The sequence below is a fragment of the Candidatus Planktophila sp. genome (genome assembly GCF_044232745.1).
In the GTDB taxonomy this organism is placed as follows: Bacteria; Actinomycetota; Actinomycetes; order Nanopelagicales; family Nanopelagicaceae; genus Planktophila.
The window spans coordinates 171,519-228,464 of record NZ_JBIILI010000001.1 but is presented as its reverse complement, the minus strand read 5'-3'; the positions used below and the strand labels follow the sequence as shown (position 1 = coordinate 228,464).

The following is a 56,946-nucleotide window of genomic DNA, read 5'->3' as shown; positions in this document are numbered from 1 at the left end:
CCTTAGCGCCACGTGCCTTCGCCCAGTCCTGCCACGCATCTAACTCACGACGAGCAGATGATGCTCCCCCAGGCATAACAACAGCACCTACATATGCTGCTTGGAAAACCCTAAAAGGTGTTTCCGCGAAAAATGAGGTGAGATCCACTAGTTGATTTGCAAAGCGCAAATCTGGTTTATCAGATCCATAGTGTGTCATTGCATCTGCATATGTCATGCGTTTTAGTGGAAGAGGAATATCGTAATCAACGGTCTCTTTCCATACACGAGCAACAATCTTTTCAGCTACCGACAAAATATCTTCCTGATCGATGAAAGACATTTCGATATCTAACTGGGTGAACTCTGGCTGACGATCAGCGCGGAAATCTTCGTCACGGAAACAGCGAGCAATTTGATAGTACTTTTCCATGCCTGCAACCATCAACAATTGCTTAAACAATTGAGGCGATTGAGGTAACGCATACCAACTTCCGGGCTGCAGACGTACTGGAACCAAGAAGTCTCGCGCACCTTCTGGTGTTGACCTGGTCAAATAAGGTGTTTCTATCTCAAGGAAAGTTTCTTCCTCCATCACGCGACGAATCGTCGATGTTACCTTTGAACGTAAGCGAAGGTTGTGCGCCGGCTTTTCGCGACGCAGGTCCAGATACCGGTAGCGCAGCCGAACCTCTTCGTTGATTTCAGCATCATCACCGCTATCAATTGGAAATGGGAGAGGCGCTGATTCTGATAAGACAACAACCGTGTCACCCATAACTTCAATGTCACCTGTAGCAATATTTGTATTCTGGTTTCCATCGGGTCGGGCAACTACTTCGCCCGTAATAAGTAAGCACCACTCTGCTCGTAAAGATCCTGCAACTTTTTCATCGCGAATAACTACTTGGACAGATCCCGATGCGTCACGAAGATCGATAAACGCAACACCACCGTGATCTCGACGACGTGATACCCATCCGGCAAGGGTTACTGTCTGACCCGCATAGGATTTTCGAAGTGATCCAGCTTCATGTGTACGCAACATTAATTAGTCCAATTTTTCCGATTTAGAGTGCTTCGAGCAATGAGTCAATCTTAACTGAAGATGTGTGCCCAGAATTCATCTCTTTTAATTCAACATTTCCGCTGGAAATCTCTGAATCTCCAAGAACAATAACGTGCGTGGCACCACTCTTATCCGCACCCTTCATGGCTCCCTTTAGCGCACGATCCCCAAAAGCTATTTCGACAGTTTTGCCATTAGCTCGTAAATCAGCAGCAATAGTGAGCGCTTTGACTTTAGCCGCATCCCCCAAGGGAATAATAAAAAGATCCGAAACAAATGCATCGCTTCCAATTAATCCCTCGGCTTCTGCCGCCAACAGGGCACGATCAACTCCTAGCCCAAATCCAATACCCGAAAGAGATTGCCCGCCAAGCTGTTCCATCAATCCGTCATATCTCCCACCCCCACCGATGCCCGATTGGGCACCAAGTAGTTCGTGAACAAACTCAAAAGTAGTGCCGGTGTAGTAATCCAACCCACGAACCATCCGAGGGTTAACGACATAGGAAATTCCCAACGCATCAAGATATCTTTGCAATTGATCAAATTGTTGACGCGATTGATCATTGAGATAGTTGATCAACAATGGTGCATCAGACATGGTCTTACGCATCTCTTCTCGCTTATCGTCAAAAAGGCGAAGTGGATTAATTAACGCCCGAGCCGCTGTTGCTTCATCCAATGTGAGTTTTGAAATGAATTCAACCAAATCGATTCGATGTGCAGCTCGAGATTCAGCATCGCCGAGCGAGGTAATCTCTAGGCGATATTTGCTTAATCCAATGGCCTTGAATCCTGCATCAGCAATTGCGATTACCTCTGCATCAATTGCAGGATCATCTAAGCCAATCGCTTCAATTCCAACTTGATAGAACTGGCGGTAGCGACCAGCCTGAGGTCGCTCTGCTCGAAAGAATTGTCCCGAGTACCAAACTTTGACTGGCAATTGTCCACGATCTAAACCATGTTCGATCACTGCACGCATGACACCGGCAGTTCCTTCGGGGCGTAAAGTTATAGAACGCCCACCACGATCTTCAAATGTATACATTTCCTTTGATACGACATCTGTAGATTCGCCAACACCGCGCGTAAAGAGTTCCGTATCTTCAAAAACTGGTAGCTCAATTAAGTGATACCCAGCCAACTTTGCAGGAGCAATCAAACTCTCTCGCACAAATTCAAAGGCACTGGATCTGCTTGGAACGTATTCGCTAACACCTTTTGGTGCAGATATTTTTTGTCCCGACATTAGTATCGACCCGCCAAACTCTTCAAGTAAGGATTATTCTTCTTCTCACTCAACATCGTTGTATCTGGTCCATGTCCAGGTAGCACACGTAAATGATCTGATAAAGGCACTACTTTTTTACGCAATGTTTCTTCCATATCTTTAGCCGAGCCTGTTGGTAAATCTGTACGTCCAATAGAACCAGCAAATAGGACATCCCCGCTGACTAATACCTCATTGGAAACTTCAAACATCAGAGAACCACGGGTATGACCCGGTGCATGTATTGCCTTGAACGAAAGACCGACAAGATCAATTACATCACCATTTCGAAGTTCTCGAACTTCTTCTGGCTCAGTAAAGTTTAATCCGGACAAGATTCCGGCATATTCAGGACCATGCAGCTTTTCCGGATTAGCTAGGAATGCGCGATCTTCACTGTGAATGTAAGAAGGGATTCCATAACCATCGGCAATCGACTGAATGGAAAAGGTATGGTCGAGGTGGCCATGGGTGGCAATGACAGCGATTGGTTTCAAATTATGTTTTTCTAAAAGCTCCGTCAATTGGTGCGAGACATCGGGCATACCTGGATCTATTACAACGCATTCGGAACCAGGCTCGGTTGCGATCACCCAGCAGTTGGTGGCAAACATTGGGGCGGCAAATGAGTCGACCAGCATCACGCATCCCTCCCCATTCCACGCTCAAATTAGGGTGCGATTGACGCTCACACCATGAGACAGGGTACCTTTTGCACACGAATACACCCTCTACCCACGCTCAGAAGTGATGAAACTTCTAAGCATCGCACCCACCACATAGCGAACTTCATACAGAAGAAACGCGCTGAAAGGATCACTCTCATGACAGATATGAATTTCCCACAACAGGCCAGCGCAGCAAGTGCGTTGATCGGAGATCCTTCAGCTTTTGGTCGAGTCGCAGAAGATGGAACAGTGTTTGTTCGCACATCACACGGTGAAACTGCTGTTGGTTCGTATCCAGGTAAATCTGCCGAAGAGGCGCTCGCATATTTTGTTCGTAAATTTGAAGTTCTCGCAGCAGAGGTAGCACTGCTTGCAGCACGAATTAAGAGTGGCGCAATGGTCCCATCGGATGCATATGCAGCGGTCAAAAAATTACGTGATCAAGTTAAGGAACTTAATGGTGTGGGCGATCTAGAAGCTCTAGCTGCATCTGTCGAACAGATCGAACCCTTGATCGAAGGACATCGCGAAGCATTCGAAGCAAAAAAAGCGGCCGAAGCAGCCGCTAAAGCAGCACGCCGCGAACAGATAATTGTTGAAAAAGAAAAGATTGTCGTCGAGGCTGAAGGACTAGCTCTCTCAGAGAGTTGGAAGAGTACTGGCGACCGTTTGAAAGTACTTCTTGATGAATGGAAGGCTGCCCCTCGTCTTGATAAGAAGGCTGATGCTGATCTGTGGAAACGTTTTTCTTCTTCTCGCAATAAATTCGACAAGCGTCGCCGTACACATTTTGCAGCATTAGAAGCAACACAATCAGTAGTTGCAGATGCTAAAAAAGCTATCGTAGAAGAAGCCGAAAAACTTGCTACCTCGACTGAATGGGTTCCGACCGCAAAGCGCTTCAAAGCCTTGATGGATTTTTGGAAAGCATCTGGACGCGGTAAGCGAAATGATGATGCAAAGTTATGGTTACGCTTCAAAGGTGCTCAAGATCAATTCTTTGCCGCAAAAAATGCTGATCTTGAAAAACGCGATGTCACTATGGCTGCAAATTTGGCTAAGCGTGAAGAGTTGTTAGTTTTGATCGAAGCTGTGCTTCCTATAACCGATGTGAAGGAATCACGTAAGGTGTTGAACGAGCATCTACGCGCGTGGGAAAAGATTGGGATGACTCATCGCGATAAGCGCGCAGCTCTTGATGCACGAGTTGCCCAGGTTGAATCCGTTGTTAAGCAAGCTGAAGCCGATGTTTGGCGCAAAACTGATCCTGCTGCAAAGAAGCGAGCCGAAGAGGTTGTTGCACAGTTAACTGAATCTATCGCCAATTATGAAAAGGCTGCAGCAAAGTTTGCCGCTAGCGGTAACACAAAGAAATCTGAAGAAGCAGCAGAATCTGCAACGGCTCGAAAGGTCTGGTTAGCGGAGGCTGAAAAGGGTTTAGCCGAATTCAATTAGTTATTGGTTGTTCGGTAAACATCGTAGACGCCTTCGATGCTACGGACAGCGGCCAAAACTGCATCTAGATGAGTTGCATCTGCCATTTCAAATGTAAATCGTGAAAAGGCAGTTCGATCCTTTGACGTGCTCACAGCTGCACTGAGAATATTTACGTGCTGATCAGACAATGTACGTGTTACATCTGCAAGCAAGGATGCACGATCTAAAGCCTCAACTTGGATGTTAACTAGAAATACTGACGACGCGCCTAAGCGCCATTTAACATTTACAACCCGATCTAATTGATGGATCTGTAAATCATGAGCGTTAGTACAATCCGTTCGATGAATTGATACTCCGCTGCCCTTAGTTATGAAGCCCATAATTTGATCACCAGGAACTGGAGTACAACAGCGTGCAAGTTTTACCAGTACATCGTCTGCACCTTCGACATCAATCGCATTGCTAGAACGTCGCGTGGTGGGTGCCCGATTTGGAAAAACTTCCATCGTTGGCTCAGGGTGTGAGTCTTCTGCGCCTAATGCTGTGACCAACTTATCGATAATAGATGCAGCAGAGACATAGCCATCCCCCACCGCTGAATACAACCCATCAATATCTGGGTATCGAAGTTCGTGTGCTAATTCCAGTAAAGAATGACCTGCAAATATTTTTTGCAGAGGTAATCCCGCTTTACGCATTTGTCGAGCGATAGATTCCCGACCTGCATCTATGGCTTCTTCGCGACGCTCCTTGCTAAACCACGCCTTTATCTTTGAACGAGCTCGGGGGCTCTTAACAAAATTAAGCCAATCGCGACTCGGGCCCGCGGATTCACTTTTGTTAGTGACGATTTCAACCACATCACCATTGTTTAAACGGGAATCCAGCGGAACTAAGCGACCATTTACCTTAGCGCCAGCACATCGAAGTCCCACATCTGTGTGAACAGAAAATGCAAAGTCCACCGGGGTCGAACCACCAGGTAAAGCGACAACACTCCCCTTAGGCGTAAATACGAAAACCTCCGGCGACCCCAAATCAAAACGTAACGCTTCCAGAAATTCAGACGGATCTTCTGTCTCTTTTTGCCATTCATGCAACTGGCGGAGCCACAGCATTTCAGGAGAGCTTTCAGTGTTCTCCGGTCCCTGCTTGTATTTCCAATGTGCTGCGATACCAAATTCTGCTCGTGCATGCATGTCATAGGTTCGAATTTGTATCTCAATGGCTTTTCCAGTCGGACCAATTACAGTTGTATGCAGGGACTGGTACAAATTGAACTTCGGCATCGCGATGTAATCCTTGAAACGTCCCGGAACAGGACTCCAGCGCGCGTGAATAGAACCGAGCACCGCATAACAATCGCGAACATCATTTACTAATACTCGTATACCGACTAGGTCATAGATTTCGTTGAATTCTCGTCCTCGAACAACCATCTTTTGATACACAGAGAAAAAGTGTTTATTGCGGCCAGTTACGGTTGCATCGATACTGTCTCGCTGAAGATCCTCTTTGACCGAAACAATTACCTCTTCGGTTAAGGCGTCACGCGATGGAGAACGTTCGGCGACCAAGCGGGATATTTCCTCAAATTTCTTAGGCTCTAACACCTCAAAGGAAAGATCTTCGAGTTCCCATTTAATCGCGTTCATACCTAGGCGATGAGCTAATGGTGCGTAAATATCCAAAGTTTCACGTGCTTTTCGAAGTGCACTCTCTTCTGATACATATTTCCAGGTTCGCGCATTATGTAAACGATCTGCCAGCTTGATTACAAGTACTCGGATGTCACGAGACATTGCAATCACCATCTTGCGAACTGTTTCTGCTTCGGCAGTTGGTCCATAGGCCAACTTGTCTAACTTGGTAACACCGTCAACCAAGTTTGCGACTTCATCACCAAAATCGATTCGTAATTGAGTGAGTGAATATTGCGTATCTTCAACGGTGTCATGCAGAAGAGCAGCGATTACAGTAGGTTGATTAAGGCCGAGGTGTGCAAGGATTTCAGCAACAGCGACTGGGTGGGTTATGTATTCCTCACCTGATTTACGAAGTTGCCCCTGATGAGCATCCCGCGCAACAACAAAGGCACGTGACACCTCATCAGAATCTACTGAGGCATGATTTTCTTTGAGAGCACTGATTACTGGTGCTATCAAAGTATCCACAAAAGACCCTACTTACGACCCTTACGCTTTGGTTGATTACGAGGTCCTCGTCCATTGACAGCTTCAACTGTGACAGAGGATGCAACCGCAGTGGCACCTCCTGCTCGTGCATTAGCGCGCTTTGCAAGTGCCTGCATCGCCGGCTCCTTCTCGCGCAATTGCGCAAGGATTGGAGGTGCGATGAAAATTGAAGAGTAGGTTCCAACTAACAAGCCAATAAACAACGCGAGTGAGAGATCCTTAAGCGTTCCAGCTCCCAGTAATCCTGCTCCGACAAAGAGAATCGAAGCCACAGGCAACAAAGCGACAATCGAAGTATTCGTTGAACGAACTATTGTCTGATTTACAGCAAGGTTAACCGCTTGAGAATATGTCTTAGTTGACGACGATGTAATCGACTTTGTATTTTCTCTAACCTTGTCGAAAACGACCACCGTGTCATACAAGGAGTACCCAAGAATCGTTAGGAAACCAATAACGGTTGCAGGCGTTACATCAAAACCTACTAGTGCATAAATTCCAACTGTAATGAACACGTCGTGAATCACCGCGATGATCGCTGCAAGTGCCATTTTTGGCTCAAGTGCCATAGCTAGATAAATCATTACAACAAGCAAGAAACCGAATAGACCGTACAGCGCCTTACGTGTGATCTCCTTGCCCCATGACGGGCCAATTATTTGTGTATCAATTGTGGCTGCACTGACCGAGAACTTTGCTGCTAACGCATCCTGAACGGCGTCGTTCTGAGCCGACTCAAGTGAGCCCGTTTGTACACGAACTTTATTGTCTCCAATTAATTGAACGATTGCTTCGCCTGTCACGCCCGCCTCTTCTACAGCCCCGCGAGCTTCTGCAACAGATGGATTTTGAGTCGTCACAGTGAAAGAAGATCCACCTTTGAACTCAATACCCAATTGAAGACCCTGAACTGCAAGTGAACCAATTGAAACAACAATGAATAGTAAAGAGACCATGTACCACTGACGGCGACGACCAATGAAGTTAACCGAGGTTTCTCCACGATACAAACGACCACCTAGACCAGATAGCTTTGACATGTTATGCCTCCTTCGCAACGGACATACCTAAGCTCTTTGGTGAGAAACCAGAGAGAGGATGACCTGAGTTAAAGAACTTGCTTCGAGAAACCAAAACCAGCGCAGGTTTTGTGAACCAGAAGATGACTATTAAGTCGATTATGGTTGTTAAACCTAATGTGAATGCAAATCCACGAACACCGCCCACTGAGAAGACGTACAACAAGACTGCGGCAATCAAGGATACAAAGTCTGCAACCAAGATTGTTCGTCGTGCTCTAACCCAGCCAGTTTCAGCCGCCGTGCGCAAGGTTCTGCCTTCGCGCATCTCATCTCGAACACGCTCAAAATAAACAATAAACGAGTCGGCGGTTACGCCAATCGCAACAATTGCACCAGCAATTCCAGCAAGAGTTAATGTGAATCCAATCCACTCACCCATCAGTAGGAAGAGCAGATAAAGCATTAATCCTGCGATTGCAAGTGAACCTACTGTTACAAAACCCAATGCGCGGTAATACAAGAGGGTAAAAATTACTACCAATAACAAACCTAAAGCACCTGCTAGTAATCCAGCGTTTAGCTGATCGGCACCAAGTGTCGGTGAAACCTGCTGAACTTCACCGCGATCAAATGCCAACGGCAAAGCACCGTATTTAAGAACGTTCGCCAGATCTTGCGCTTCTAACTGTGTGAAACTTCCTGTGATCTGCGCGCTCCCTGAGGGAATAGCCTCCGTGATACGAGGGGAAGAAACAACCAGTCCATCTAGAACAATCGCAACCTGGTTTGTTGGTTCCGGTAGTGTGGTGACACGCGAAGTCAGAGCAGCAAATGCCGAAGTTCCTTCATTATTAAATGTCAGACTTACGAACCAAGCACTACCTGCTTGTGTATCTAAACCAGCAGAAGCTTTCGATATTTGACGTCCCAATACTTCAGCCGGAGCTAAAACATACTTTGTCCCACCAGTACGATCACAAGTAACTAATGTGTCAGTTGGTGCATCCACGCCAGTGCCCTGCAAATTTTCCGGCTTTGTGCAATCCAGCGTTGCAAACTTTGCATTAATTTCTGCGCTCACTCCAGCAACTGGAGTTGCTGCTGCATCGGCTGTAGTTGGAACACCTGAAGCTGATGCAAGCACTTGGCGAAAACGAAGTTCCGCGGTCTGACCAACTAAATCAACAACACGGCGACCGGTATCCCCCGGAACAGCAATAACAATCTGACGATTTGTACCGCTTCCTTGCGCAGATACCTCAGACTCAGCAACACCAAGAGAGTTAACACGTTGACGAATAATCGATACCGCCTGATCAATCGCTTCACTTGTTACTTTGCCTTCATCACCTGGTGCAATTCGTGGCTGCAAAGTGACCGAAGTTCCTCCACGAAGGTCTAGCCCCAGGCGAACTGAAGTGGATCCTTGGATGAACACGAGACTTGCCATGGCCACGAGAATCAGGCCAAGAATTGCCAAAGTGCGAACAGGGCGTGAGCTCGTCTTAATTGGTTTAGTAGTTGTAGACATAGTGCGAGAGTCTAGGCGTCAGGTGCTGGTAAGTCGAAAAGCGTCGAAATCTCCGCAGGTGGTGTTCGTCCTATATGACGCCAACCCTGAGCCGTGGCTACCCGCCCGCGTGGAGTTCGGGCCATAAACCCGTTTCGCACTAAGAAAGGCTCGGCCACAGATTCCACAGTTTCCACCTCTTCGCCAACAGCTATTGCCAAGGTGGAAAGCCCAACAGGTCCTCCATTAAATCTTTCGATGAGGGCAACCAAAACTCCGCGATCTAGTCGATCTAAACCAAGTTCATCTACCTCGTACATCTCTAAGGCGGATTTCGCATCGGTGAGTGAAATCCGTGGACTGCCTTGGACTTGTGCGTAATCTCGAACTCGGCGCAGTAATCGGTTGGCGATACGTGGAGTTCCACGTGAACGCCCGGCTACTTCGACTATTGCATCGGTGTCGATATCAATCTTGAGCAATTCAGCACTACGGGTAATTACATGGGCAATGTCTGCTTCATTATAGAAATCGAGGTGAGCTGTAAATCCAAATCTGTCACGCAATGGACTTGGCAACAAACCAGCACGAGTTGTTGCACCCACCAATGTGAAATGTGGAAGCTGTAATGGAATTGCCGTAGCGCCGGGGCCCTTACCAACAATTACATCGACACGAAAATCCTCCATAGCTAAATAAAGGAGTTCTTCTGCTGGCCGCGGAAGGCGATGTATTTCGTCTAAGAATAAAATTTCACCTTCTACCAATGAAGAGAGAATCGCCGCTAGGTCGCCTGCATGCGTTATGGCAGGACCACTAGTTATACGAATCGGTGCTTGCATTTCGCTTGCCAAAATCAAAGCCAGGGTTGTCTTGCCCAATCCTGGAGGACCAGACAACAAAATATGATCAGCCGGAGAATTACGATGGCGCGCTGCAGTTAATAGAACATCAATTTGTTCACGTACGCGTTGCTGTCCAACAAAATCTTGCAACGTTTTTGGCCGTAACGCATGCTCGACAGCAGATTCTTCACCTTTTACCTGTGGTGTAACTAAACGATCGTCAGCCACGAGCACTCTTTCCACTTGCAAGGGTTAACTTCAACAACTCACTCAACTCCAATTTCGATGCATCTATTCCATCGGCCTGCAATGTTGAAACCACTTGTGAAATGGCGTTATCTGACTCCTTTGGCGAGAATCCAAGTGAGACAAGTGCGCTAGTTAATTGTTCACGCCAAGCAGGTTGGTGTCCTTTGTATTGATGTACAGATGAAAGATCACTTAATTTGCCTTTGAGTTCGAGAATTAAACGTTGCGCACCTTTTCGGCCGATTCCTGGAACTTTCTCTATAGCGCCAATGTCTTCTTGCGAAATCGCACGTCCCAAATCTTCAGGTGTTAGCGCCCCCAAAATGGAAAGTGCAACCTTTGGACCTATACCCGAAACCGTTTGCACCAGCTCAAAAAGTGAACGTGATTCATCGTTGATGAAACCAAACAAGGTGAATGAATCTTCCCGAACAACTAAGGATGTAAACAACTGCACTTGAGACCCTAAGGTAACCTGCGCGGCTGTCTGCGGATTTACTAAAACAGAGACACCAAAGCCACCAACTTCAACAATAAGACGATCAGAGGAAACTGAACGCACAGACCCCGTTAGTAAAGAAATCATCGAGCGTGCAATTTCTTCAAACGTGATTGTTCTGCTGCCAACGCTGCCGCAAGTTTAGTGTTTCCTCCACCACGCCAAATGTGACAGATCGCTAACGCCAATGCATCTGTTGCATCAACTGGTTTTGGAATTGTCTCGAGATTTAGAATTTTTTGAACCATTAATGCGACTTGGGCTTTGTTTGCTCGCCCACTACCCGTAACAGAAGCTTTAACTTCAGAAGGCGTGTGCATCATTACTGGGACCCCGGCCTTTGCTGCAAGCAGTAATGCAACCCCGGCTGCCTGACCTGTTCCCATAACTGTTCTGACATTGTGTTGTGAAAAAACACGCTCAACTGCAATTACATCTGGCTTCCAGAGATTAATCCATTCAGATAGTTGTTGATCTAAATCCAACAACCGCTGATCAAGCGGTGCCTCTGACGAAGTGAGAATTACACCAACTCCTACCAATGAAATAGGAGAACCAATCGCACCTTCGACGATACCAATGCCGCAGCGAGTTAGGCCTGGGTCCACGCCCAATACTCTCATCGCTTAGCCTCGTGCTTTCCTCGTTGGATCGATGTTCAAGCCTAGAGATAACGAACGATTACTTAATCTAGGCTCGCCATAACCTCATCGGAAACATCAAAGTTGCTGTACACATTTTGCACATCATCTAGCTCTTCGATGGCATCGATAAGTTCGAAAACCTTTTTTGCGCCATCGGCATCCAGTGGAATCGACATAGATGGCAAGAACGAGGAATCTGCTGATTCATAATCAATACCTGCATCTTGAAGCGCGGTGCGCACCGGAACTAAATCGACAGGTTCGCTAACAATTTCAAATGCTTCACCTAAGTCATTTACCTCTTCAGCACCCGCATCTAGCACCGCTTCCAAGATTGAATCTTCAGTAAGTGCACCATCCTTCTTAACAATTACAACACCTTTACGATTGAAAAGGTAAGAAACTGATCCTAGATCTGCCATTGATCCACCATTACGCGTAACAGCAACTTTTACTTCTGATGCCGAACGGTTGCGATTATCAGATAAACATTCGATCATGATGGCTACGCCATTTGGACCGTAACCTTCGTACATAATTGTGATCCAGTCTTTTGCTCCAGCTTCAAGACCCGCTCCACGTTTAATCGCGCGATCAATGTTGTCTGCTGGCATTGAAGATTTCTTTGCCTTAGCAACAGCATCAAAAAGTGTTGGGTTTCCGTCCATGTCAGCGCCACCGTTACGTGCTGCAACTTCAATTGCGCGAATCTGCTTTGCAAACACCTTTGCACGGCGACTATCAATGATTGCCTTCTTGTGCTTGGTCGTCGCCCACTTGGAATGGCCGGACATTGGAACACCTCAATCTAAAGTTTAACGATGGCCTTACTTTACCTTCTCTAATGCGGGCCGTGCTACTTCCTCAATAAAGTAACGATGAATTCGATGATCCCCCGTTAATTCAGGGTGAAACGAGGTAGCGAATAATGTGTGTGAACGTACTGCAACCGGATGCGTATCGACAGTTGCAAGAATTTGAATCCCATCCCCTGTTCGCTCGACCCAAGGCGCGCGAATGAAAACGGCACGAATCAAATCTGAAGAGCCATCGGCAAATGGAATATCCGACTCAAACGAATCCACCTGACGCCCAAAAGCATTCCTGCGAACAGTAATGTCTAGCCCACCAAAACTCTTTTGCCCTTGCTTCGCATCCAAAATTTCATCTGCCAAAAGAATCATTCCAGCGCAAGAACCATAGACAGGCATTCCTTGCGCGATGCGATCTTTGATCTGAGCAAAGATCCCGAATACTTCGGCTAACTGCGCAATAGTTGTTGATTCTCCGCCTGGTAAAACTAAAGCATCTACTTGATCCAACTCGGCAGGACGCCTAACGGCACTTGGAGTTACTCCGCAAGCAATGAGCGAACTAATGTGTTCGCGCACATCTCCTTGCAGAGCTAAAACTCCTACCTTCATTGCTTAAGAAATTACCAACCGCGATCAGCAAGACGATGTGGTGCTGGAAGGTCTGCAACGTTAATGCCAACCATCGCTTCGCCAAGACCACGTGAAGCATCTGCGATCACCTTTGGATCATCCCAAAATGTTGTTGCCTTAACGCAAGCCGCTGCACGCTGTGCAGGGTTTCCTGATTTGAAAATTCCAGAACCAATGAACACACCGTCTGCGCCCATGCTCTTCATCAATGCTGCATCAGCTGGCGTAGCGATGCCACCTGCAGTGAATAGCACAACAGGAAGTTTGCCGGTTTCTGCTACCTCTTTTACTAATGCATATGGCGCTGCCATTTCTTTTGCCGCGACATACAACTCATCTTCGCGCATTGATGACAAACGGCGAATCTCTCCACCAATCTTGCGCATGTGTTGCATAGCATTTGAAACATCGCCTGTTCCTGCTTCACCCTTTGAACGGATCATTGCAGCGCCTTCGTTAATACGACGAAGCGCTTCGCCAAGATTTGTAGCACCGCACACGAACGGAACTTTGAAGTCCCACTTATCAATGTGGTTCTCGTAATCTGCAGGTGTTAGTACTTCAGATTCATCGATGTAATCGACACCTAATGATTCCAAAACGCGTGCTTCAATAAAGTGACCAATGCGTGCCTTGGCCATAACTGGAATTGAAACTGCAGCCTGAATCTTTTCAATCATGTCTGGGTCAGACATGCGAGCAACGCCACCTTGCGCACGAATATCTGCAGGTACGCGTTCGAGTGCCATAACCGCAACTGCGCCGGCATCTTCAGCAATCTTTGCTTGTTCGGCATTGACGACATCCATGATGACGCCGCCCTTGAGCATTTCTGCCATTCCGCGCTTTACGCGAGCCGTACCTGTTGCTTCAGTCATGTTGAATCACTCCGCTTCGATCGAAAGATAGGTGGTAATCCTACTTTGTCTCAGGCACAGGTGGCGAGACGAAATCAGGCTCACGATCTGTCAGGGCTATCCAAATCTGCCCTGGATCGAAGTTCATTACCGTGCCGTCCTCAAAAGTGAAGTTAGTTCCAGAGTCGGCAAATGGCCTGTTCCATGTTGTCACAAACCGTTGACCATCACGCAGAACGTAAGCTTTACCTGTTCCCACTGTTTGCGAAAATGGAGTTACTCCGCCAACTTTGTCTTTATATTCAGAATCAGTTATCGAAACCATCTGAATAATTAAAGTTGTTGGACCAAGCACAACACCGGATTCTGCAACATTCACTGAGCTATTGTGTGTAAGCAACCATCGGGATTCATCAGATGACCACGTTGCCGAATATGTCGCCGCGGGCCAATGCATGTCGGCTTTTATTGTCGCAACACCACCTTGTTGGAGTTCTCCAAATTTAAACCCTACATTTTTCGCCACATCTATTTGATAACTCTTTTCTGCAATTAGCTGCATCAAAAGATCTGCCCGCAACACCATCGCATATGGTTGTGTGCGATCGGGATCTGTTGTGTAAATAACTGGACTTTGTCGCTGCGCGCCTAAATCTTGAAGATTAGCTGAAGCAATAACCGGAAGTAGTTTCTTCTGTGCACCGCTGTAAGCGAATGCGACACGACCAAATTGCGACAAAATATCTATATCTGAAATGCGGGCACTTCGCACCGGACCTATTCGTTGTGGAATCACTGAAGAGAAAATCAGCGCCAAACGCGTTAGTCCGCCTTCAACTTGTTCTATGTAAACAATATCTGCATCCTCTAAACCAATTTGCGGGTGAGCTTGGGCAGAATCGTCAATCTTTACAACCAGTACCGGGCCATTTGTGCCCTCACGACCGCTCAATTCATTTCTCATAACTGGCTCGGAGAGCACCTTTGTAACCGTTGAACATCCGGTGAGAAGCAAGCTTGTTAGAGACAAAAAAACAAAGACTCGTCTAGAGAACATCAGACTCAAACTCATAAGTAACCGGCAATGGGGCGGTGCCTGCCAAACGGAAGAGCTTTACAATAATTTTGCTTCGAACCATCTGCGTACGTGAGACCGCATCAGTATGGATTGCGATTGCAACTCTTATCTTGTCGGTTAGTGCAGACAACTCGGTCAGTAAGGCGTTATCAGCAGCCGTCGATAAGTGTTCAGAATCTTCAAGCAATAATCCCAAGGCTCCTGAAAGTCCGCTTTCTGCCGCTGATCTGCTTCCAATATCTGCATCCCGTGCTTGATAGGCCGCCCCTGTCAATAACAAGGAAGAAGCGGGATCAGCAATATCGCTATGAGCGATTTCCAATGCAACAGCCGCCCGCTTCTGAAGTAAAACATCTAAATTAGCCCAACTTGTTTCTACTCGATGGTGCAAACGATCTAATCGTGTTGCAAGGAATGTCAGATACCAGAGAGATATCAAGAGTAAAAAAGTTGCTAGAAACCAACGAGTCATCATTTTTCATCCTTAGAAAGAAAACGATTCCATGATCGAGTATCTGAAGCTAACTTTACTTTTTCGCTTCCGACTATAGACATTTCATATACAGAGTAAATTCGTTTTGCAATTAAATCCCAGTCAAAGCTTTGACCCCGACTTCGACCGGCAGTTGCAAGTTGTGATCTTTTCGACTCATCACGCAGAAGCTCAATAATCACCTTTGCTAAATCTGTGGAATCCTCTGATTTGAAAAGTGCTCCAAATTGGCCATGGCCGAGTAAGTCATCGAAAGCTGGGATATCACTTGCTACTACGCACGCTCCCCCAGCTAAGGCTTCGGCAAGAATTATTCCGAAAGATTCTCCACCTGTATTTGGAGCAACATAGAGAGATACGGAAGACATGAAATTAGCTTTATCCTCTTCCGAAATTTTCCCTAGAAATTCAAAGCGGTGGCGCAATTGCGGATCAGTGCTTTTCTCAACCTCAGTAGGATCGCCAGGTCCTGCAACAAGAATTCTTACATCAGGGGCAAATCGTGCAATCACAGGAAGCGCTTCCAACAACACACTTAATCCCTTTCGGGGTTCTTCAAATCGTCCAATAAATCCAATGGTATTTCCTTGCCATTTTTCTTCAGGGGTTCCCTGATGATATCTAGAGGCGTAAATTCCGTTAGGAATCACAATTGCATCAGTATCAAGGTGATCCGTAAGTGTTAGCCGTGCGGCTTCGGAAACAGCAATGCGAGCAGACAATTTCTCAATTGCGGGTTCTAATATGGGCCCAATAGCAAAAATAATCTTCTGCCGCTTTGCTGCAGCGTGAAATGTTCCAACCATTGGCCCATCTGCAGCCCAACAGGCTAGTAATGAAATGGAGGGAATCGCTGGTTCGTGTAAGTGAAGCAAATCAAAATCACCTTGGGAAATCCATTGACGTACTCTCGAAAAAGCAACTGGCCCAAATAAAACTCGAGCAACTGCTCCGTTGTACGGAATTGAAATCGGCTTACCTGCATTGACGACGTAGTCAGGTAAATTATCCTCATCAATAGCTGGTGCGAGTACAGAAACTTGATGTCCTGCAGCGATCAAGAACTCCGCCAAATCCCGAATATGGTTTTGAACTCCCCCAGGTGTATCCCAACTATATGGACATACGATTCCAATTTTTAACGAGCGATTCAACATCAGACGCGCTCCACAAAGTCGCCGTCAGTCCATATACGTTGCAACATGTGCCAATCCTGTGGGTGTTTAGAAATGCCATCCGAAAACTGATCTGCCATCTTTTGAACAATTTCTATAACTTTTTCTTCGTCAGTCCCGATAGTGGGTATTGCGACCTCATTGAAATCAATGTTAATTCCAGATTCTGTGTAAGAAACAAAAGCTGTAATCAAAGGTGCATGTGTCTTTAGTGCCAAAAGAGCTGGACCAGCCGGCATACGTGATGGACCACCAAAAAAAGTTACGTCGATACCCGATCTCGATAAATCACGATCGGCTACTAGAGCAACCAAGGCACCTTGGCGTAGTCGCTGTGCCAACGTTCCCAAAACTCTGCCATCTAAAGGTAAAACCTCCATGCCCATGGCTTGTCGATAACTCAAAAACTTCAAAAACAGTTTTTCTGGTTTCAGATGCTCTGCAACGGTCACAAGATTTATTCCCTTTGCACAAAAATACGCGCCGGCATGATCCCAATTGCCGGCATGAGGTAGAGACACTATTACTCCAGTTTTAGCTGCAATTGCATCGAGTAAGAGATGTTCATTTCTAACAGTTACAGTTTCGCGAACACGCTCAGGTGACCAATCGGGAAATCTGAAAGTGTCACACCAATACCGCATATACGAACGCATCGCATCGATCACCAGTAGATCTAAATCTAGTTCCGTTATGTTTGGTTGAGTGCGTTGCAAATTAGAACGCAGCCGAGAAACATTCTTGCCTCGACGTTTACTTAGAAAATCACCCAACGCATATGCCAAGCGGTAAGCGCTGCGCTCAGGCAACCATCTAACAATTCTCCAACCGGCAAAATAGGCATACGCCGAAAGATTGTCCTTCACTTATTTAGCTCGCTTAACAATCAACATTCTTTGAATAACTGTATAGGTACCCAGTACCGCCAATAACCACATGCCTATTGCTAACACGTAAGGGACTCCTAAGCCGCTAAATCCAATTGAGGCCAGAGAAATTATCAATCGCTCAGTTCGCTCTGCTATTCCGCCTGAACATTCAATACCGAAACACTCTGCCTTAGCTCGAATGTATGGAACCAATATCCCAGTTACCAAAGTAACCATAACTACCACTGCAAGAACGTCATCCTTATTGATGAGGTATATCGACACTCCCACCAATATCGCTGAGTCAGTGATTCGATCGATGGTTGAGTCGAGAAATCCTCCCCACTTACTAGAACCTTTCTTCGAAATACGTGCCATGGTTCCATCAAATAAATCACTCAGTGCCATGACGCAAATAATTAAGGTTCCAATAAAAAATTCACCCTTGGGATAGAAATACATTGCGGCAGCTACAACTCCCACAGCACCTATCCATGTCACAGCGTTAGGTGTGATTCCTAGGCGCAGGGCCATAGAAGCCACGGGGGTAATTAACCGTGTGACCGTTGGCTTCAAACGTGCGCTTAACATCAAGGACCATCGTAGGCTGAGCCCGTGCAATCTCAAATAAACGACCTAAGAATTCATGTCTACGGACATCTAAGCGCAGATCCCGCCCTAGTCGCCTCGGTGTTTAACGCTCAGCTCTCTCAAACCCCAGTACCAGAATCAGACCTAGCGATCTTTGCTATCGACCCGTCTGCCGGTATCGATCAAGCAACCATAGATTTATGGCAATCATTGGATGAGTTTCAAGTTCCGCGCCTGGTGGTTGTGACGCATTTAGAAAAACTTGAAGCAGACTTTGATGATGCGGTGATGATTGCAACAAGAGTCTTTGATCAAATGATCGCGCCCTATCTGGTCTTGCATGATGAGGCGGGACTACCTGCCGCACTCATTAGTTTGTCGGATTTACAAATCACCGACTACTCAACAAGTCCACGAACCATAAAGAATAGTGATGAAGAGCATCAAACCTTGGTTCAAGAGTTTCGAGACGAGTATCTAGAGTTGATAGCAGATTCAGGTGATAAAGCTTTTGAAGCGGGATTGCTATTTCCGGCAATTCCATTGTGGATCGAACGTGGAATTGGTGTGGACATTGTTGAAGGGTTTATTAAAAAATTGGTTGTGTAGTTACCAAGCTGCAGCAATTTCTGCACGTGTCAGTGTCAACAACTGTGGAAGCACCTTTGTCTTACCGATAATTGGCATGAAGTTTGCATCTCCGCTCCAACGAGGAACAACGTGCTGATGTATGTGCTCTGCGACTCCCGCGCCAGAAATTGCGCCCTGATTCATTCCTAAGTTAAAGCCAGCAGGATTTGAAACGGTGCGGATAGTTTTCATCGCATGTGCAGTTAATTCGCCGATCTCATTACGTTCTTGATCTGTTAGATCCGTCAGATCCGGGACATGTCGATACGCGCAAATCAAAAGATGTCCAGGGTTGTAAGGATAAAGATTCATTACAACATATGCGGACAGCCCACGATGAACTATGAGGCCTTTTTCATCGTGCAAAGTAGGGATTCTGCAGAAGGGGCATTCAACGTTATTACTCTCTAGCGGACGGTTTTCTCCCTGCAAGTACTCCAATCGATGTGGAGCCCAAAGTCGTTGCCAACCATCGGGCATACCAACCCCATCTATAGAAATACTCACAGATTAGACCTGAGTACGTTCCTGAACTACTTTTTTGATTTCAGCGATTGCATCCTTAATTGGGATTCCATTTTTCTGCTCGCCATTTCTGTAGCGGAAGGAGACAGCGCCGGCTAATTGATCCTCTTCGCCAGCAATAACCATGAATGGAATCTTTTGCATTTGTGCGTTACGCACTTTCTTTTGCATTCGATCATCCGATGAATCAAGTTCAGCTCTGATGCCGGCTTTGCGCATTTGCTGAATAACATCGCCCAAATAATCACCGAAAGCATCTGCAACTGGAATACCAATTGCCTGGACAGGTGCGAGCCATGGTGGAAATGCGCCGCTGTAATGCTCGGTAAGAACGCCAAAGAAACGTTCAATAGATCCAAACAATGCTCGGTGAATCATCACGGGACGCTGACGAGTTCCATCTGTTGCTGAATATTCCAACTCGAAGCGTTGAGGAAGCTGAAAATCAACTTGAATTGTGGACATCTGCCAAGTGCGACCAATTGCATCCTTGGCTTGAACAGAAATCTTGGGTCCGTAGAAAGCAGCGCCACCCTCATCTAACACAAGTTCAAGATTCTGAGCCGTAGCTGCTTTACGAAGAGCCTCTGTTGCTTCAGCCCAATCTGAATCTTCTCCTACAAACTTTTCTGGATTTTTTGTGGAAAGTTCTAAGTAAAAATCATTCAAACCATAATCACGAAGTAAATTAAGAACGAAGGTCAATAGCGAATCAAGCTCACCAACCATTTGCTCCTTGGTGCAATAAATATGCGCATCATCCTGAGTAAAGCCTCGCGCACGAGTGATTCCATGCAACACACCAGACTTTTCATAACGATAAACAGTTCCAAACTCAAACAAGCGCAATGGCAGTTCGCGATAAGAACGTCCGCGTGATCTGTAAATGAGATTATGGAAAGGGCAATTCATTGGCTTCATGTAGTACTGCTGGCCAGCACGTTTTATGGTTCCATCGGGGTTGTATTCCTCGTCCAGAATCATTGGCGGGTACATTCCATCGGCGTACCACTGCAAATGGCCCGAGGTTTCAAACAATGCTGCCTTTGTTAAATGAGGCGAGTAAACAAACTCATACCCTTCTTCTTCGTGACGAATGCGTGAGTAATCCTCCATTGCGCGTCTAACAATTCCGCCCTTTGGATGAAAGACGGCAAGTCCTGAGCCGATTTCTTCAGGGAAAGAAAACAAATCCAGCTCTGTGCCCAAGCGTCGATGATCGCGCTTTTCAGCTTCTGCAAGAAGTTCTAAATACGCATTGAGTTCATCCTGTGAGGGCCAGGCGGTTCCGTAAATGCGTTGCAACATTGGATTCTTTTCAGAACCACGCCAATATGCCGCTGCTGTGCGCATCAATTTGAAAGCAGGAATACTCTTTGTGGAAGGTAAATGTGGACCTCTGCACAGATCGCTCCAGACCGGATTTCCATCGCGACCTAGGTTGTCATAAATTGTTAATTCGGAGCCACCGACTTCGACGGACGCTTCTTCGCCCGCAGGACCCTTGATTCCAATTAATTCGCACTTATATGGTTCGTGTGCCAACTCTTTCAGCGCATCGGCTTCAGTAATCACACGTCGTTTGAAGCGTTGACCTTCTTTTATGATTTTGCGCATTGCACTTTCAATTTTTGTTAAGTCATCAGGATTAAAGGTATTTTCTGGATCAAAATCGTAGTAGAAACCATCTTTGATAGGTGGACCAATGCCAAGGCGGGTGTTTGCATAAACCTCTTGCACGGCTTGGGCCATGACGTGAGCAGTTGAATGTCGCAAAACCTCAAGACCTGCAGGAGAGGAAATTAGAACTGATTCGACTGCATCACCATCAACTAGATCAGTCCATAAATCCTTCAGAATTCCGTTGACCTTACAAACAACAACCTCTTTATTGTCAGCAAAGATATGAGTAGGACGTTGATCGGCTTCTACCTGAAGCTTTGCACCATCAACTGTGATCGATATCTGAGACATGTGCCTAGCCTACCGAAGTCCTTAGCGCCATCGCTTGTATTTCATCCCTAAATTCATGTGATTGGGATAATTCCCTGCCATCAATTGCTGCAATTGGCTGGGCGATACGCAGACTGCTTAACAAAAATCCAGATTCAATATCTGCAACTTCTTCGACAGCGATTGACCGTACCGTGACGTCGAAATTTTCAATGACCAATGCCCGCATTACTCCGGGAAGAACTCCATCAGAAAGAGGCGGGGTGCACCATATGCCAGCAATCTTGAAAAGCACATTACAGACAGAGCCCTCGCACATTAAGCCCTCCGAATTTGTTACCAATGCTTCATCAAAACCATTCAACCGAGCTTGCTCAAGAATTTCGAGCCGGTGGTTGTAGGGATAACTCTTTACAGGAACGCCATCTGCAACAAGCGGCTGCGGATGTAAACCAACTTTGGCTGGTCCGGTAATTTCCACGTACGGAAGATGAGCAGCTGCCCAATTTCCTGTTGCGTCAAACGACACTCTTAACAGACCAGTCGCGTGATTTTCAGTCTCTAATAATGCGGTGATCGCCTCTCGCACAAGTTCTTCATTGGGTAAAACGATTTTTTCTTTAGCTGAGCTATTCACCGCTCTTCTCATATGACGAGAAAGTGCCCAAGGTTTTCCCTTAACAGTTTTAATAGTTTCAAAGATGCCAGCACCATTGAGCCAACCGAGTGGCGAAATTTGAGATTGCTCAATGGGGACAAGAGAACCATTAACAATTACTTTCACGATAGCTCTCCCCCTGCAATTGAAATCAACCGCCGTGCTTTAAGTTGAGTTTCTTCCCACTCGGCCCCAGCATCGCTACCCCAGGTGATTCCGGCACCAGTACCAAAATTAATGGTGGCATCTTTCCAAAATGTTCTGATAGCAACCGACAAAACGGCGTTCTTGCCTTCAATCCATCCAAGCGCACCGCAGTAAGGACCACGTACAATTTCATTCTCTGCAATAACCTGAACAGCCGACGACTTTGGCGCACCACTTACAGAACCTGGCGGAGAAAGCGCACTAATGATTTCGCTCCACAGAATATCGTCTAACAATTCACCTTGAACATCAGAGACTAGATGTTGCAACCCTGGATGCTCTTCACTTGAAAGCAAGCGTGGTACTTCAACGGTTCCACTCTTGCAGATTCGTCCTAAGTCATTACGCATTAGATCAACAATCATCACATTTTCTGCCTGATCTTTGGCACCAAATTCTTGTGAGTGCGTTGGTTGTGTGCCTTTAATAGGAGAACTCTTGATCGTAGAACCAAGTCGGCTGAGAAATAGTTCAGGTGAAGCAGATGCAATCATCAACTCTGGTATTTCGAAATAGCTCGCCCAAGGTGCGGGATTGTTTTTCAAAATTTCAGAGAATAGACCGCGCAAAGATTGACCGTCATCGTCGTGAGTGAGTCGTCGACAAGCATTTACTTGGTAAACCCAACCTTCGGCTATTGCGTTTCGGATACATTCCACGTATTCGATGTAGCCATCAGAGTTCAGCGATGAACTCCAGGCACCTTTCAGGGGAATCCATGCAGACGTGGGGAAAGGTGCTTCTACAACAGTTGCAAACTTTGCCGCAGTGAACTCGTTTTCAAATGTTGTTGATATCGCCCAGAAACCGCCATCTTCTAAACACGCGGGGTCATGCGAAACTTCGACAAGATCGGTGGCAAGCCTGCCGCCCATCCAAAAGAGTGAAGAATCATCCGCATCTGGCACGGGCTAACGCTAACCAATCAACCTCACTTTGGCGCTTACGCCTCTCCTGCGATAGATTTACCCTCCTCGCGGACGTAGCGCAGTTGGTAGCGCGGAACCTTGCCAAGGTTCAGGTCGCCGGTTCGAACCCGGTCGTCCGCTCTGATAGTCGCCGTTTGGATTGCACTCTCAGTTGGGAATGAAATCTAACGGCGATATTTCTATGGTCGGGTGGCCGAGAGGCGAGGCAAGGGACTGCAAATCCCTCTACACGGGTTCAAATCCCGTCCCGACCTCCATTATTGGTGAATGACTTCGATCTGCGCATAACGGAGGCACAATGTCTGACGATCAATCAACACGACCTTGGGGTCGTTATGAAGTTCTACAGGAAAGTGATTTTCATAAAGTTAAGTGCATCTATGTTAAATCTGGAAACCGACTTTCATATCAACGTCACCAAAAGCGTCGTGAACATTGGTTCATTGTTTCCGGTGTTGCATCTGTAGTTGTGGATGGCGTGAATTTTACGAAGCATCCTGGAGAAACTGTGGAGGTCGAAATTGGCCAGCTACATCGCATCGGAAATAATGGCAATGATGAATTGATTTTCATAGAAGTCCAAACCGGCGCCTACTTTGGCGAAGATGATATTGAGCGCGTTGAGGATGATTACGCACGCTAGTTCGCTGTTGTATAGTTTGCCCACCTAAGGATCGTTGGCTCAGCGGTAGAGCACCACATTGACATTGTGGGGGTCACTGGTTCGATCCCAGTACGGTCCACTTAGATATCAATCACATTTAACGTAAATAACCCCTAGATACTCAATGCCTACTCGCGAGTTCGGTTGTTCAATCTTTACAGTTGATGCATGCAGACAGATGTTAAATACCCAACCATTATTCAAGGTGGCATGGGTATCGCTGTCTCTTCGTGGCAATTAGCCAAACAAGTAGCTATGGCCGGTGAACTTGGAGTTATCTCCGGCACTGCGATTGACTCTGTTGTCGCACGCCGTTTACAGGACGGGGATATTTCAGGTGATATTCGCCGTGCTATGTCTCACTTTCCTAACCAAAAAACTATTGCGGAAATAATGGAGCGCTTTTATGTTGAAGGCGGGCGCCCCGTTGATAAACCTTATTTAGATGTTCCAAAACTTAGTATTAAAGGAAATCTGTTTTCTAATAATTTATTGGCTGTTTCAAGTTTTGTTGAAGTATGGCTAGCAAAAGAAGGCCACAACGGTCTAATTGGAATGAACATCTTAGAGAAGATTCAATTGGCTATCCCGGCACAGTTGTATGGGGCCATGCTTGCTGACGTTGATTACATTTTGATTGGTGCTGGAATCCCCGCTCAGATTCCACATCTATTAAATGAAATCTCGGTCGGAAACAAAGTGGCTATGAAAGTGGAAGTTGCAGATACAAAGGATAAGCATTACTTACACTTTGATCCGACAACTCTTGGAATTGAAAACTTTCCAATTAAACGTCCACTTTTCCTTGCCATTGTTTCTTCGCACGCACTTGTTGCTTACCTAAATAAGGATGAAGAAACAAAACCTGATGGGTTCGTCATCGAATATCACGTCGCAGGTGGGCACAACGCTCCCCCGCGCGCAAAAAATGCGATCGATGAAAATGGCGAAGCGGTTTACAACGAATTAGACATTCCCAATCTCGAGAAAATCCTCGCATCAGGTTCTCCGTTTTGGCTTGCTGGCGGTTTTGCTACTCCAGCAAAGGTTGTTGAAGCTTTAGCTCATGGCGCAAAGGGGGTCCAAGTCGGTTCTGTCTTTGCCCTATCTGATGAATCAGGATTTACTGAAGAGAACAGATCTGGTGTTATCAAATCTCTTGCAGATCCCAATATGCGGGTGCTTACCGATGCAAGTGCATCCCCAACAGGTTTTCCATTTAAAGTTATTCAGAACAATCAGACGCTTTCTAATGACAAACTGTATGAAAAGCGCACGCGAATCTGCGATCTAGGATATTTGCGAACTATGTATCAACGCGAAAAAGGAGGCATTGGCTATCGATGCCCAGCAGAACCGCTAGATAATTATGAATTCAAGAATGGTGAAGTAGATCAAGCTCAAGGATCTAAGTGCCTGTGCAATGCTCTTATGGCAGATATCGGCTTAGGCCAGGTGCGCCCCGATGGCAGGACCGAAATCTCATTACTGACTTTTGGTTCTGATCTTGAAGGTCCGCGTGCCATGCGCGCGAAGTATCCAAATGGTTGGACCGCACTGCAGGCTATCGATTTCTTGAAAGAGCAAATAGCCAAATAGACCCAGGGCTTTAGGAACTCAAACTTTCAATAAAGGTAAGACTGTTTTGAAAAATCAACTCCTGGTCGTAATCCAAGGTTGCAACGTGATAACTGTTTACTAGTTCGATGCGAGTTTTCATAGTAGAACCGATCTCAGACAAAATAATTTCTGTGTTAGCTACCGGCAATGTGTGGTCCTCTACTGAATGGAATAGCTGAACCGGCACGGTGATTTTGCCCAAATTTCGTCTGGTTACTCGGAGCATTTTAAGCAGTTGAAATATGCCGCGAGTAGGCAATGCGTCATATCCCCATTCGGTAATGCCCGGACGTTTAATGTCGTCTCCAACACTGGTTCGCAACTTCTGAAATCTTGATAAAACGAAGGCAAGCTCGACAGGGATTCCCTTAACGTAAATCATGGGATTAACAAGGATCAATCCTGTGATTGATTCGTTGTTTGCTTCAGCCACATTCAAAACAGTGCCGCCACCCATTGAAAGGCCTACCAAAAAAATTGTGTCGCAACTCTTTTTCAATTCACTTAATTCAAAAGTGATCTTGGCGGGCCACTCTTCCCATTTGGTTTTATTAAGGTCTTCAACCTTTGTGCCGTGACCCGGAAGCAAAGGAACACGAACTGTGTATCCTTTTGAATGCAAGAACTCTGCCCAAGGACGCATTGACGGTGGAGAGCCGGTAAAACCATGAACTAACAGAACACCAATATGTGCGTTCTTACCATTTCCAAGTGCGGACCAATCCTGCATCCATCCCGCGGGTGCTCCCTCAACTGCCATACGAAAATACTATGTCCTGACCGTTGTCAGTTCAATCACATACGATCGTCCCTATGATCAACATCGGTGAAACTCAACTCTCGGAGACCACCTTTGCCGTCATAGATCTTGAAACATCTGGTGGCTCTCCTAAAGCTGGGGCGGGTATCACTGAGATAGGTGTAGTGAAAGTTCGCGGCGGCACTGTACTTGGAACATTCCAGAGTTTTGTTGATCCCGGACATTCATTGCCAGCTTTCATCACTCAATTGACTGGAATTACAGATGAGATGCTTTTGTCAGCGCCATTTATCGATGAAGTTCTTCCGACGCTTTTTGAGTTTTTGGGTTCACCAGATGAAACAGTTCTAGTCGCACATAATTCTCCCTTTGATATGAGTTTCTTGAAGGCTGCTGCGCTGGCTCACGAATTCGCTTGGCCACACTACTTAACTGTTGATACCGCACGATTGGCCCGTGCTGTTCTAGATCATGACGAAGTTGTTAATTGCAAGCTCGGTACGCTTGCAGAATTTTTCAATGCCCAAACGTCGCCTAATCACCGCGCGTTAGATGATGCCTTAGCGACTGTTGATGTCTTGCATGGAATCATCGAACGACTTGGGGATCATGAAGTGTGGACATTTGAAGAAATGCGGAATTTTCCCTCTAGAAAAAAGCGAGTTAAGCGCCCAATTTCTGAGTGAGTTCTGCCCATTGTGTGACTAAGCGTTTTGCTGCACCTGAATCAATCGCATCGACCGCGCGAGAAATGCCCAATGCCATTCGCTGGTGAAGACTTAATTCAAATAGGTCGTCATACGCTGCAATAGCAGCAGCGGCATTAAGAACAACGGCATCTCGAGGTGCGCCTTTTTCGCCAGAAAATATTGCCATCGTAATTCGAGCATTTTCCGTTGCATCTCCCCCAGCAAGTGCGGAAATCGGTGCCCGTTCAATGTCAAAATCTAAAGGTTCAAGAAGATCGCTGGAAATTTCACCATGACCAATTGTCAGAACAGAAGTAGTTGTTGCCAAAGTAATTTCATCCAAACCATCATCGCCACGAAAGACAAAGCCATCTACGCCACGATCGCTAAGTACCTGAGCCATCACTAAATGCATGCGCTCATTTGCAACACCGATCGCAGCCGCTTGTGGTCTAGCAGGATTTGCTAACGGACCCAAAATATTGAAAACGGTAGGTATTGCTAGTTCTTTTCGTGCCGGTGCCGCGAAACGCATCGCTGGATGAAAGACAGGTGCAAAACAAAAACCGATTCCAAGTTGGCTAAAAGTCTTTTCAACACCAACTCCGTCAAGGCCGATATTTATCCCTAACGCTTCAAGTAAATCTGCAGCACCTGACTTTGATGATGCAGCACGATTGCCGTGCTTAACAACTTTAACCCCTGCCGCCGCCGCGATAATTGCGGCTGTTGTAGAAATATTGATTGTGTGTGCACCATCTCCACCAGTTCCAACCGTGTCAACAGCTCGTTCGGTAATCGAAATAGGAGCGCAATGTTGATACATCTGCGCCACCAAAGCGCCAACTTCTTCGGAAGTCTCGCCCTTATTTTTCAGAGCGAGTAGGAAAGCTTTAACTTCTTCAATTTCTGATTTACCAGTCAGTATCTCATTCATGCACCACTGAACATCTGCGATTTCAAGATCTAAACCCGACTGCAAATGCGCAATGTGTGAACTCCACCGCGACTTCATCATTACTTTAGTTAAGCAGAAACGAGTGCAGTGCCACGCAACAATTGTGCTGCTGTAGTGGCAAGAGTAAATGGGTCAATTGGGTGAACCACAGAGGCTTCGGCCATAGACCAGGCAGCTAACCAGGCATCCTCTTTCCGTCCTGTGATTACTAGGACGGGTGGGCAGTTAAAAACTTCATCCTTTAATTGGCGAGCAATGCCCAATCCGCCTTCTTGTGCGGCTTCTCCATCCAGAATAAACAGATCAGCGCGAGATCCACCACCAATGCTTTTGCTATCCACGTAGGCTCGCAAAGCAGAACCTGTGGCAAATTCATGAATCTCATGCTCGGGAAGATCTACGGCCACTCGTCGTCCTAGGGCTGAAGCTATTGATGCCCGGACCGATGAATCATCGGAGTACACAATGATCTGCTTTTTAGTCTCTGACATGGAGCAAAGTCTATTCTTGAAGTACCAATCCGACCTCATTTTTCTAAAAAGAGGCAGCACTTTTATAGTGATCCGTTTCACCTCAGATGCGCTCATTTCCGACGCCTCGTGGCCTTGATGGCAAGACGCCGAGCCTAATTTCGGGAATAATCGCCTTCATGTCCAGCACAGTCGCACACCAGAAAATCACACGCCCCAACGCTGTAGCAGTGGGCACGATCGTGTGGCTTGCAAGTGAACTCATGTTCTTTGCTGCTTTATTTGCCATGTACTTCACAATTCGAGCAGTTCAAGGACCAGCAATTTGGACAGAGTCAACTGCGCTTTTGAATATTCCTTTTGCTGCGTTCAATACAACGATTCTTGTCCTCTCATCTGTTACATGTCAGTTCGGTGTTTTCGCCGCTGAACGTTTTCAGAATCATCGAACAGGGAATTTGTTTCAAATCAATAAGTGGGGAATGCGCGAATGGTTTTCCGCGACTTTCTTGATGGGTGCATTTTTCGTTTCGGGTCAAATTTATGAGTATGCAATGTTGGTCTCTGAAGGTAAAACTCTTTCATCCGATGCATATAGCTCAATCTTTTATGTTGCTACTGGTTTTCACGGCTTGCACGTAACGGGTGGGCTCATCGCATTTTTAATTGTCATGGTTCGCGTTTCAAAGGCCAGACGCTTTACCCATCAGCAAGCAACAACAGCAATTGTAGTTTCTTATTATTGGCACTTTGTAGACGTCGTGTGGATCGCACTCTTTTCAGCGATCTACCTCATTAAGTAGTAAAGGAATCATGTGAAGCGCATATCTCGCTACCGTCGCCACAAAGCTGCTGGCCCATTTTTACTTCTATTAGCTTTGCTAGCTATAGGCACAACGTTTAGTGTTGCAAGTGCGACAACTTCAGCGGAGACAACTTCTGCAGATCGCTCAGTTCAAATTGAAGAAGGACGCCAGATTTTCCTTAAGGGTTGTTCTTCTTGCCATGGCTTAAATGCCGAAGGGGCACAAATTGCACCATCGCTCATCGGCGTAGGGGCAGCTTCAGTAGATTTTCAAGTAGGTACGGGGCGCATGCCGATGGCCGATATGAGCACTCAAGCAATGCGCAAGGATCCACTATATAACGCCGAAGAAACAGCAGCTTTAGCTGCCTACGTTGCTTCTCTTGCACCTGGCCCTGCAATTCCTGGTGAATCAGAGCTTAATTTTGAACGTGATGGAAGTACTGCTGAGGGCGGAGAGTTATTCCGAAACAACTGCGCAATGTGTCACAACTTTGCCGGTCAGGGTGGTGCGCTAACGCAAGGTAAGTACGCTCCAACTTTGATGGGTGTTGAGCCAAAACACATTTATGAAGCAATGGTTACTGGACCACAATCCATGCCAGTTTTCAGTGATAAAACAATTACACCTGAAGAAAAACTTTCGATCATCAAGTGGATCAAGTCAGCAGAGAAGGAACCAAATCTTGGTGGCGCATCTCTTGGTCGAGTCGGACCTGTAACTGAAGGATTATTGGGTTGGGTGCTTGGCTTAGGAATCCTTATTGGTGTTGCTGTCTGGCTAGCTATGAAAGCGAAGTAAAACTATGTCTAACGAAATCGAAGCAATAAAGGATCCAGGATTACCTGCCCACGTTCATCGTAAAGCTGATACTGACCCGAGAGCGGCTAAGCGCGCTGAACGTCAAGTTGCATCTATGTTTCTACTGTCAGCCCTTGGAACCGTCTTACTGATCTTTTCATTTTTTTTCATCCCCGAAGATGTTTTCGTTTTTGTGCCAGTCTTGGGAAATCAGAATGCCCATCAACTGGGACTAGGCCTTGGAATGGCTATCTCGCTTTTCTTTATCGGAATGGGCGCGATCCATTGGGCAAAAACTTTAATGCCGGATACAGAAGTGGTTGCACAGCGCCATGAATTTCGATCTCCAGATTCAGACCGCAAAGATTTCGTGAGTGCAGTAAAAGAAGGCGCTGCTGCTGCGGGACTTGGTCGTCGTTCACTTATAAAGAGGTCACTCGGTGCTGCACTCGGGTTATCGGCTCTATCTCCATTGATTCTTTTGCGAGACTTAGGACCATTGCCTGGAAAGGAACTTGAAAAGACAACGTGGAAGTCTGGTACGTATCTAGTAACTGACCCTGGTAACCGCCGTATCAAGGCATCTGATCTCGAGGTGGGTGCGGTTGCTCAGGTACTTCCCGAAATTGAAGACCCAGAGCATAGAAAACTCAGTGACATCGCAAAAGACGCGGTCTTGCTAATTCGTCTTCGCCCACAAGAATTCAATCTTGAAGCGGACAGATTGGCCATGACCCACGATGGCATTATCGCTTTCTCAAAGATCTGTTCGCATATGGGATGTGCGGTAGCCCTATACGAACAACAAACAAAGCACCTGCTATGCCCGTGTCATCAATCAACATTTGATGTGACCCGCGCAGCCAAAGTTATTTTTGGACCTGCCGCCAGGCCGCTTCCTCAATTAGATATTACAATTGACAACGAGGGTTATCTCGTAGCTCGTCAACCATTCTCCGAACCGGTCGGACCTAGTTTCTGGGAGCGTAATTCACAATGACAGCTGAAGCGCGTTTAGGAAGCGTTGCCAATTATGTAGATGAGCGCACAGGCGCTGCTGCATGGATGAAGAAAAACTTACAAAAAGTCTTCCCCGACCACTGGTCTTTCCTTTTAGGTGAAGTTGCTCTGTACTCTTTCGTAATTTTGCTGTTGTCTGGAACTTTTCTTACTTTTTGGTTTGATCCTTCACAGCGCGAAGTTATTTACGAGGGCAGCTATGAACCACTAGAAGGTTTGAAGATGTCAGCCGCATACGCTTCGACGTTACATATTTCTTTTGAAGTCCGCGGTGGACTTTTGATGCGCCAGATTCACCACTGGGCTGCACTAATTTTCATGTCAGCAATCGTTGCTCATATGATGCGTGTGTTCTTTACCGGGGCATTCCGCAAGCCACGTGAAGGAAACTGGATAATCGGTATCGGACTTTTGACCCTAGGAATTGTTGAAGGATTCCTTGGTTATTCACTTCCTGATGATCTCTTGTCAGGTACGGGAATTCGAATCGCAGAGGCAATCATTCAAGCGATACCTGTTGTGGGTTCTTATCTTGCCTACTTTGCATTTGGTGGGGCCTTTCCGGGTGAAGCTTTCATCCCACGTATTTATACAGTCCACGTTTTATTGCTACCCGGTGCATTTCTAGCGTTGATTACAGTCCACTTAATGTTGGTCTGGTATCAGAAGCACACTCAGTTCCCAGGACCTGGACGCACAGAAAAAAATGTTGTTGGTTATCCGCTAATGCCTGTTTATATGGCTAAAGCAGGTGGATTCTTCTTCATTGTCTTCGGTGTGACCGCGTTCTTAGCTGCTGTTGCATCTATCAATCCAATTTGGCTTTTTGGTCCCTATACGCCAGGCCAAATTACGGCAGGTTCCCAACCCGATTGGTATATGGGCTGGCTCGACGGGCTAGTTCGGATGGCTCCCCCAATAGAAACTCACGCATTCGGTCACACAATTTCATGGAATATTTTGATACCTGGATTGATTATTCCTGGCATTTTATTCACCGGAATGGCTTTGTATCCTTTCATCGAAAGTTGGATAACTGGCGATAAGCGCGAGCACCATTTGCTAGATCGTCCACGTAATGCACCAAATCGCACCGCACTTGGCGCGATGTCTCTTACTTTTGTAATGGTTACATTAATCAACGGCGGTAACGACATTATTGCTACACATTTTGATCTATCAATTAATCAGATCATGTGGGGAACTCGTTTCGGTGTCCTCATACTTCCTCCGCTTGCATTTGTGATCACAAAGCGTCTTTGCTTGTCGTTACAGCGTGCTGATCGTGAGTTAGTACTGCACGGGCGAGAAACCGGAACTCTTCTCCGTTTGCCTCATGGTGAGTTTGTGGAAGTTCATGAGCCAATTTCACCTGAGAAGGCATACCTACTTACATCGCACGAACAAGCCCCAGCACTGGAATTGCCTGAAGTTGATGGTCGTGGCGTAAAGCGCGCTGGTGCACTGCGAAACAAGCTTCGTTCACGCATGAGTGTTGCTAACGCAGAAGCTATTCCAAAGGTTTCAACTAACGAACTGAAAGAGATTGACCACCACTAATTAGATATGACAAGCCAAACACCCAGGGCTGTAATTCCTATTCCAAGGAAGCCTTGGGTGTTTACTTTTTCGCCAAATAAAAAGAACGCCTCTAGCGCGGTCGCAGGTGGGATCAGATAAAACAATGACGACACCGATGCCGCGCTACCAGTGTTGAGCAACCAGAGCAAAAGCAAGATTGCACCAACTGATAGGACTGCTATCAGCCAGATAAAGGCTGCAATAAACTTTCCACTCCATTGAATGTGAGTACCACCGGTAGCAACAGCTGCAATCGCTAAAACCAAACCACTAGCAAGGTATTGGTATGCAGTTCCGGAGATAAGTGGAACATCTGATCCGATTTTCTTCTGCAATATGGTTGCCGTAGTACTTCCAATCAACGCGACAACGATTCCGATCACTCCGCTGATTGGAATATCTTGCTCAAATGTAGGTCCAAGAACTAAAAAAACACCAACTAATCCGAGTATCAGGCCCACTATCTGTTTGACCCTTAGAGGCTCTCCTAAGATTTTTACGGCTAGGAGTGAAACCAGCACCGGTTGAAGACTTGTCACAACAGCAGCAACACCTGCTGGCAGCCCCTTAGAAATAGAGAAAAAGACGCCACCTAAATAACAAGCGTGTAGAAAAAACCCAATCAGGGCGGATCGTCCGATAGCAGATGCACCGATCTTGATTGGTGAACTCATCAAAGAGGCTACTGCAAACAGGATCAGCGCTGCTATCAAAATTCGAACTGCTAAGAAAATAAAGGGATCAGCAAACGGCAAACCATACTTTGCACCAACAAAACCAGTACTCCAGAGAGCGACAAAAAGGGCTGGAGCAAATTTAGCGAACGCTATGCCTCGCAAATCGCCTTCAACCGAACTAATGACTTAGCCATCCACTTTGGATTGTGCGCAATGGTGCCCGTCATTTTTAACCACTGCTTTGCATAACCCGGTATCGCACTTGCATCAAATGATTCAGTGACCTGCGTAGAACCATTACCTAAATCGGCTAGCTCGTAAGACCACGTCCACTTCATCAAGTGGCACCACGTGATCTTTTTGTTCTCTTCAAAAGCGACGACGGTATTCTTGATGCGATACGGGACCTTGATTTTCATAGCCATTGAAAATGTAGCTCCAAGAAAAAGTCGATCTGGTCCTGAAATCGAATTCTGAATAGTTCCAGAACCGTCAAAGAGTTGATGTGATGCTGGATTTGCTAGTAGATCGAAGATTTTGGCCGCTGGCGCATTAATGACTATTCGTGCTGCAGTCGTATTGGGAAAATCAGTCGGAAGTATTTCCGCTCGCTCATTGCTCATTAGTGCGCAGAGGAAGTAACTGGCTTTTCATACTCAGTAACCATTCCAATAATTGAAATCATTAAGGCACCTAACGCAATGAGGGAAAGCCACCAACCGATCAATAATCCCAGTCCTAAGGCGCAGGCGCTCAGTGCTACCGGCAAAGGCCACCAAGAATGCGGGCTGTAGAAACCAAGTTCTCCTGCGCCATCTGCAATCTCTGCCGTCAAATTATCTTCCGGAAGTTCCACACCGATTCGCTTTTGTGTGAACCACACATAAAAACCAATCATTCCTGCAAGACATGCAGAGAGAAGAAGACCACTAATTCCTAATGGTTCACCGCCAATAACAACATAAACGACGGTGGTAATTGCATAGAAGACTGCTAATCCGCCAAATAGCTTCCAGGATGCCTTCATCGTCTAGTGCTTCCCTTCGATCTTGACATGTGGGTGGTGCAAATCAAAAGCTGGGCGTTCGCTAGAAATACGGGGCATAGATAAGAAGTTGTGACGCGGTGGTGGACACGAAGTAGCCCATTCAAGTGAACTTCCATAACCCCATGGATCATCGACGCCAACCATCGGAGACTTGCGTGTGATCCACACATTAATGAAAAAAGGAATCATCGAAAGTGCAAGCAGGAATGAGCCTATCGTTGACACTGTATTCATAAAAGTGAAGCCATCACCTGGAAGGTAATCGGCATAACGACGTGGGAATCCCTTAATACCTAACCAGTGTTGAATTAAGAAAGTTAAGTGGAACCCAACAAAAAGAGTCCAGAAGTGAATTTTTCCTAGACGCTCGTTGAGCATGCGACCTGTCATCTTTGGCCACCAGAAGTAAAAACCAGCAAACATTGAAAACACGACTGTTCCGAATAGCACATAGTGGAAGTGAGCGACAACGAAGTAACTTGCAGAGACTGCAAAATCAAGCGGCGGAGAAGCAAGAATAATTCCTGTTAGTCCACCAAATAAGAATGTCACAAGGAAGCCCATAACCCACAGCATTGGCGTTTCAAAGGTTACGTGACCTCTCCACATTGTTCCGATCCAGTTAAAGAACTTAACGCCGGTGGGAACACCAATCAAAAATGTCATGAAAGAGAAGAACGGGAGAAGTACCTGGCCACTTGCAAACATGTGGTGTGCCCAGACCGAAACCGATAGAGCTGCGATTGCAATAGTTGCAGCAATTAGTCCAAGGTATCCGAAGATGGGTTTACGGCTAAAGACAGGCAAGATTTCGGTCACGATTCCAAAAAATGGAAGCGCGAGAATGTAAACCTCGGGGTGGCCAAAGAACCAAAATAGATGCTGCCACAACATGGCACCGCCGTTGGCCGGATCAAACAGATGCGATCCATACAGGCGATCCGCTTCTAGACCTAAGAACGCTGCGGCTAAAGGTGGGAATGCAAGCAAAACTAAAATCGATGTTAGGAGAACGTTCCAGGAAAAGATCGACATACGAAACATCGTCATGCCTGGTGCGCGCATGGTGAAAATTGTTGTTATGAAGTTAACGCCACCCAGAATAGTTCCAACACCACTGATAGCTAAACCAATCAGCCAAAGATCTCCGCCAATGCCAGGTGAATAATCAGAGTTGGCAAGAGGCGCATACGCCGTCCAACCAAATGATGCCGCTCCCCCTGGAGACAAGAAACCCGCGAAGGTCATCAACCCACCAAATAAGAAAAGCCAATACGAGAACATATTCAAACGAGGGAAAGCAACATCTGCTGCTCCAATCTGAAGCGGCATAATGACGTTCGCAAAACCCACAAATAGTGGGGTTGCAAACATCAACAGCATGATTGTTCCGTGCATTGTGAAAATCTGGTTGTACTGCTCATTACTTAAGAACTGCATCCCGGGACGAGCTAATTCTGCACGAAGAACAAGGGCAAGAACTCCGGCAATCAAAAACCAGGCAAAAGATGTCATCAAGTACAAGTAGCCGATCGTCTTGTGATCAGTAGATGTAATCCACTTTACAAAAGACTTACCCTTAGCTGTAGGCATCGGGGCCTGCAAGGTTGTCGTAGGACGATCCGCGTAGGTTGTCATGCGTTGCTCCCCTTAAGTGTTTCTAAATATGCATCGTATTCAGCCGGCGTAACTACTTTTACCGTGAAAAGCATTTGTGAGTGATTGCGTCCGCACAAAATATTGCATCGCCCTGGATACTCACCAAGTTTGTTTGCAGTGAATTCAAGCTCGTTTGTCACACCCGGAAGATTCTGCATCTGGATCATGAAAGCTGGGATCCAGAAACCGTGAACAACATCATTTGATGTGATTGTGTAACGAACCCGTTCACCCAATGGAACTACCAAAGTTGGTGGCTGTGTTGGCGTACCAGTTACAACCGCCTTAGGGCCGGCTTCTGGATATCCAAATTGCCATGACCATTGAAAACCTTCAACAGTAATTTCGTGTGCGTATGTATCGGTCTTTTCAGTAATTATGTTTTGACGCTCGACTGTGTAGAAGAAAAGAACTGCAACAATTATGAATGGAATAACCGTATAGGCGACTTCAACTGGAACGTTGTACTGAGTTTGCTTTGGAAATTCAGGGCCATCTTTTTTGCCGCGATGAAAAACAGCTGGCCATAAAATCAGGATTAAAGTAAATACTCCAACTACACCCGCTGCTATCCACGCACCTTGCCACAACGACAATGAAGCATCATTTACGCTCGAAACGCCTTCTGGGAAACCCCAATCAGTGCTCTGCGAGCATCCTGTAAGGAGCAATACAGGGATAAATAGAAACAGTGCTCGTAAGCGTGAAAAGAAGGTTCGAGGCATGGCGTAAGGATAGTTTGTATTGGGCGTTAGCGTCGCACGAGCGCATTCATCAGGAGTGGTGGCGCTCCTCACATCTATGAAAGGTGAAGTGTGATTTCATCCGCGGCGGGTTGGCCATACGCCTCGGCAAAACGAGCAACAAATTCAGCTTTCGTAAAGCGGTATTCCTGAGTGCCTAGGGTTTCGATGACATAGGTGGCAATTAATGCACCCAGTTGGGCACAGCGCTCGTGAGAAAGGCCCCACGCCAGACCAGCGATAAAGCCAGATCTAAAGGAATCCCCTACACCTGTTGGGTCGGTCTTAGATTTCTCTTTAGGGCAGCCAACTACAACAAACTCCCCTGCTGCACTTTCTACCTTTGCACCTTTTGAACCCAGAGTAACGACGCGATATTTTACGCGTTCCAAAATTTCGCGATCGGACCACCCCGTTTTTTGCATTGCTAGGGCTAGTTCATATTCATTCAAAAATAGATAAGCAGCCCCATCGATCAGTAACTTAATTTCTTCGCCAGTCATGCGAGCCATCTGCTGAGATGGATCTGCTGCAAATGCAATTCCCATCTGACGGCACACTTCAGAGTGGCGAAGCATCGCTTCTGGATCGTCAGGTGAAATAACCAAGATATCCAAGCGTCCAGATTTGTCCATGATGGGACTTAATTCGATGTTGCGAGCCTCAGACATTGCACCAGGGAAAAATGAGGCAATCTGATTGAGATCTTGATCGGTAGTCACCACAAAGTGCGCGGTATGTAATGTCTTTGAAACCAAGGCATGTGAGGTATCAACCCCATGACGTGAAAGCCATGCGTTGTAATCAGCCCAGTCTGTGCCGACGGCTGCGATCAGGATCGGGTTTAATCCAAGAACACCCATACCAAAAGCAATGTTTGCTGCGCATCCTCCGCGACGAACATCCAAACTATCAACAAGAAAAGAGAGCGAAACTTTTTCCAAGGAACCCGCAACCAGTGAATCGGTGAATTTCCCAGAGAAGGTCATCAAATGATCAAGACCGACCGAACCCGCTACACCTATTTTCATGTGGGGATACTAATGCGAAAAATGCAGTTACTTAGTTGAATGAATCGCCGCAGGCACAAGAACCCTGCGCTTGAGGATTATCAATAGTAAATCCCTGCTTTTCGATTGTGTCAACAAAATCAATTGTTGCACCTGAAAGGTATGGGTCACTCATCTTGTCGGTAATTACTTTGACAGCGCCGAATTCACGAACGATATCGCCATCCATATTGCGATCATCAAAGTAGAGCTGGTACTTAAGGCCTGAACATCCACCTGGCTGTACTGCAACGCGTAAGTTGAGGTCATCGCGACCCTCTTGAGCCAACAAGGCAGATACCTTTGCGGCCGCCACGTCAGTTAGCTGAATTCCAGTTGTTGTCGTTGCTTCAGTTGTCATTTCATTCTCCTTGATTAACTGCTCTCCATGATCAATCCCGGAGCAAGCCTACCCTCCTGGTGTCTGGCAAGCGAGTTGAGGAGCAGTTCAACACGGGCTCTATAGTTAAGCCATGAGTACACAAGACAGCAAAGGTCGCCCTACCCCTAAGCGCAAAGAGGCCGAATCAAAGCGCAAAGTTTCCTCCCTCGCACCGATCGTCACTAAAGATCAAAAGCGAGCTTCTAAAGCGTTAAGCAAGCAAGATCGAATGGCCCAACGCGCCGCCTACCTTCGCGGAGATGAAGCAGCTTTGCCATTACGAGATCGTGGACCTGCCCGGCGCTTTGTTAGAAATTACGTAGATTCTCGTCGCTCAACCGGTGAATATTTTCTACCAACAATTTTCGTTGTCTTGGTATTGACTCTATTTCCTGTCCCGGCGATTCAACTAGGTGCGATTGCAATTATGTATGCAATGTTAATCATTGCAGTTATAGATGGCATTGTTCTATCGAAGAAGATCCGTAAAGCTGTCGAAGAGCAATTTCCTGGAACAGCTACTAAAGGACTGGGAATGTACGCGTGGCTTCGGTCAACACAAATGCGACGCCTTCGTGCGCCACACCCTCAGGTGTCAGTTAGTAAAAAGAAAAACTAAGCGCGAGGATTCGGGCTTACATTCTTCTTTGGATCACGCTCTGGCAGTTTTCCAAGTGCAGTGTCAATCGCTTTCATGACATCTACATCTAGCTTTACTCCAGATGCTTTTACATTTTCCTTAACCTGCTTTGGCTTTGTAGCGCCCATAATCGCGCTGGAAACATTTGGATTTTGAAGCACCCAAGCGATTGCAAGCTGGCCCATAGTTAACCCAACGCCATCGGCAATTGGCTTTAACTTCTGAACAGCTTCCAAAACTTCGTCGCGCATCCAACCCTTGATCATGTTGGCGCCACTGCCTTTGTCAGTTGCGCGAGATCCCGCTGGCGCTTTCTTTCCTGGTAAATATTTGCCCGTCAAAATTCCCTGAGCCATTGGTGACCAAACAATCTGACCAATACCTTCCTTTACAGAAAGTGGGACAACTTCGGATTCAATCACTCGCCACAGAGCTGAATATTGTGGCTGGCTTGAAACAAAACGGTTGTAACCACGAGCGTCTTGGATGGCTAATGCTGATTTTATTTGTGCAGCATTCCACTCAGAAAAACCAATGTAATGAACCTTCCCCGCACGAATCAGATCATCAAATGCACTCAATGATTCCTCGACAGGAGTTTCATGGTCGAAGCGGTGCATCTGGTAAAGGTCAATGTGGTCTGTCTGAAGTCGCTTCAGAGATGCATTACATGACTCGATGATGTGCTTTCGAGAAAGTCCGCGGTCATTTTTCCCAGTACCTGTTGGAAAGTAGACCTTCGTAAATAACTCATAGGACTCTCGTTTGACGCCCTTTAGCGCTTTACCTAAAACTACTTCTGCTTTTGTGCCGGCATAAACATCTGCGGTATCAAAGGTCGTAATACCAACCTCTAGCGCAGCCTTTACGCACTTAATGGCTGCATCTGATTCGATCTGGTTTCCGTGAGTGATCCAGTTTCCGTATGAGATTTCAGAAACGTACATTCCGGTACTGCCAAGGCGTCTGTATTCCATGTCGATAAGCCTACGACTAGCGCGCCTAGTTGCCAACCCGAAGTGTGTGTGGTTTGGTTCGCCTACAACTTAATAGCTCACTTGGTAGGGGAAGTTCGGTGAAAATCCGACGCTGACCCGCAACCGTGAATCTCTTCGGAGATAAGTCGGATTACCTAGCAAGTGCAGATGAGACAAACACCCGCCGAGGTTTGCGGGGTGTGCTCCTACCACTAGAAGTGAGGATTAATTCCTCCTCCCCTAGTGCGGTTCACTCCCTGTGAGACTCTTTTTATTCGAGAGGCCCCACAGCAATGAAGTTCAAAGTATTTCTAACAATCATTCTTATCTCCACTCTTCCAACTCTGGTAGCACCTTCTGCCCACGCTGCAGAAAAAGGTTGGCGTTATTGGGGATATTTCCAAGCAGCTCCGAACAAAACTGCGTGGACAGCTGCAATGACAGGACCGACAGTAGATATCGCTGATGGTTCAGTTGAAGGTTGGTCATTCGTATTTAGTTCAGATGACATTCCATCGGTGCAGCCTCGAGTAAAGCCTGATTTCAAAAGCATTTGCAAGGGCATGAAATCTGACAAGGACACCAAACGAATTGCGGTCGTTATTGATTTCGGTTCGGCGAGCTATGCGCCAAAGGGTGAAAAGGTTCGTAAGACAATAACTACCTGCGTGCGAACCGCGAAAGAATCCCAGGGAATCGATGTATTGGGCCAAGTAACCAAAATCCGTGCTGCAGGTTCAGGTTTGATCTGCGGTTTGGCTGGTTATCCAGCAAAAGAGTGCGGTGTTGAAATCGCTACTCCAAAAGCACTCATCAAGAAGTAGTTAATGCGAAAACTGTCGCTGCACCCACTTACGTGGTGGATCTGGGCTATTGGTTTGGCTATTGCAGTCATTCGCTTTGATAGCACTGTTTTCACTATTTGCTGTGTGGGCGCAGTCGCAGTTGTTGTTTTCCTCAATCGCGAGAACGCTCCGTGGGGTAAAAGTTTTAATTGGACCCTGAAGTTGTCGGCATGGATATTGCTGGTTAGAACAATTATTGGGGTCCTAATCGGTGTGCCAATTCCTGGAACCACCCTATTTAAACTCCCGATACTTCCTCTACCTAACTGGATGCCAGGTATTCGTATCGGTGGAACGGTTACTGCAGAACGTTTAACTTCGGCATTGACTGAAGGTGTTTTGATTTGCGCAATTATTGTGATCTTTGGTGCAGCGGCCTCTCTGACAAGCCCGCACAGATTATTGCGCGTACTCCCCGTTTACATTTATGAATTTGGAATTTCAATTGTGATTGCGACTTCAGTACTGCCACAACTAGTTAGCTCAGTTTCCAGAATTCGCCAGGCACAAAAACTGCGTGGACAATCGTTACGAGGTTTTGCTTCATGGCGACGAGTTGCCATTCCTTTGTTAGAAGAATCTCTTGCTCGATCTTTAGATTTGGCGGCGGCAATGGATAGCCGAGGGTACGGCGTTAGCAAGAACCGCTCTAGATATCGACCTATAAAATGGCGCACAGCTGACTCGACCGTTGTATTGACCTCCCTGATTGTGCTTGGCCTGTCATGATTAAGTTTTCTAATGTTTCGCTAATTTATCCAAATTCGACAACAACGGTTCTTGAAAACTTGAACCTTGAAATTGCCGAAGGCGAGCTGGTTCTAGTCATCGGTCCTACAGGATCGGGCAAATCCTCACTCCTACGGTTAATTAATGGCTTAGTTCCGCATCACACAGGTGGAATTTTGGCCGGTGATATAAGTGTTGATGGACATTCAACTCAACTTGTAAAGCCAGGTGGCATGGCTCATTTGATCGGGATTGTTGGCCAAAATCCTGCAAATGGATTCGTGGCAGATACCGTTGAAGAAGAGCTTGCTTTTGGAATGGAAACTTTAAATCTTCCAAATGATGTGATGCGTAAACGAGTCGAAGAAGTCTTAGATCTATTGAGTCTTGCGCCGTTGCGCGATCGTTCAATAGCAACACTTAGCGGCGGTGAACAGCAGCGCGTGGCAATAGGTTCGGCTTTGGTTGCACATCCAAAAGTACTGGTCCTTGATGAACCAACCAGTGCCTTGGATCCGATTGCGGCAGAAGAAGTTCTATCTATATTGCATCGCTTGGTACACGATTTAAGTCTGACTGTTGTAATTGCAGAGCATAAGTTAGAACGTGTTATTCAGTTTGCCGATCGAATTGTTCACATCAATGGCGCTGGTCAGGCACTAGTTGGCACACCTGAAGAAATTTTGATGCACTCACCCATCGCCCCACCTATCGTTCATTTAGCACGTGCTCTGGGTTTGAAGGAGATAGGAGTATCGGTTCGCGACATGCGACGACTGACGGCCGAGATCCGAGACAAAGAGTACGTTCAAAGTGTCGTTGCCTTATCTCCAGCGGGAGAACCAATTATTGATGTTCGAGATCTTTCTGTTTCATACAGCGGTAAGAATGCACTTGAGTCAATTAGTGCAACTATCTCAAGTAATGAAATCGTTGCGATCATGGGCCGAAATGGAGCTGGTAAGAGCTCGCTTCTTAAGTCCCTTGCAGGAATTTCGAGTTTGAGTTCTGGATCTGTAGATGTGTCTGGAATTAATGCCCAAAACCTAAAAGGAAAAGAACGCCGAACTTCAATCGGTTTTATCCCACAAGAGCCAAGTGATCTTTTGTACGGCCAAAGTGTGCAGATTGAATGCCAGCAGGCCGACAAAGACAACCAAATACCTAACGGCACCACGGCTCGAATAATGCAACAACTTGTTCCGGGAGTATCTGCAAACACTCACCCACGCGATTTATCGGAAGGTCAAAGATTAGGCCTTGCCCTCAGCATTGTTTTATCCGCTAATCCCGCTGTACTAATCCTTGATGAACCAACTCGTGGTCTTGATTATCAAGCAAAGAAAGAGCTCACGAGAATTTTGATCGAATTTGCACAAGCAACTGGAAAATGTGTTGTTTTGGCAACTCATGATGTGGAATTAGTCGCCGAATTAGCAACCAGAGTCATGTTCCTTGCAGACGGCGACATTGTTGCCGATGGTTCCACTTTGGATGTACTTCTGTCTTCTCCTGCCTTTGCACCGCAAGTATCAAAGGTGATGTCTCCTCAGCCTTGGTTGAAGGTTTCAGATGTAGTAGCGGCAATCGAGGCCCATCAATAATGCTGACTTCAGGAATAATAGAATTTACGACTAAAAACACTGTCGTTCTGGCAATGGCATCCATCTTTAGTATTGCGGGTTTTGTCTGGCCGTTTTTCTATTCAGGCAAAGATCTGCCTCGAACGCAATTGTTCTTTTGGATCGCAATCTTTGTAGCAATATTTCTAGTGATTGTGGAGATTTCTTCCTCTGGATTAGATGCAAAATCTGTTGCACTACTTGGTGTGCTAGCCGCATTGATATCGGCACTTAGACCACTTGGTGCTGGTGCAGTAGGAATCGAACCAATGTGGTTCGTATTAATTTTAAGTGCTCGTGTTTTTGGAGCATCGTTTGGTTTTCTATTAGGCATCATTTCTATGTTTGCCTCCGCCTTACTTACAGGTGGACTTGGGCCTTGGCTTGGTTACCAAATGTTTGCTGCTGCCTGGATAGGACTGGCTGCAGGTTTGTTGCCTAAAAAAGTTTCAGGCGCAAAAGAAATTGCAATGCTTCTGGTATTTGGGGTAATTGCCGCAGCATCCTTCGGAATTCTTATGGATCTTCAATTTTGGCCGTGGGCACTTGGGAGCAATACCCAGCTGTCCTACATCCCCGGTGGCTCGATAACTGAAAACTTAGGCCGATTCATTACCTTTCACTTTGCAAGTGCAATGGCCTGGGACATACCACGAGCAATTTTCACCTGCACTTTAATCGCCTTTACTGGCCCATCCGTTTTGGCTGCACTTCGTCGCACCTATACCCGAGCCGCTTTCACAACCCCCGTTGTCTTTACCGAACGTGTGAAGTGACAAAAGGTAGTTTGACTACCTCTGATTGTGAGTCGCGACCTCTGACATCAACAATTAATTGATCCCCTACCGCAATACCTTTTGAAACTAGTGCTAGAGCAATTCCGTGTTTTAACGTTGGTGAAAATGTTCCACTAGTTATTTCGCCAATGATTTCGCCTTTAGTATTTTTAACGCTCATACCTGCGCGTGGAATTCCACGATCCAGTGATTTTATGGCCACACTTTTTCGATCAGCCGATCCATTCTTTTGCGAGACTAAAACATCAGATCCAAGAAATTTATCCTTCTTCCAGCCAACTGCCCACGATGCGCTGGCTTCGACCGGTGAAATATTCAATGACAGTTCGTGACCATGCAAGGGATATCCCATCTCTGTACGCAATGTGTCACGTGCACCCAGCCCACAGATCAAGCCATCAAGTGGAGTAATTGCAGCAACCAGTGCGTCCCACACTGCCACTGCGTCTTTTGCTTTTGGCAATAACTCATATCCAAGTTCGCCCGTATATCCAGTGCGACATAAGATCACATCCGCTCCTGCGATGGTTACATGTGCAAATGCCATGTAATCGATATCTGTGTTAATTCCAAGTGCATCTAACACTTTTGGTGCTAATGGTCCTTGCACTGCTAGGACCGCATAATCATTGTGCAGGTTGGTTACCGAAATTTCAGATGGTGCTTCCTTTTGCAAAACTGCTACGACATCTGTTGTATTCGACGCGTTAGGAACAAGGAAGAAATCTGTTTCACTATTTCGATAGGCAATAAGATCATCGACAACACCGCCCTGTGGTGTACATAGCAGTGTGTATTGAGCAGAACCATCCGAAATCTTGGTCAGATCATTTGTTAGACATTCATTTAGAAACGAAAGGGCACCGACTCCGGTGACTGATGCTTTACCCAAGTGAGAGACATCAAAGATTCCCACACGCTCACGAACAGCAGCATGCTCTGCCAGTACGCCTGCTCCTGGATACTCAATCGGCATCAGCCACCCGCCAAAATCGGCCATCTTGGCGTTGAGGTCTAGATGCTTCTGGTTGAGCGGTGAAATCTTCATTGCGCAAACCTACCAATACATCTATTACCCTTCTCCTCATGAGCACACTAAAGATTTCTGATGGCGTCGTAAAAGATGAGGTTCTAGTTTTAGGACTGTCCTCAACAAATTCGAAGGGCGGCATCGCTATCGAAGCCGGGGATATGGCGATTGATACCAAAACGATTCTTTCGCAGCTAGTTGACATGGGTGCGACCGGTAAAGCTGATGAGATCACAAAGTTTCCCGGTACGCATGTCCGACTTATTGTCTTTACAGGTCTAGGAAAGAAATCGAACTCTTATTCTCATGAAACATTGCGTCGAGCAGCAGGTAGTGCATCCCGAGCTTTGGCCGGAAATTCAGCGGCAACATTTTCTTTGCCTTCAAAAACTTTGGCCGAAGTAGCAGCTGTTGCAGAAGGCGCGGCCCTTGGTGCTTATTCATTTACAGAGTTTCGTGGATCAACCAAGGAAGATCACAAGGCACCTTTGAAAACGATCACTGTGCATTCAAAATTAGCGTCAACGGCAGAAGCAAAAGCTGCAGTCGTGCGCGCTGCAATCATTGCTAAATACACATATTTAGTACGTGACTTAATCAATACTCCCCCAAGCCACTTAACACCTGACTCATTCACAAAGAAATTAGCATCTGTGGTCAAAGCTGCGGGTGGTGCAAAATCTGGTTTAAAACTTCAAATTTGGGATGAAAAACAATTAAAGACGCAAGGCTTTGGCGGAATTGTTGGTGTGGGTCAAGGTTCAGCAAATCCACCACGTTTATTGCATATTTCATACACACCAAAAGGCAAGGCTGCAAAGCGCTACGCCTTTGTGGGTAAAGGAATTACTTTTGACACAGGTGGACTAGCGCTGAAGCCTGCTGCAGGCATGGAAGCCATGAAATCTGACATGAGTGGCGCAGCAGCGGTAAGTGCTGCCGTGGTTGCTATCGCCGAATTAAAGTTAAATGTTGCGATTGAATGTTGGGCACCGCTTGCTGAAAACATGCCAAGTGATACAGCAACACGTCCGAGTGACATCATCACAATCTTTGGTGGCAAAACAGTTGAAGTTCTCAATCCAGATGCCGAAGGTCGACTTGTTTTGGCTGATGGATTAATGAAGGCGCAAAGTTCAAAAAATAAGTTGGATGGAATAATCGATGTTGCTACCTTGACTGGCGCACAAGTTGTAGCCCTAGGTACTCGCACAAGTGCGGTTATGACAAACAACCAAGATTTCAGCGACGCATTCTTGAAGGTGGCCACCCAATGTGGCGAGCAGTTCTGGCCTATGCCATTGCCTGAAGAACTTCGAGCATCCCTAGATTCACCAGTTGCAGACCTTGCAAACATCGGAGATCGAATGGGTGGAATGTTGGTTGCAGGTCTGTTCCTTAAGGATTTCGTAAATCCAGAACTCCCATGGCTCCATCTTGATATCGCGGGTCCTGCCTATAACGAGGCAAAGCCGCACGGATACACCCCAGTCGGCGGAACAGGGATAGCGCTCCGATCTCTTGTGACATTGGCCGAACAAGCGTAAATCTGCACCCATGCATTGGGAGGTTTGACCCTCTTTGAGGCAAGATAGGCACCTAGCCCGCACGGGCCTTTGAGAGGAGCCGTTCATTGTCTCAATTTGATCTTGTCATCCTAGGCGGTGGCAGCGGGGGTTATGCCGCAGCGTTACGCGGCTCGCAATTGGGTCTTTCGGTGGCCTTGATCGAAGCAGACAAAGTCGGCGGTACATGTTTACACCGCGGCTGCATTCCTACAAAAGCGTTGCTGCATTCAGCTGAAATCGCAGATGGTGCGCGAGATGGTTCGCACTTTGGAGTTAAGTCAACATTTGAAGGCATTGATATGGCTGGCGTTAATTCTTACAAAGATGGCGTCATCAACAAGCTGTACAAAGGATTGTCAGGTTTAGTCAAGTCTCGTGGAGTTACTTTTATCGAGGGCCACGGAAAGTTAGTGGCAAAAGATACTGTCGAAGTCAACGGAACCCGCTACACAGGCAAGAACGTAATTCTTGCAACGGGATCATATGCAAAAACTTTGCCAGGACTAGAAATTGATGGCGAAAAAATTATTACCTCTGATCATGGAACCAAGATGAACCATGTTCCAAAGAGTGTCATCGTTTTGGGTGGCGGTGTCATCGGTTGTGAGTTTGCATCAGTATGGAAATCTTTTGGTTCTGAGGTCACAATCATTGAGGGCTTGCCACATTTGATCGCACTTGAAGATGAATCATCGAGCAAGCAGCTAGAGCGTGCATTCCGTAAGCGCGGAATTAACTTTGAACTTGGAGTTCGTTTCCAATCTGCTGTAAAGACAGCAGATGGTGTGACAGTGACTCTAGAAGATGGCAAAACTTTTTCCGCCGAAATCCTGATGGTCTCTGTCGGACGTGGACCGGTTTCTTCCAATATTGGATATGAAGAGCAAGGAATCGCGATGGATCGCGGCTATGTCCTAGTCGATGACAAGTGCCGCACAAATGTGCCAGGAATCTGGGCTGTCGGCGACTTAATCCCCACTTTGCAGTTGGCTCACGTTGGTTTTGCAGAAGGTATTTTAGTTGCTGAAGAGATTGCTGGCTTAAATCCCCGTGCAATTAATTACGATGGAATTCCACGTGTTACATACTCTGATCCTGAGGTTGCTTCAGTTGGTTTAACAACTGCCGAAGCAAAAAAGCGTGGTCATGATGTTGTAGAACTTTCTTATGACTTGGCCGGTAACGGTAAAGCACAAATTCTTAACACGGCAGGATCTATCAAACTCATTGCTCAAAAGGATGGACCGATTCTTGGAATCCATATGGTTGGTGCTCGAGTTGGAGAATTGTTAGCAGAAGCAGAATTGATTTATAACTGGGAGGCACGTGCAAGCGATGTGGCTCCTTTGATCCATGCACACCCAACACTGTCAGAGGCAATGGGCGAAGCTCATATGGCTCTTGCCGGCAAACCGCTACACGCACACGGATAACCAAGGAGAAAACAGATGACATTTTCAGTAACGATGCCAGCACTTGGCGAAAGCGTTAGCGAAGGCACAGTCACTCGTTGGTTAAAAGCCGAGGGTGATCATGTCAATGTTGATGAACCACTGCTAGAAGTATCGACTGACAAAGTTGATACAGAAATTCCTTCTCCAGTTGCGGGAATACTTCAAAAAATTGTTGTGCAGATTGATCAGACTGTTCCAGTTGGTGCAGAGTTGGCGATCATCGCTGTGTCCGGAGAGACATCAAATCCTCCAGTGGCACAGGTTCCAGCTCAACAAGTGACTCCAGTCGCTGTGGTTGAAACTCCAGCACCTGCTGCGCCAGTTACTCCTCCTCCAGCTGCAGCTATTCCAGCAACAACGGGTGCCGGAACTGTTATCACCATGCCAGCTCTCGGTGAGAGCGTTTCAGAAGGAACTGTCACTCGTTGGTTAAAAAATGTTGGCGACTCAGTCGCCGTCGATGAAGCACTTCTTGAAGTTTCAACTGACAAAGTAGATACCGAAATTCCTTCACCAGTTGCCGGAACTCTTCTAGCTATTGATGTTGCTGTTGATACAACTGTTCCAGTTGGTGCACGTCTTGGATTAATTGGTTCTGCAAATGGCGCTGTTGCTGCACCTGTAGTGCCCGAGCCAGTGAAATCCACTCCAGTGGCACAGGTTCCAGTTCAACCGGTGGCTACAGTCGCCGTGCCTGTAGCTCCAGCACAAGTTGTATCTACACCTGTTTCGCAACCTGCTGATGCATATGTGACCCCCTTAGTTCGCAAACTTGCATCTGAACTTAGTGTCAATCTTGCACAAGTAACCGGAACAGGAATCGGCGGAAGAATTCGTCGTGAAGATGTTGAAGCATTGGCTCGTCCAATAGCGCCTGTTGCAGCAGCGCCTGTTGCATCCGCACCAAGTGCGGCTAGGCCTCCAGTAGTTGCTGTCTCACCTCTACGTGGAACAACAGTGACAATGTCTCGACTTCGTAAAGTTATCGCTGCACGTATGGTCGAGTCACTTCAGGTCAGCGCGCAATTAACCACTGTCATTGAAGTTGATGTCACAAAGATTGCACGTCTTCGTGATCGTTCAAAGGCAAGCTTTGAAGCACGCGAAGGCGTAAAGCTTTCCTTCCTTCCATTCTTTGCGGTCGCGGTTTGTGAAGCACTTAAGCAACATCCAGTTCTGAACTCTTCTGTTGAAGGCGATCAAATCACTTATCACGGAGCAGAACATCTAGGCGTTGCAGTCGATACCGAACGAGGACTGCTTGTTCCGGTAATAGCCAACGCTGGTGATCTCAACATGGGTGGAATCGCACGAAAGATTGCAGACCTTGCAGCTCGTACGCGCGACAACAAGGTGACTCCTGATGAATTAGGTGGCGGCACATTTACGTTAACAAATACAGGAAGCCGCGGAGCATTATTTGATACTCCAATTATTAATCAACCTCAGGTTGCAATCCTTGGCTTAGGCGCAGTTGTTAAGCGCCCAATGGTTGTCCGTGGTGAAGATGGCGGAGAAACCATTGCGATTCGTTCCATGGTTTATCTTGGCCTTTCTTATGATCACCGAGTCGTAGATGGCGCAGATGCTGCACGCTTCTTGGTAACTTTGAAAGAACGCCTCGAAGGTGGCGCTTTCGAGTCAGATCTAGGACTTTGATTTAGTTATGTCAGTCCCACAACGGATTGCGATTACGGGTGCGTCCGGACTTATTGGTACCGCACTTGTTGGTCATTTCAAAAGTGAAGGCCATACAGTTCAACGCCTTGTTCGTCGCGCACCAGTTTCATCCGATGAAGTGCAGTGGGATCCGCAAACAGGTTTTGTGGACCTTGAACCACTTCGCGGCGTCGATGCCATCATTCATTTGGCAGGCGTAGGTGTTGGTGATAAGCGCTGGAACAAAAAATATAAGAGTGAAATTCTAAACTCCAGGTTGCTTGGTACCACCGCTATCGCACATGCAGTCGCTGAACTTAAGCCTCAGATATTTATCTCTGCCTCTGCAATTGGTTGGTACGGAGAAAGCGGAAATCGCGCGGTTGTAGAAACTGATCGCGCCGGTGACGATTTCTTGGCCGCTGTTTGCCGCGAGTGGGAAGCAGCTGCAGATCTTGCTGGTGAAGTACGCACCGTTAAAATTCGTACTGGACTTGTTCTAGATCCGACAGGTGGGGCTCTTGGAAAAATGCTTCCGCTATTTCGTTTAGGTCTTGGCGGAAAATTGGGCAATGGAAAGCAATGGTGGTCATGGATCACTTTGCACGATCAAATCCGTGCAATAGTTTTCGCTTTAGAGAATCCAATTTCAGGTCCAGTGAATTTGACTGCTCCAAATCCTGTTACAAATCAAGAATTCACTTCGGCCCTTGCCCGAGCTATGCATCGACCTGCAGTATTTCCAGCACCGGCAATCGCATTAAAGATTGCGTTAGGTGGATTTTCTTCAGAGGTACTCGGGTCAAAACGTGTTATTCCACATGTTTTACAAGAGGCTGGCTTTACCTGGGATTACCCACACATCTCCGAAGCCCTTAGTGCGCTAGTCGAGCATTAATTGAGCTGCAAGGCGGCCTGAAAAAAGCGCGCCTTGTTGTGAAGGAACAGTTCGGTGATCTCCAGCTACGTAATGATGATCGTTGATCTTTAAGGCGTGAGATAAGGCCCTACCAACATTCTGAATTGGTAACGCTGCAGGAATTTCATACTTTGCTATGAACTGCCAATCATGAGTACTGCTTCCCCACACAATTGCTAAGTGGCGCCGCACATCGGACTCGGTCACACTTAAATCTGTTGTTGTAGAAACAAGATGCTGGCCAACCGGTGCATAGCTTCTGGAAATATCTGACATGACCACACTATTGATTATTGGTCCACGCTTTTGACCATCAACTACTAAGCGTCCAGTTCCTGAAGGATTGTGCGTTACGGCGTGATACCAAGTAATGCATCCAGCCATGCGTGCAACTTCAGGCAAACCAAGCAACTGAGTAGCCGTGGTTGCATCCGTTGCGATCAAAATCTTATCTGCTGTGTATGTGCCGTTGTTAGTATGAACCGAATTTAGTTCGATCCGATCAACTTGTGTTTCATAAACAACTTTTTGAATTCTCTTTACAAGAGCATTAGGAAGTTCGCCAACACCTTTGCGCGGGACGCCAGGTTTTCCATTAACAAAGCTTTTGATAATTGAGTGTCCATAAACAGCATCAACATTATCTGGATCAGTTAAGAAAACTCCCTGTAAAAATGGACGTAAAACACGAAGGTACGTCGTACCAGTGCTTCGCAACGCTTGACCAATCGATTGGCCTGGCTTCGGCTTGACTGCAATAAATCGCAGCAAGGCAATCTTTTCAGGAATCGTGCCAGTTGCTTTATCTAATGCTGTCCACGGTACTTGTCGAGGATCACCAATTGCATGACGCCGATCGCCAAGTGATACCTCTACGACTCGTGGTGCCTCAATGAAATCTAGTTCATTGATCACATCCAGTTGTTGCAATGCCGGATATTGTGCGTTTATCAATTGGAACCCACGGTCGCAGATAAACCCATCGATTACATCATGGGCGACCCGACCACCAGCACGATCAGAAGACTCAATCAGGGTTACTGTCGCACCTGCAGCTTGCAGCGTTATTGCGGCATTAATTCCTGCTAAACCTGCGCCGACAACCAGAAAGTCAGATTTAATAGTCAGCTCACTTCCGTAATGAGAAGTAGTAAATAGCCAGCGAGACCATGAACGTTTCTAACTATTCTGTAACTTCGAAGGCCACCAAACTTTTCCACCAATATCGTGAACAAGTGCAGGTACCAAAATTGTTCGAACAATCAAAGTATCAAGAAGTACACCGAACGCCACAGCGAATCCAAGTTCGGCCAAGAAAACCAGTGGTAGAACTCCCAATACTCCAAATGTCGCGGCCAAAACAATTCCAGCCGAGGTAATCACTCCACCTGTCACAGTTAAACCCTTGATTACTCCGGCACGAGTTCCGATCTTCGCACTTTCTTCTCGAACACGTGTCATCAAGAAGATGTTGTAATCAATACCTAACGCCACCAAGAAAATAAATGCGAACAATGGGAATGAGGTATCTGCCCCCTTGAAGCCAAAAATATGCTCAAACACTAGTTGGCATGCACCGAGTGTTGCGAAGAATGATAAGACCACGGTTCCCAAGAGCAAAGCTGCTGACACAATACTTCGCAGAAGTAGGCCAAGAATTAAGGTGATCAGTACCAAAACAATTGGGATGATGGTGCGATTATCGCGATTTGCGGACACATCGGTGTCGTAGGCAACCGCTGTGCTGCCACCAACTAGAATTTTTGGATCTATTGCATGAACCGCTTCACGAATAACGGGAATGATTTCTCGCGCTTCGACTGAATCTGGGTTTAGAGACAGGGTTGCATTTAAGACAACCAAGCCATCAACAATCTTGACTTCAGAGAGTTCTTGTCCAGGAATGATTGGTGACATTCTCAACGGCTCAACCGATGAAACGCCTTCAACCTCTTTTAACGCCGCTGAAACTGAGTCCACAAGTGTTACTGGAACAATCAATTCCGTTGGCTGACCCGATCCCCCAGGGAAATGCTCGCCCAAACGTTCAAGACCCACGACGGAATCAGGGCGTTGGGTGAAAGCATCAGCTGTTGATAATCCCCTAGCGTTTAGTGTTGTGGAAAAACCAGCCAAGACCGAAAGTAGTACAGCGGTAATGATCCACAGTTTGCGGGGACGTTTCTCAACTGCACTACCAATTTTTGCCCACGTGCCCGTCAGTTGAGAATTCACATCATCATTTCTAGGGATACGCGGCCAAAAAACCCAACGTCCAAAAAGAATTAATAGTGCAGGCAACAAAGTCAGAATCGTAATGACGGCTGCTGCAATACCAATTGCACCAACAGGTCCTAAGCCACGGTTTCCGGAAAGGTCGCTGAGTAACAAAACCAGCAGCGCAGAAATTACTGTTGCACCAGAGGCAACGATTGGCTCAAAGACACCTTTCAAGGCAGCTTTCATGGCCTGAGCGGGATGATCTTGATGGTGCAACTCTTCTCGATAACGCGAAATCAAAAGAAGCGCGTAATCAGTTGCTGCACCAAGCACAAGCACCGACAAGATTCCTTGCGACTGACCATTGAGATCAATAATGTTATTTTTCGTAAGCAGATAAACAAGACCGCCGGCAGTTGAAAGAGCAATAACTGCAGAAAATAATGGCAATATCCAAAGAACTGGCGAACGGTAAACAACGATCAAAATGAGCGCAACGACTCCTAGTGTCGTCAACAGCAACGACGAGTCAATTCCTTCAAAAGCTCCGAATAAGTCGCCGAGTAACGCACCAATTCCGGTGACATTTGAAACCAATCCCACGCTCTTAGCAAATTCTGCCGAATCTTCGCGCAGCGTTTCTATCACTTCAGGTAAAGCAGGTTTGTTGTTCGGTAACAGATCGGTAGCAATTTCTGATTTAAATGGCAGGTTAACTAAAAGGGCTTTGCCATCTTGTGAAGGGAAAGCAAAGATTTGCTCATTCTCAGTTAAGTATTTTCCGATCGCAACATCAGTGTCACCAATCTTCTTTGAACCAAGTTGTGCAAGATGCGCATTTAGTGCTGCAATTTTGGATTGATCTACTTCTCCGACATACAGAACCAAAGTCGGTAGATTCTGATTTTGGTCCTGATTAAACTTTTCAATTATCTTTGCTGCTTGGGTTGACTCTGCACTGTCAGGCAAAAAGGCTGAATTGTCATTCTCTTGGACCGTTGACAGCTTGCCAAAAAGAGGACCAAAAACACCGCTAGCGCCAAACCACAAGAAAATGATCAGTAATGCGTAGGCAAGTGGGCGGCGACTCTTCTGAACTGATGTGGAGGACACTAAATGAGACCTTTCGACCGTGAATTGGTAAGGAGGCAAGCCTACCTTTAGGCTATTGGTGTGCCAGTTGTAGCGACTCCCCCTAATGCAGTGATTGCGCTCTCGCGTTCAGGGTTAGTTGATTATCAAAAGGCTTGGGATATACAACGTACCGTTCATGAGGAAGTTGTCTCCGGCTCTCGTCCCAACACTTTGCTTTTACTAGAACATCCTTCTGTTTACACAGCGGGTAGGCGTACTGATGCCGCCGAACGACCTAACGATGGGACCCCCGTTATTGATGTTGATCGCGGAGGCCGCATAACCTGGCATGGCCCTGGTCAGCTCGTTGGATATCCAATTGTCAGATTACAAAAGCCAACCGAGCTCGTTGGCTTTGTCCGCGAAATTGAAGCAGCCCTAATTTTGGTGTGTGAAGACTTAGGTCTTGCCGCAGTACGAGTTGACGGCCGGTCAGGGGTTTGGATCCAAGATTCACAAGGTGATAGAAAAATTGCTGCGATTGGTATTCGTGTGGCCAAGGGTGTGACCATGCATGGTTTTGCCTTGAATGTGAATCCTGATCTGACTGCTTTCGGGCAAATTGTTCCATGTGGGATAACCGATGCCGATGTCACATCTCTAGAAATAGAACTGGGACGATCAATTACAATTGATGAAGTAGCACCACTTGTAGAACGACATGTATTTGAATCATTGAAAAAGGTGAGCATATGACGATGGCACCAGAGGGTCGCAAACTTCTTCGTATCGAAGCTCGCAATGCAGAAACACCAATTGAACGAAAGCCAGAATGGATTAAGACTCGTGCAAATATGGGTCCGGAATACACCCGTCTACATGGCTTAGTTAAATCAGAAGGCTTACATACCGTTTGCCAAGAAGCGGCTTGCCCGAACATTTTTGAATGTTGGGAAGACAAAGAAGCAACTTTCTTAATTGGTGGAGATCGCTGTACCCGCCGTTGCGATTTTTGCAATATCGATACCGGAAAACCATTAGCAATCGATCGCGCCGAACCGTTCAAGGTGGCTATGTCTGTAAAGACTATGGGGCTTCGCTATGCGACTATCACCGGCGTAACACGAGATGATCTAGAAGATGAAGGATCATGGCTCTATGCCGAAACAATTCGTAAGGTTCACGAACTAAACCCCGGAACTGGTGTGGAAATGCTAGCGCCGGATTTCAACGCTAATCCAGACTTACTAAATCCGATATTTGAAACTAAACCTGAAGTTTTTGCGCATAATCTGGAAACCGTGCCACGCATTTTCAAGCAAATACGCCCAGCCTTCACCTACGAAAAGTCATTGCGCGTTTTGAGAATGTCTCAGGATTTTGGGCTAATCACTAAATCCAACTTAATCTTGGGTCTTGGCGAAACTCGCGAAGAGGTATCACAAGCCCTTATTGATCTACACAGCGCTGGCTGCGATCTGATCACGATTACACAATATTTACGTCCCACCAATAAGCATCACCCGGTAGAACGCTGGGTCAAGCCACAGGAATTTGTTGAACTTGCGCAAGAGGCAGAAGAGATTGGTTTCTTGGGCGTGATGAGTGGACCGCTTGTTCGCTCTTCATACCGTGCTGGGCGTTTGTACAAGCAAGCTATGGAAAAGAAGGCGGCTCGTGGCTGATCTGGTATATCCCCCAGTAATTGTTCTAGTAAAGAGTTTCTGGAAATATTTAGGTTTTAATTTTGATTTTCAAGGACAAGACAACGTTCCTCGCAAGGGTGGCGCAATCCTTGCTATCAATCACACGAGCTATCTAGATTTCGCACTCGCGGGAACAGCGGCCTTACCAGCAAACCGATACGTGCGATTTATGGCAAAAAAAGAGTTGTTCGATAACAAATTAGCTGGTCCCTTGTTGCGCGGAATGCATCACATCAATGTTGACCGAAGCAATGGGTCTGCATCATTTGTTGCAGCACTGCGCGCACTTAAAGCTGGAGAAATCATTGGCATCTTCCCTGAGGGAACAATCTCTACCAGCTTTGAGATTAAAGGATTGAAATCTGGTGCCGTCCGATTGGCAATCGGTGCCGGAGTTCCTGTGGTCCCAACAATTGTGTGGGGTGGTCAGCGCGTCTATACGAAGGGCGTAAAGCCAAGTTTGAAGAGAGGCAAAATCCCTGTCTCTGTGTCCTTCGGTGAGCCCATTACCTATTCTCGAGATACAGATATCGAAGTTGCCGAGACGCATTTGCGCGAAGTGATGATCCAAATGTTGCGTGATGTCCAAGAAAAGTACCCTGATAGCCATGTGGGCCAACGTTGGGCGCCAGTTCGCCTTGGTGGAACCGCTCCTGCCCCACTAAACTAAGAATATGTTTAAGAAAAAAGGTAAAGAGAAGAAGATAAAGACCCCACGCTTTCAAACCTTCCGCGATGCTTACAAGGTAACAAAGCAGGTTAAACCGTGGATTCCATTAGCCCTGGCCGGCATTTTTCTAGCTTCATGGGCTATAGGAATCGGCATTGGTGCCGCACTTGGCCATCCTTTCTACTTTGCCTTTATCTTCTTCCCAATTGCAGCACTTCTGACTCTTTTGTTTTTTACACGACAAGCTGGAACAGCGGCTTACGCATCAATTGAAGGACAAATTGGTGCCGGTGCCAGTGTGTTGATGTCTATTCGTAAGGGATGGACTACGACACCAGCAGTGGCAGTGGCCCGTAATCAAGACATGGTTCATCGCAGCGTTGGTCGAGCTGGGATTGTATTGGCTGGCGAAGGTTCGAATTCGGTTCGACAGATGATCTCTGATGAAAAGAAAAAAGCTGAACGATTTGCACCTGGCGTCCCAGTGATTGAAATTCTTATAGGTAACGAAGAAGGTCGTGTGCCGATTCGTAAACTTCAACGTCACATGCGTCGTCTTCCAAAGAAATTGTCTGCTCACCAGATGCGAGAAGTTCGTGCACGCCTAAAGGCTGTTGGTGGCATGTCTATGCCAATTCCAAAAGGTCCGATGCCTACGCGAGCACCAAAAAGTCGCTAACGTTCAAACACATTCTTTAGCTTCTTGTTAGAACAGAGCCGCTGAATCGCTCGTGCATTCCTCTTCCATTTTCGTCAAAGGTAATTGCGAAAATTACTGTCACTAACAGCGCTGATCGAATCAGTGCTTGCAATGGAGTAATCGCTCCACCGTCAGCGAATCGCACAATCTTTATGCCAAACAATCTGTGCCCTAATGTCGCTCCTTGGAGCGCCGACAAAATTGCTATTTCAGCGAAAAAAAGGGCAAGTACAGTCCATGAACGATTTGGGGCCATTGCCCCCAACCCACCGGCCGAGGCCGCCACGATGAAATAGCAGGCCAGCCAATCGACCATCAGTGCCGCAAACCGGCGCCCAAGGCCCACACGCGTAAATTGAAAGCTCATGTGGCAAGGGTAACTGGGTATCGCTCAAGACGTAACATGGATTTAACAGGCGGGTTATGTCAATTTCACCGTATGGACCTAGGGTTCAACTACTCAAAGCGCGCAAGGCTCAATGATGAGAGATTTAGCGCATCACATGTGAAATTGGGAGAAGCATGTTTAAGAACGCAGCAGAAATCTTTGCCTACATCAAGAAAGAGGATGTCAAGCTTGTTGATGTCCGCTTTACCGACTTGCCT

The 56,946-nt window shown here is 46.6% G+C and carries 59 protein-coding genes, 3 tRNA genes and 1 riboswitch (2 of these 63 running past the window's edge); of the genes, 26 read left to right on the top strand and 36 right to left on the bottom strand.

From position 1 onward, the window contains the following. The 3 genes in view from aspS to AC9UGD_RS01180 are tightly spaced (at most 22 nt apart) and all read right to left on the bottom strand, a layout consistent with a single transcriptional unit that may run on beyond the window. A protein-coding gene (gene aspS / locus AC9UGD_RS01190; RefSeq protein ID WP_509568355.1) for an aspartate--tRNA ligase crosses the window boundary here: on the bottom strand, nt 1–1,027 show its 5' portion. The gene continues 743 nt to the left of window position 1, outside the view; the window shows 1,027 of its 1,770 coding nt (coding positions 1–1,027); its start codon is at nt 1,025–1,027; its stop codon lies off the left edge, out of view. 22 nt (nt 1,028–1,049) lie between these two features. Further along, nucleotides 1,050–2,300, bottom strand: a complete 1,251-nt coding sequence (gene hisS / locus AC9UGD_RS01185; protein ID WP_509568353.1) for a histidine--tRNA ligase — start codon at nt 2,298–2,300, stop codon at nt 1,050–1,052. Further along, nucleotides 2,300–2,962: an MBL fold metallo-hydrolase gene (locus AC9UGD_RS01180; RefSeq protein ID WP_509568595.1), complete on the bottom strand. Its 663-nt coding sequence runs from the start codon at nt 2,960–2,962 to the stop codon at nt 2,300–2,302. The genes hisS and AC9UGD_RS01180 overlap by 1 nt, the downstream gene beginning before the upstream one ends. A 183-nt stretch (nt 2,963–3,145) precedes the next feature. Between AC9UGD_RS01180 and AC9UGD_RS01175 the strand changes: the two genes are divergently transcribed. Next, the gene (locus AC9UGD_RS01175) at nt 3,146–4,444 is read left to right on the top strand and encodes a DUF349 domain-containing protein (protein ID WP_509568351.1); all 1,299 of its coding nucleotides are present in this window, start codon (nt 3,146–3,148) and stop codon (nt 4,442–4,444) included. On the opposite strand, the gene AC9UGD_RS01170 is transcribed toward AC9UGD_RS01175, so the two are convergent. The 14 genes from AC9UGD_RS01170 to pgsA all read right to left on the bottom strand — a co-directional run bounded on the left by AC9UGD_RS01170 (nt 4,441) and on the right by pgsA (nt 17,901). After that, the gene (locus AC9UGD_RS01170; protein WP_509568350.1) at nt 4,441–6,603 is read right to left on the bottom strand and encodes a RelA/SpoT family protein; all 2,163 of its coding nucleotides are present in this window, start codon (nt 6,601–6,603) and stop codon (nt 4,441–4,443) included. The genes AC9UGD_RS01175 and AC9UGD_RS01170 overlap by 4 nt on opposite strands. Before the next feature lie 8 nt (nt 6,604–6,611). Continuing rightward, nucleotides 6,612–7,664, bottom strand: coding sequence for a protein translocase subunit SecF (gene secF, locus AC9UGD_RS01165; protein WP_509568348.1), 1,053 nt, complete (start codon nt 7,662–7,664; stop codon nt 6,612–6,614). A 1-nt stretch (nt 7,665) separates the two neighbouring features. Further along, nucleotides 7,666–9,177, bottom strand: a complete 1,512-nt coding sequence (secD, locus tag AC9UGD_RS01160; protein WP_509568346.1) for a protein translocase subunit SecD — start codon at nt 9,175–9,177, stop codon at nt 7,666–7,668. A gap of 11 nt (nt 9,178–9,188) precedes the next feature. Next, nucleotides 9,189–10,229, bottom strand: a complete 1,041-nt coding sequence (gene ruvB, locus AC9UGD_RS01155) for a Holliday junction branch migration DNA helicase RuvB (RefSeq protein WP_509568344.1) — start codon at nt 10,227–10,229, stop codon at nt 9,189–9,191. Beyond that, nucleotides 10,222–10,836, bottom strand: a complete 615-nt coding sequence (ruvA, locus tag AC9UGD_RS01150) for a Holliday junction branch migration protein RuvA (protein ID WP_509568342.1) — start codon at nt 10,834–10,836, stop codon at nt 10,222–10,224. Before ruvA ends, ruvB begins: the two co-directional genes overlap by 8 nt. Next, entirely contained in the window at nt 10,833–11,372 is a 540-nt protein-coding gene (ruvC, locus tag AC9UGD_RS01145) for a crossover junction endodeoxyribonuclease RuvC (protein WP_509568340.1), read from the bottom strand. The genes ruvA and ruvC overlap by 4 nt, the downstream gene beginning before the upstream one ends. A 62-nt stretch (nt 11,373–11,434) precedes the next feature. Continuing rightward, the gene (locus AC9UGD_RS01140) at nt 11,435–12,187 is read right to left on the bottom strand and encodes a YebC/PmpR family DNA-binding transcriptional regulator (protein WP_509568339.1); all 753 of its coding nucleotides are present in this window, start codon (nt 12,185–12,187) and stop codon (nt 11,435–11,437) included. 33 nt (nt 12,188–12,220) lie between these two features. Continuing rightward, complete coding sequence (pdxT, locus tag AC9UGD_RS01135) at nt 12,221–12,817, bottom strand: pyridoxal 5'-phosphate synthase glutaminase subunit PdxT (protein ID WP_509568337.1); 597 nt, start codon at nt 12,815–12,817, stop codon at nt 12,221–12,223. A gap of 11 nt (nt 12,818–12,828) precedes the next feature. Next, a complete protein-coding gene (gene pdxS / locus AC9UGD_RS01130; protein WP_509568335.1) occupies nt 12,829–13,716 on the bottom strand; it encodes a pyridoxal 5'-phosphate synthase lyase subunit PdxS in 888 nt (295 codons plus the stop codon). Between the two features lie 40 nt (nt 13,717–13,756). Continuing rightward, nucleotides 13,757–14,725, bottom strand: coding sequence for a DUF3048 domain-containing protein (locus AC9UGD_RS01125; protein WP_509568333.1), 969 nt, complete (start codon nt 14,723–14,725; stop codon nt 13,757–13,759). 16 nt (nt 14,726–14,741) lie between these two features. Then, entirely contained in the window at nt 14,742–15,248 is a 507-nt protein-coding gene (locus tag AC9UGD_RS01120; protein WP_509568331.1) for a hypothetical protein, read from the bottom strand. Continuing rightward, a complete protein-coding gene (locus AC9UGD_RS01115) occupies nt 15,245–16,423 on the bottom strand; it encodes a glycosyltransferase family 4 protein (protein WP_509568329.1) in 1,179 nt (392 codons plus the stop codon). The genes AC9UGD_RS01120 and AC9UGD_RS01115 overlap by 4 nt, the downstream gene beginning before the upstream one ends. Then, on the bottom strand, nt 16,423–17,307 hold the full coding sequence (locus tag AC9UGD_RS01110; protein WP_509568328.1) for a phosphatidylinositol mannoside acyltransferase: 885 nt from the start codon (nt 17,305–17,307) through the stop codon (nt 16,423–16,425). Before AC9UGD_RS01110 ends, AC9UGD_RS01115 begins: the two co-directional genes overlap by 1 nt. After that, nucleotides 17,308–17,901, bottom strand: a complete 594-nt coding sequence (gene pgsA, locus AC9UGD_RS01105; RefSeq protein ID WP_509568326.1) for a phosphatidylinositol phosphate synthase — start codon at nt 17,899–17,901, stop codon at nt 17,308–17,310. 24 nt (nt 17,902–17,925) lie between these two features. Between pgsA and AC9UGD_RS01100 the strand changes: the two genes are divergently transcribed. Continuing rightward, entirely contained in the window at nt 17,926–18,510 is a 585-nt protein-coding gene (locus tag AC9UGD_RS01100; RefSeq protein WP_509568324.1) for a P-loop NTPase family protein, read from the top strand. Here AC9UGD_RS01100 and AC9UGD_RS01095 read toward each other — a convergent pair whose 3' ends face one another. Genes AC9UGD_RS01095 through AC9UGD_RS01080 form a run of 4 tightly spaced genes read right to left on the bottom strand, consistent with a single transcriptional unit; the run spans nt 18,511 to nt 22,782 of the window. Continuing rightward, a complete protein-coding gene (locus tag AC9UGD_RS01095) occupies nt 18,511–19,011 on the bottom strand; it encodes an HIT family protein (protein WP_509568592.1) in 501 nt (166 codons plus the stop codon). A gap of 30 nt (nt 19,012–19,041) precedes the next feature. Continuing rightward, on the bottom strand, nt 19,042–21,030 hold the full coding sequence (thrS, locus tag AC9UGD_RS01090; RefSeq protein WP_509568322.1) for a threonine--tRNA ligase: 1,989 nt from the start codon (nt 21,028–21,030) through the stop codon (nt 19,042–19,044). A gap of 4 nt (nt 21,031–21,034) precedes the next feature. Next, nucleotides 21,035–21,793: an aminotransferase class IV gene (locus AC9UGD_RS01085; protein WP_509568320.1), complete on the bottom strand. Its 759-nt coding sequence runs from the start codon at nt 21,791–21,793 to the stop codon at nt 21,035–21,037. Next, a complete protein-coding gene (locus AC9UGD_RS01080) occupies nt 21,790–22,782 on the bottom strand; it encodes a chorismate-binding protein (RefSeq protein ID WP_509568318.1) in 993 nt (330 codons plus the stop codon). The genes AC9UGD_RS01085 and AC9UGD_RS01080 overlap by 4 nt, the downstream gene beginning before the upstream one ends. Before the next feature lie 68 nt (nt 22,783–22,850). On the opposite strand from AC9UGD_RS01080, the gene AC9UGD_RS01075 reads away from it, so the two are divergent. The 5 genes from AC9UGD_RS01075 (at nt 22,851) to AC9UGD_RS01055 (ending at nt 25,066) form a co-directional block, all read left to right on the top strand. Further along, nucleotides 22,851–22,923 (top strand) — tRNA-Gly (locus AC9UGD_RS01075). Between the two features lie 63 nt (nt 22,924–22,986). Then, a tRNA-Cys gene (locus AC9UGD_RS01070) sits at nt 22,987–23,060 on the top strand. Nucleotides 23,061–23,101: 41 nt separating this feature from the next. After that, complete coding sequence (locus AC9UGD_RS01065; RefSeq protein WP_509568316.1) at nt 23,102–23,446, top strand: phosphomannose isomerase type II C-terminal cupin domain; 345 nt, start codon at nt 23,102–23,104, stop codon at nt 23,444–23,446. 28 nt (nt 23,447–23,474) lie between these two features. Continuing rightward, nucleotides 23,475–23,546 (top strand) — tRNA-Val (locus AC9UGD_RS01060). 89 nt (nt 23,547–23,635) lie between these two features. Further along, nucleotides 23,636–25,066, top strand: a complete 1,431-nt coding sequence (locus tag AC9UGD_RS01055) for a nitronate monooxygenase (protein ID WP_509568315.1) — start codon at nt 23,636–23,638, stop codon at nt 25,064–25,066. Nucleotides 25,067–25,076: 10 nt separating this feature from the next. On the opposite strand, the gene AC9UGD_RS01050 is transcribed toward AC9UGD_RS01055, so the two are convergent. Beyond that, on the bottom strand, nt 25,077–25,847 hold the full coding sequence (locus AC9UGD_RS01050) for an alpha/beta hydrolase (protein ID WP_509568313.1): 771 nt from the start codon (nt 25,845–25,847) through the stop codon (nt 25,077–25,079). Nucleotides 25,848–25,900: 53 nt separating this feature from the next. Between AC9UGD_RS01050 and AC9UGD_RS01045 the strand changes: the two genes are divergently transcribed. After that, a complete protein-coding gene (locus AC9UGD_RS01045; protein WP_509568311.1) occupies nt 25,901–26,533 on the top strand; it encodes an exonuclease domain-containing protein in 633 nt (210 codons plus the stop codon). Here AC9UGD_RS01045 and trpD read toward each other — a convergent pair. Both trpD and AC9UGD_RS01035 read right to left on the bottom strand, forming a co-directional pair. Next, nucleotides 26,511–27,551: an anthranilate phosphoribosyltransferase gene (trpD, locus tag AC9UGD_RS01040; protein WP_509568589.1), complete on the bottom strand. Its 1,041-nt coding sequence runs from the start codon at nt 27,549–27,551 to the stop codon at nt 26,511–26,513. The two genes, AC9UGD_RS01045 and trpD, sit on opposite strands and share 23 nt — an antisense overlap. Nucleotides 27,552–27,562: 11 nt before the next feature. Continuing rightward, a complete protein-coding gene (locus AC9UGD_RS01035; protein WP_509568309.1) occupies nt 27,563–27,985 on the bottom strand; it encodes a hypothetical protein in 423 nt (140 codons plus the stop codon). Nucleotides 27,986–28,143: 158 nt separating this feature from the next. Here AC9UGD_RS01035 and ctaE point away from each other — a divergent pair, with 158 nt between their 5' ends. The 4 genes from ctaE to qcrB are packed head-to-tail and all read left to right on the top strand — an operon-like array spanning nt 28,144 to nt 32,151. Continuing rightward, complete coding sequence (ctaE, locus tag AC9UGD_RS01030) at nt 28,144–28,767, top strand: aa3-type cytochrome oxidase subunit III (RefSeq protein WP_509568308.1); 624 nt, start codon at nt 28,144–28,146, stop codon at nt 28,765–28,767. 12 nt (nt 28,768–28,779) lie between these two features. Beyond that, a complete protein-coding gene (gene qcrC / locus AC9UGD_RS01025) occupies nt 28,780–29,571 on the top strand; it encodes a cytochrome bc1 complex diheme cytochrome c subunit (protein WP_509568307.1) in 792 nt (263 codons plus the stop codon). Nucleotides 29,572–29,575: 4 nt separating this feature from the next. Continuing rightward, nucleotides 29,576–30,571 (top strand): cytochrome bc1 complex Rieske iron-sulfur subunit, encoded by a 996-nt coding sequence (gene qcrA, locus AC9UGD_RS01020; RefSeq protein WP_509568305.1) that lies wholly within the window; start codon nt 29,576–29,578, stop codon nt 30,569–30,571. Beyond that, complete coding sequence (gene qcrB, locus AC9UGD_RS01015) at nt 30,568–32,151, top strand: cytochrome bc1 complex cytochrome b subunit (RefSeq protein ID WP_509568304.1); 1,584 nt, start codon at nt 30,568–30,570, stop codon at nt 32,149–32,151. The genes qcrA and qcrB overlap by 4 nt, the downstream gene beginning before the upstream one ends. Here qcrB and AC9UGD_RS01010 read toward each other — a convergent pair. The 7 genes from AC9UGD_RS01010 to AC9UGD_RS00980 form a co-directional block, all read right to left on the bottom strand. After that, nucleotides 32,148–33,011, bottom strand: a complete 864-nt coding sequence (locus AC9UGD_RS01010) for a DMT family transporter (RefSeq protein WP_509568302.1) — start codon at nt 33,009–33,011, stop codon at nt 32,148–32,150. The genes qcrB and AC9UGD_RS01010 overlap by 4 nt on opposite strands. Further along, nucleotides 32,999–33,472 (bottom strand): SRPBCC family protein, encoded by a 474-nt coding sequence (locus AC9UGD_RS01005; protein ID WP_509568301.1) that lies wholly within the window; start codon nt 33,470–33,472, stop codon nt 32,999–33,001. The genes AC9UGD_RS01010 and AC9UGD_RS01005 overlap by 13 nt, the downstream gene beginning before the upstream one ends. Next, nucleotides 33,472–33,876 (bottom strand): cytochrome c oxidase subunit 4, encoded by a 405-nt coding sequence (locus AC9UGD_RS01000; RefSeq protein ID WP_509568299.1) that lies wholly within the window; start codon nt 33,874–33,876, stop codon nt 33,472–33,474. Before AC9UGD_RS01000 ends, AC9UGD_RS01005 begins: the two co-directional genes overlap by 1 nt. 3 nt (nt 33,877–33,879) lie before the next feature. Beyond that, the gene (gene ctaD / locus AC9UGD_RS00995) at nt 33,880–35,535 is read right to left on the bottom strand and encodes an aa3-type cytochrome oxidase subunit I (RefSeq protein ID WP_509568297.1); all 1,656 of its coding nucleotides are present in this window, start codon (nt 35,533–35,535) and stop codon (nt 33,880–33,882) included. Then, nucleotides 35,532–36,281 (bottom strand): aa3-type cytochrome oxidase subunit II, encoded by a 750-nt coding sequence (ctaC, locus tag AC9UGD_RS00990; protein ID WP_509568295.1) that lies wholly within the window; start codon nt 36,279–36,281, stop codon nt 35,532–35,534. Before ctaC ends, ctaD begins: the two co-directional genes overlap by 4 nt. Before the next feature lie 74 nt (nt 36,282–36,355). Beyond that, on the bottom strand, nt 36,356–37,330 hold the full coding sequence (locus AC9UGD_RS00985) for a carbohydrate kinase family protein (protein ID WP_509568294.1): 975 nt from the start codon (nt 37,328–37,330) through the stop codon (nt 36,356–36,358). Between the two features lie 31 nt (nt 37,331–37,361). Beyond that, nucleotides 37,362–37,709: an iron-sulfur cluster assembly accessory protein gene (locus AC9UGD_RS00980; RefSeq protein WP_029018882.1), complete on the bottom strand. Its 348-nt coding sequence runs from the start codon at nt 37,707–37,709 to the stop codon at nt 37,362–37,364. A 112-nt stretch (nt 37,710–37,821) separates the two neighbouring features. On the opposite strand from AC9UGD_RS00980, the gene AC9UGD_RS00975 reads away from it, so the two are divergent. Further along, the gene (locus AC9UGD_RS00975) at nt 37,822–38,349 is read left to right on the top strand and encodes a DUF3043 domain-containing protein (protein WP_509568292.1); all 528 of its coding nucleotides are present in this window, start codon (nt 37,822–37,824) and stop codon (nt 38,347–38,349) included. Here the strand turns inward: AC9UGD_RS00975 and AC9UGD_RS00970 are convergent. Beyond that, nucleotides 38,346–39,347, bottom strand: a complete 1,002-nt coding sequence (locus tag AC9UGD_RS00970) for an aldo/keto reductase family protein (protein WP_509568290.1) — start codon at nt 39,345–39,347, stop codon at nt 38,346–38,348. The two genes, AC9UGD_RS00975 and AC9UGD_RS00970, sit on opposite strands and share 4 nt — an antisense overlap. Nucleotides 39,348–39,411: 64 nt before the next feature. Next, nucleotides 39,412–39,553: riboswitch (adenosylcobalamin (AdoCbl) riboswitch) on the top strand. Between the two features lie 87 nt (nt 39,554–39,640). Here AC9UGD_RS00970 and AC9UGD_RS00965 point away from each other — a divergent pair. The 4 genes from AC9UGD_RS00965 to AC9UGD_RS00950 are packed head-to-tail and all read left to right on the top strand — an operon-like array spanning nt 39,641 to nt 43,319. Next, nucleotides 39,641–40,171, top strand: a complete 531-nt coding sequence (locus tag AC9UGD_RS00965; protein WP_509568288.1) for an SCO2322 family protein — start codon at nt 39,641–39,643, stop codon at nt 40,169–40,171. 3 nt (nt 40,172–40,174) lie between these two features. Next, on the top strand, nt 40,175–40,921 hold the full coding sequence (locus tag AC9UGD_RS00960; RefSeq protein ID WP_509568286.1) for an energy-coupling factor transporter transmembrane component T family protein: 747 nt from the start codon (nt 40,175–40,177) through the stop codon (nt 40,919–40,921). After that, nucleotides 40,918–42,525 carry an ABC transporter ATP-binding protein gene (locus AC9UGD_RS00955; protein ID WP_509568284.1) on the top strand — a complete coding sequence of 536 codons (1,608 nt, stop codon included), beginning with the start codon at nt 40,918–40,920 and terminating at the stop codon, nt 42,523–42,525. The genes AC9UGD_RS00960 and AC9UGD_RS00955 overlap by 4 nt, the downstream gene beginning before the upstream one ends. Nucleotides 42,526–42,578: 53 nt before the next feature. Beyond that, on the top strand, nt 42,579–43,319 hold the full coding sequence (locus tag AC9UGD_RS00950; protein WP_509568282.1) for an ECF transporter S component: 741 nt from the start codon (nt 42,579–42,581) through the stop codon (nt 43,317–43,319). Here AC9UGD_RS00950 and gcvT read toward each other — a convergent pair. Further along, nucleotides 43,300–44,388, bottom strand: a complete 1,089-nt coding sequence (gene gcvT, locus AC9UGD_RS00945; RefSeq protein WP_509568281.1) for a glycine cleavage system aminomethyltransferase GcvT — start codon at nt 44,386–44,388, stop codon at nt 43,300–43,302. The genes AC9UGD_RS00950 and gcvT overlap by 20 nt on opposite strands. 38 nt (nt 44,389–44,426) lie before the next feature. Between gcvT and AC9UGD_RS00940 the strand changes: the two genes are divergently transcribed. From AC9UGD_RS00940 to AC9UGD_RS00925, 4 genes are all read left to right on the top strand, one after another. Then, nucleotides 44,427–45,917 carry a leucyl aminopeptidase gene (locus AC9UGD_RS00940; RefSeq protein ID WP_509568279.1) on the top strand — a complete coding sequence of 497 codons (1,491 nt, stop codon included), beginning with the start codon at nt 44,427–44,429 and terminating at the stop codon, nt 45,915–45,917. Nucleotides 45,918–46,003: 86 nt separating this feature from the next. Then, nucleotides 46,004–47,371: a dihydrolipoyl dehydrogenase gene (gene lpdA / locus AC9UGD_RS00935; RefSeq protein WP_509568277.1), complete on the top strand. Its 1,368-nt coding sequence runs from the start codon at nt 46,004–46,006 to the stop codon at nt 47,369–47,371. 15 nt (nt 47,372–47,386) lie between these two features. Beyond that, nucleotides 47,387–49,051: a 2-oxoglutarate dehydrogenase, E2 component, dihydrolipoamide succinyltransferase gene (sucB, locus tag AC9UGD_RS00930; protein ID WP_509568275.1), complete on the top strand. Its 1,665-nt coding sequence runs from the start codon at nt 47,387–47,389 to the stop codon at nt 49,049–49,051. 7 nt (nt 49,052–49,058) lie between these two features. Next, a complete protein-coding gene (locus tag AC9UGD_RS00925; RefSeq protein WP_509568274.1) occupies nt 49,059–49,949 on the top strand; it encodes a TIGR01777 family oxidoreductase in 891 nt (296 codons plus the stop codon). On the opposite strand, the gene AC9UGD_RS00920 is transcribed toward AC9UGD_RS00925, so the two are convergent. Beyond that, the gene (locus AC9UGD_RS00920) at nt 49,935–51,077 is read right to left on the bottom strand and encodes an FAD-dependent oxidoreductase (RefSeq protein ID WP_509568586.1); all 1,143 of its coding nucleotides are present in this window, start codon (nt 51,075–51,077) and stop codon (nt 49,935–49,937) included. The genes AC9UGD_RS00925 and AC9UGD_RS00920 overlap by 15 nt on opposite strands. A gap of 72 nt (nt 51,078–51,149) precedes the next feature. After that, complete coding sequence (locus AC9UGD_RS00915) at nt 51,150–53,303, bottom strand: MMPL family transporter (protein WP_509568272.1); 2,154 nt, start codon at nt 53,301–53,303, stop codon at nt 51,150–51,152. Between the two features lie 60 nt (nt 53,304–53,363). Between AC9UGD_RS00915 and lipB the strand changes: the two genes are divergently transcribed. From lipB to AC9UGD_RS00895, 4 genes are read left to right on the top strand one after another with little or no spacing between them, the layout of a single operon-like run. Further along, a complete protein-coding gene (lipB, locus tag AC9UGD_RS00910) occupies nt 53,364–54,020 on the top strand; it encodes a lipoyl(octanoyl) transferase LipB (protein ID WP_509568270.1) in 657 nt (218 codons plus the stop codon). Continuing rightward, the gene (gene lipA, locus AC9UGD_RS00905) at nt 54,017–54,949 is read left to right on the top strand and encodes a lipoyl synthase (RefSeq protein ID WP_509568268.1); all 933 of its coding nucleotides are present in this window, start codon (nt 54,017–54,019) and stop codon (nt 54,947–54,949) included. The genes lipB and lipA overlap by 4 nt, the downstream gene beginning before the upstream one ends. Then, complete coding sequence (locus tag AC9UGD_RS00900) at nt 54,942–55,640, top strand: lysophospholipid acyltransferase family protein (protein ID WP_509568266.1); 699 nt, start codon at nt 54,942–54,944, stop codon at nt 55,638–55,640. Before lipA ends, AC9UGD_RS00900 begins: the two co-directional genes overlap by 8 nt. A 4-nt stretch (nt 55,641–55,644) precedes the next feature. Continuing rightward, nucleotides 55,645–56,319 carry a DUF4191 domain-containing protein gene (locus AC9UGD_RS00895; protein WP_509568264.1) on the top strand — a complete coding sequence of 225 codons (675 nt, stop codon included), beginning with the start codon at nt 55,645–55,647 and terminating at the stop codon, nt 56,317–56,319. Between the two features lie 16 nt (nt 56,320–56,335). Here AC9UGD_RS00895 and AC9UGD_RS00890 read toward each other — a convergent pair whose 3' ends face one another. Beyond that, a complete protein-coding gene (locus AC9UGD_RS00890; protein WP_509568262.1) occupies nt 56,336–56,707 on the bottom strand; it encodes an RDD family protein in 372 nt (123 codons plus the stop codon). 155 nt (nt 56,708–56,862) lie between these two features. On the opposite strand from AC9UGD_RS00890, the gene glnA reads away from it, so the two are divergent. After that, nucleotides 56,863–56,946, top strand: the 5' portion of a protein-coding gene (gene glnA, locus AC9UGD_RS00885) for a type I glutamate--ammonia ligase (protein WP_509568260.1). It continues 1,350 nt past the right edge of the window; 84 of the gene's 1,434 nt are visible here — the first part of the coding sequence; it begins with the start codon at nt 56,863–56,865; its stop codon lies beyond the right edge, outside the window.

Bases quoted from the DNA above. Each gene is read 5' to 3' on its own strand.
- AC9UGD_RS01120 (WP_509568331.1), bottom strand. From the start codon at position 15,248: ATGATGACTCGTTGGTTTCTAGCAACTTTTTTACTCTTGATATCTCTC.
- pgsA (WP_509568326.1), bottom strand. From the start codon at position 17,901: ATGTTAAGCGCACGTTTGAAGCCAACGGTCACACGGTTAATTACCCCC.
- AC9UGD_RS01005 (WP_509568301.1), bottom strand. From the start codon at position 33,472: ATGAGCAATGAGCGAGCGGAAATACTTCCGACTGATTTTCCCAATACG.
- ctaD (WP_509568297.1), bottom strand. From the start codon at position 35,535: ATGACAACCTACGCGGATCGTCCTACGACAACCTTGCAGGCCCCGATG.
- gcvT (WP_509568281.1), bottom strand. From the start codon at position 44,388: ATGAAGATTTCACCGCTCAACCAGAAGCATCTAGACCTCAACGCCAAG.
- AC9UGD_RS01045 (WP_509568311.1), top strand. From the start codon at position 25,901: ATGATCAACATCGGTGAAACTCAACTCTCGGAGACCACCTTTGCCGTC.
- sucB (WP_509568275.1), top strand. From the start codon at position 47,387: ATGACATTTTCAGTAACGATGCCAGCACTTGGCGAAAGCGTTAGCGAA.
- AC9UGD_RS00890 (WP_509568262.1), bottom strand. From the start codon at position 56,707: ATGAGCTTTCAATTTACGCGTGTGGGCCTTGGGCGCCGGTTTGCGGCA.
- ctaE (WP_509568308.1), top strand. From the start codon at position 28,144: ATGTCCAGCACAGTCGCACACCAGAAAATCACACGCCCCAACGCTGTA.
- AC9UGD_RS00980 (WP_029018882.1), bottom strand. From the start codon at position 37,709: ATGACAACTGAAGCAACGACAACAACTGGAATTCAGCTAACTGACGTG.
- AC9UGD_RS01050 (WP_509568313.1), bottom strand. From the start codon at position 25,847: ATGGCAGTTGAGGGAGCACCCGCGGGATGGATGCAGGATTGGTCCGCA.
- AC9UGD_RS01000 (WP_509568299.1), bottom strand. From the start codon at position 33,876: ATGAAGGCATCCTGGAAGCTATTTGGCGGATTAGCAGTCTTCTATGCA.
- AC9UGD_RS01115 (WP_509568329.1), bottom strand. From the start codon at position 16,423: ATGTTGAATCGCTCGTTAAAAATTGGAATCGTATGTCCATATAGTTGG.
- AC9UGD_RS01035 (WP_509568309.1), bottom strand. From the start codon at position 27,985: ATGTCAGAGACTAAAAAGCAGATCATTGTGTACTCCGATGATTCATCG.
- AC9UGD_RS00950 (WP_509568282.1), top strand. From the start codon at position 42,579: ATGGCATCCATCTTTAGTATTGCGGGTTTTGTCTGGCCGTTTTTCTAT.
- secF (WP_509568348.1), bottom strand. From the start codon at position 7,664: ATGTCAAAGCTATCTGGTCTAGGTGGTCGTTTGTATCGTGGAGAAACC.
- qcrB (WP_509568304.1), top strand. From the start codon at position 30,568: ATGACAGCTGAAGCGCGTTTAGGAAGCGTTGCCAATTATGTAGATGAG.
- AC9UGD_RS00955 (WP_509568284.1), top strand. From the start codon at position 40,918: ATGATTAAGTTTTCTAATGTTTCGCTAATTTATCCAAATTCGACAACA.
- AC9UGD_RS00975 (WP_509568292.1), top strand. From the start codon at position 37,822: ATGAGTACACAAGACAGCAAAGGTCGCCCTACCCCTAAGCGCAAAGAG.
- AC9UGD_RS01065 (WP_509568316.1), top strand. From the start codon at position 23,102: ATGTCTGACGATCAATCAACACGACCTTGGGGTCGTTATGAAGTTCTA.
- ruvA (WP_509568342.1), bottom strand. From the start codon at position 10,836: ATGATTTCTTTACTAACGGGGTCTGTGCGTTCAGTTTCCTCTGATCGT.
- pdxT (WP_509568337.1), bottom strand. From the start codon at position 12,817: ATGAAGGTAGGAGTTTTAGCTCTGCAAGGAGATGTGCGCGAACACATT.
- AC9UGD_RS01055 (WP_509568315.1), top strand. From the start codon at position 23,636: ATGCAGACAGATGTTAAATACCCAACCATTATTCAAGGTGGCATGGGT.
- AC9UGD_RS01140 (WP_509568339.1), bottom strand. From the start codon at position 12,187: ATGTCCGGCCATTCCAAGTGGGCGACGACCAAGCACAAGAAGGCAATC.
- AC9UGD_RS01175 (WP_509568351.1), top strand. From the start codon at position 3,146: ATGACAGATATGAATTTCCCACAACAGGCCAGCGCAGCAAGTGCGTTG.
- ruvC (WP_509568340.1), bottom strand. From the start codon at position 11,372: ATGAGAGTATTGGGCGTGGACCCAGGCCTAACTCGCTGCGGCATTGGT.
- AC9UGD_RS00970 (WP_509568290.1), bottom strand. From the start codon at position 39,347: ATGGAATACAGACGCCTTGGCAGTACCGGAATGTACGTTTCTGAAATC.
- AC9UGD_RS00985 (WP_509568294.1), bottom strand. From the start codon at position 37,330: ATGAAAATAGGTGTAGCGGGTTCGGTCGGTCTTGATCATTTGATGACC.
- AC9UGD_RS00895 (WP_509568264.1), top strand. From the start codon at position 55,645: ATGTTTAAGAAAAAAGGTAAAGAGAAGAAGATAAAGACCCCACGCTTT.
- AC9UGD_RS00925 (WP_509568274.1), top strand. From the start codon at position 49,059: ATGTCAGTCCCACAACGGATTGCGATTACGGGTGCGTCCGGACTTATT.
- qcrA (WP_509568305.1), top strand. From the start codon at position 29,576: ATGTCTAACGAAATCGAAGCAATAAAGGATCCAGGATTACCTGCCCAC.
- AC9UGD_RS01095 (WP_509568592.1), bottom strand. From the start codon at position 19,011: ATGCCCGATGGTTGGCAACGACTTTGGGCTCCACATCGATTGGAGTAC.
- ctaC (WP_509568295.1), bottom strand. From the start codon at position 36,281: ATGCCTCGAACCTTCTTTTCACGCTTACGAGCACTGTTTCTATTTATC.
- trpD (WP_509568589.1), bottom strand. From the start codon at position 27,551: ATGAAGTCGCGGTGGAGTTCACACATTGCGCATTTGCAGTCGGGTTTA.
- pdxS (WP_509568335.1), bottom strand. From the start codon at position 13,716: ATGACTGAAGCAACAGGTACGGCTCGCGTAAAGCGCGGAATGGCAGAA.
- AC9UGD_RS00940 (WP_509568279.1), top strand. From the start codon at position 44,427: ATGAGCACACTAAAGATTTCTGATGGCGTCGTAAAAGATGAGGTTCTA.
- secD (WP_509568346.1), bottom strand. From the start codon at position 9,177: ATGTCTACAACTACTAAACCAATTAAGACGAGCTCACGCCCTGTTCGC.
- hisS (WP_509568353.1), bottom strand. From the start codon at position 2,300: ATGTCGGGACAAAAAATATCTGCACCAAAAGGTGTTAGCGAATACGTT.
- thrS (WP_509568322.1), bottom strand. From the start codon at position 21,030: ATGTCTCAGATATCGATCACAGTTGATGGTGCAAAGCTTCAGGTAGAA.
- AC9UGD_RS01180 (WP_509568595.1), bottom strand. From the start codon at position 2,962: ATGCTGGTCGACTCATTTGCCGCCCCAATGTTTGCCACCAACTGCTGG.
- AC9UGD_RS00965 (WP_509568288.1), top strand. From the start codon at position 39,641: ATGAAGTTCAAAGTATTTCTAACAATCATTCTTATCTCCACTCTTCCA.
- AC9UGD_RS00960 (WP_509568286.1), top strand. From the start codon at position 40,175: ATGCGAAAACTGTCGCTGCACCCACTTACGTGGTGGATCTGGGCTATT.
- lipA (WP_509568268.1), top strand. From the start codon at position 54,017: ATGACGATGGCACCAGAGGGTCGCAAACTTCTTCGTATCGAAGCTCGC.